This is a genomic window from Mycobacteriales bacterium, assembly GCA_035690485.1.
GTDB lineage: Bacteria > Actinomycetota > Actinomycetes > JAFAQI01 > DASSKL01 > DASSKL01.
The window spans coordinates 1-53,767 of record DASSKL010000059.1; the positions used below are offsets into that span (position 1 = coordinate 1).

Genomic DNA, 53,767 nt, shown 5'->3' on the forward strand with positions numbered 1-53,767 from the left:
GAAGAACGCGGCGACGACGCTCGCGATGCTCGGCGGCATCGCGGTCAGCATGTTCCTGTCCATCACGGCGTTCGCGATCGTGAGCCACGTGCACGTCGCCTCCTCGCCCGAGCAGCTCGGGCTGCCGCACGGCGCGCACACCAAGACGGTGATCGCCCAGGTCGGCCAGGCCATCTTCGGCGGCGACCATGCCATCGGCTTCTACTACCTCCAATTCACCACCGCTTTGATTTTGGTGCTCGCCGCGAACACCGCGTTCAACGGCTTTCCGGTGTTGGCGTCGATCCTGGCTCGCGACGGCTACCTGCCCCGGCAGCTGCACACCCGCGGCGACCGGCTGGCCTTCAGCAACGGCATCCTGCTGCTGGCGGGCTTCGCGATGGTGCTGATCGTCGCCTTCAAGGCCAGCCCCACCGCGCTGATCCAGCTCTACATCATCGGCGTCTTCGTGTCGTTCGTGAACAGCCAGACCGGCATGCTGCGGCACTGGAACCGTCATCTGCGGATCGAGACCGACCCGGCCCGCCGCCGGCAGATGCGGCGCTCGCGCATCATCAACGGCGTCGGCGCGGTCACCACCGCCGTCGTGCTGGTGATCATCCTCGCGTCGAAGTTCGTGGAGGGCGCGTGGATCGCGATCGTCGCGATGATGGTGATCTTCGCGACCATGCGGGCGATCCGGGGCCACTACGACCGGGTGCGCGACGAGCTCGAGCCGCTCGACGAGCCGCCGACGCTGCCGTCGCGCAACCACGCGGTCGTGCTCGTGTCCAAGATCCACAAGCCGACGCTGCGCGCGCTCGCCTACGCCCGGGCGACCCGTCCCAGCACGCTGGAGGCGGTGACCGTCTCCGTCGACCCCGACGAAGTCAAGGCGCTGCAGGAGGAGTGGGATCGGCGCGGCATCCCGGTGCCGCTGATCTCCCTCGCCTCGCCCTACCGCGAGATCACCCGACCGGTCATCGAGTACGTGAAGAACATCCGCCGCGCCAGCCCGCGTGACGTGGTCACGGTCTTCATCCCGGAGTACGTCGTCGGCCGGTGGTGGGAGCAGCTGCTGCACAACCAGAGCGCGCTGCGCCTCAAGAGCCGACTGCTGTTCCAGCCTGGGGTGATGGTCACCAGCGTGCCGTGGCAGCTGGAGTCGTCCGACACGCTGCTGGCGCCGAAGCCGCGGCGACGGTTCCCGTGGCCGTTCCGCCGCAGCCGGTCGCGCTCCCTCGGCAACGAGTGACGGTCGACCTCGACGTCGGCGCCGTGGCGCACGGTGGTGTCTGCGTCGCCCGCCACGAGGGCCGGGTCGTCTTCGTCCGCCACGCGCTGCCCGGCGAACGGGTGCGGGCGCGGATCACCGAGGAGCGGTCGCGCTACGCCCGCGCCGACGCCGTCGAGGTGCTTGCGGCCTCCCCGGACCGGGTGGTCCCGCCCTGCCCGTTCGCCGGGCCGGGGCGCTGCGGCGGCTGCGACTGGCAGCACGCGTCACTGGACGCCCAGCGGCGGCTGAAGGCCGCGGTCGTCCGCGAGCAGCTCGCCCGGCTGGCCCGGCTCGACTGGAGCGGGGACGTCGCCGAGGTTCCCGGCGCCCCCGGGGGCCTGGGGTGGCGGACACGGGTGCGGTTCGCGGTCACGCCCGACGGGGCGGTGGGTTTCCGCAGGCACCGCTCGCACGACGTGCAGCCGATCGATCACTGCCAGATCGCGCACCCGCTGGTGGAGGCCGCGGGTGTCGAGGGCCGGCGCTGGCCGGGTGCCATCGCCATCGAGGTCGCGGCGGGCGCGACGAGCGGCGAGACGGCCGTGGTGGTCGAGGGGGCGGGCGCCACCGACGTGGCGGGGGACGTCGCCGCCGTCGTCCACGAACGCGCGGGCGGGCGTCGCTGGCGGGTGTCCGCCGGCGGCTTCTGGCAAGTGCACCCCGGTGCCGCCGACACGCTGCTCGCCGCGGTGCTCGACCTGGCCGACCCGCAGCCGGCCGAGCGGGCACTGGACCTGTACGCCGGCGTCGGGCTGTTCGCCGCCGGGCTTGCCGAGCGGGTCGGGGCCGCCGGGCGCGTGATCGCCGTCGAGGGTGACCGGGGCGCCGTCACGGATGCCCGCGACAACCTGGCCGACCTGCCGCAGGTCCGCGTGCGCCGCGCCTCGGTCACGGCTGACGTCGTACGCCGGTTGGCTCCGGCCGACGTCGTCGCCCTCGACCCGCCGCGCACGGGCGCGGGCGCCGATGTCGTGCGCGCGATCGGCGCTCTCGGCCCTCGCGCGGTCGTCTACGTCGCCTGCGACCCGGCCGCGCTCGCCCGCGACCTCGCGACGTTCGCGTCCGCCGGCTACGCGATGCGCGAGCTTCGCGCCTACGACCTGTTCCCGATGACCGCGCACGTCGAGTGCGTCGCGCTGCTGCAGCCCGTCGGGCCGAGCACGTGAGCGGCCGGCGGCTGTTCTGGCTGGGCACGGCGCTGGTGCCTGCCGACATCGGCGCCGCGCTCGCGGGCGTCGGCGACGCGGCGCTGTTCGTGATCAGCGCGATCGCGCTGGTGCCGCTGGCCTGGGTCATCGGCGAGTCGACCGAGCAGGTGGGTGAGCACACCGGCCCCGCGATCGCCGGCCTGCTCAACGCCAGCTTCGGCAACGCACCCGAGCTGATGGTCGCGCTGTTCTCGGTGCACCGCGGCCTGTTCGAGGTCGTGCGCGGGTCGCTCATCGGGTCCGTCATCGGCAACCTGCTGCTGGTGCTCGGGTTCTCGTTGCTGGTCGCCCCCCGCGGCACGACGACCCAGCCGCTCAGCCGGCGGACGACCCTGCTGGCTCTCGGGCAGGTCGCGCTCGCCGCGGTGGCGTTCCTGCTGCCGGCGGCGGTGCACTGGTCGGGAGGGGGCGACGGGCTGCTCCGCCCCTACGCGTTGCCGCCGATGGTCGTCCTGCTCGGCCTCTACCTGGTGACCACCGCGACCTCCGTGCGCAGGGAGACGCGGGCGCACCGGGCGGGTGGGGTGGTCGCCGACCCCCATTGGTCGCTGCCCACCGCCCTGACCGTGCTCGGCTTGGCGACCGTCGCCACGGTGGTCGTCACCGAGATCCTCACCGGCAGCATCCAGACCTTCGCCGACGAGACCGGGCTCGGCGACTTCTTCGTGGCCGGCGTCATCGTCGCCATCGTCGGCAACGCCGCCGAGCACGGCGGTGCGGTCGTCATCGCCTCGCGCGGCAACGTGCGGCTCGCGGCCGAGATCGCGCTCAGCTCGGCCACCCAGGTCGCGTTGTTCGTCATTCCCGTCGTGGTGTTCCTGTCGCTGACGATCCGCCCGTTGCCGCTGGCATTCCGCCCGGCGGAGCTCGCCGGTCTCGGCGCGGCCGTCGTCATCCCTGCGCTGTTGCTGGCCGACGCCCGGGCGGCGGTGTGGAAGGGCGCCGTGCTGTGCGGCTGCTACGGAGGCATCGCCGCGCTGTTCTGGGCGGTCGGTTGACCGGCCCACGGTCTGGCGCCCTGCCGCCCGGCTGGCCGGCCGAGGTGCCGCCACCGGGCACGCCCGAGTGGGAGCGACGCGCGGTCACCTGGCTCTACGACGCCTGCCCGCCGGACTACCGCGCCTACGACGTGCTGCGCCGGCACCCCGCCGTACTCGCCCGCTGCGCCGCCTGGCACGTCGCGGCCGCTCGCGAGGCGACCCGGCACGGGATCGCCAACGCCCGCGTCGAGCTGCGCGAGGTGGTCGGAGTCGAGACCGTCGACGCAGCCGTCGCGGCGCTGGAGCGGGAGCAGGCGCGGCTGGCCGCGCTGGCCCGGGCGGTCGACGTCGTCGAGCGCGCATTGCGTGGGGAGCGCTGGACACCGCGACTGTGACGACCGGTGTCGTAAAGATCAACGCGGACACGCCGCGGACTACACTCACGCGCGTTCGGGGGAGTGGCGATGAAAAGGAGCGCGAGTGAGCCTGCTCGAGTCGATCCACGGACCACAGGACCTCCGCCGGCTGCAGCCGTCGGCCCTGCCGCAGCTCTCCGCCGAGATCCGCGACTTCCTCGTGGAGAAGGTCTCGCGCACGGGAGGCCACCTCGGTCCCAACCTCGGCGCCGTCGAGCTGACGATCGCGCTGCACCGGGTCTTCGACTCCCCGCGCGACCGCATCCTGTGGGACACCGGTCACCAGGCCTACGTCCACAAGATCCTCACCGGCCGCCAGGACGGTTTCGACCGCTTGCGTCAACGCGACGGGTTGTCCGGCTACCCGAGCCGCACCGAGTCCGAGCACGACCTCATCGAGAACTCTCACGCATCGACCGCGCTGTCCTACGCCGACGGGCTCGCGAAGGCCTTCGCGCTGCGCGGCGAACGTGACCGGGTCGTCGTGGCCGTCGTCGGCGACGGGGCACTCACCGGCGGCATGTGCTGGGAGGCCCTCAACAACATCGCCGCGGCCAAGGACCGCCCGGTGATCGTCGTCGTCAACGACAACGGCCGGTCCTACGCGCCGACCGTGGGCGGTCTGGCCGACCACCTGTCCAAGCTGCGCCTCACGCCGGGCTACGAGCAGCTGCTCGAGACCGTCAAGTCGTCGCTACCCAAGGCGCCGGTCGTGGGCGGCCCCCTCTACGACGCGCTGCACGGCATGAAGAAGGGCATCAAGGACCTGCTGCAGCCGCAGGTGATGTTCGAGGACCTCGGCATCAAGTACGTCGGCCCGATCGACGGCCACGACATCGCCGCCACCGAGAGCGCGCTGCGGCGCGCCCGCGAGTTCGGCGGGCCGGTGATCGTGCACTGCATGACCCGCAAGGGGTTCGGCTACGCGCCCGCGGAGGACGACGAGGCCGACTGCCTGCACGGGGTCAGCGTCATCGACCCGGTGACCGGGCAGCCGGTGTCGGCATCGAAGCGCGGCTGGACGCAGGTCTTCGCCGAGGAGATGGTCGCGATCGGGGCCGAGCGGCCCGACGTGGTCGCCATCACCGCGGCCATGCTCCGCCCGGTCGGCCTGCACCCCTTCCAGTGCGCCTACCCGGACCGGGTCTTCGACGTGGGCATCGCGGAGCAGCACGCGGTCACCTCCGCCGCCGGCCTGGCCATGGGCGGCCTCAAGCCGGTCGTCTGCCTCTACGCCACCTTCCTCAACCGTGCGTTCGACCAGGTGCTCATGGATGTCGCGCTGCACCGCCTGCCGGTGACCTTCGTCCTCGACCGAGCCGGCGTGACCGGCGACGACGGGCCCAGCCACAACGGCATGTGGGACATGTCCGTGCTGCAGGCCGTGCCCGGCCTGTCGATCGCGGCGCCTCGCGACGCGACCCGGCTGCAGGAGGAGCTGCGCGAAGCCGTCGACCGCAGCGACGGGCCCAGCGTGCTGCGGTTCCCGAAGGCCGCGGTCGGCGCGGATCTGGCGCCGCTCGACCGCATCGGTGGCATGGATGTGCTGTGGCGCTCGCCCGAGTCGTCGACCGACGTGCTGCTCGTCGCCGTCGGCGTGATGGCCGAGGTCTGCCTCGACGCCGCCCGCTGCGCCAGCGCGTCCGGGACCGGGGTGACCGTGGTCGACCCGCGGTGGGTCAAGCCGGTCGACCCGGCGCTTCCCGCGCTGGCGTCGGTCTACGGCGCCGTCGTCACCGTCGAGGACAACCTACGCGTGGGGGGTGTCGGCACTGCGGTCGCCCAGGCGCTGCGCGACGCGGGGGTCGATACGCCGGTGCACAACCTCGGCCTCCCGCCGGAGTTCCTGACCCAAGGCAAGCGGGCCGACATCCTCGACGACGTCGGGCTCAGCGCCCCGGCGATCGCCGCGCACGTCATCGCCGTGGCGTCACCGGTGGTAGAGCACGTCCCGTAGCCACTGCCGCTGAGGTGGTGGGTCGCGCAGGACGATCTCTGCGGGACGGCCGCCCTCGAGCGACAGCGTCACCTCGTCGCGGGTCAGCAGCAGCGGCCGGTTGAACCCACGGTCGGCCGGTTCCGTCGCGGCGGCTGCCGCGACGACGAACGCCGGGTCGATGCGCGAGAGGTCGAGCCAGCCGCGGGTGCGCATGGGCACCGCGAGGGCGCGCATTCCCTGCGCGCCGGCGGCGAGTGCGCTGCGGAACGTCGCGGAGGCCAGCAGCGTCACGACGTCGCAGTCGCCCATCGGCCGTAGCGGCGCGGCCGGCTGCCGGTCGAGCCGGTCGGCCGCCATCGCGCCCATCCGCTCGAGGTAGGCGACAGCTCCGCGCCACAGCGGCTCGACGGCGACCGCGGGCTCCGCGAGCAGCTCGCGGGTCAGCGGCACCACGTCATCGGGGCGCCGCGGGTCGAGGCCGACGAAGCCGAGCCCGACGTCGAGCGCGCCGCCGAGGACCCGCATCTCGACCCAGTCGAGCCCGGGATGCAGCACGTGGTCGACCGGCAGGCCCAGCGGTCGCGCCCGTGCAGACAGGTCGTCGGGGTCGACGTCGGCCACCCATCGACGCCCGAGCAGCCAGCACGCCACCCGCTCGCGCGCGGTCGCGCCGTCGGGATCGTGACCGGCCATCGCGCGGCGCAGCTGCAGCCAGGCGACGTGCACGTCCGGCGGCCCCGGGAGGACGACGCCGTCGTCGTCGGGGACCAGGTCGACGTCGAACAGGACCGACGCCGCAAGGGCGACCCGGCGCAGCGTCACCGCGGTCGGCGGCGACGGCTCCGGGCAGGCTGTCACAGCCCAGACCGTACCCAAACCGCGTCGCGCCGCCGTGCGGCAAACGGGTGAACGAACCGCGCCCGAACGGGTCTACAGCCCGCTATCTGACGTGGATGTCGGTGCGGATGCCGTCGCCCTTCTCGCCCGGTTTGCAGGCCACCTGGTAGTCGCCCGCGGCGAGCTTCGCCTTCAGCGTGCGGGAGGTGCCGGGGCCGATGTGCTCGACCTCCTCGACCTTCTTGCCGTCGTGCGTGTAGACGTAGACCTCGGTGGTCTGGTGACCCTTGTTCGTGACCTTGAACGCGTAGGTGCCCGGGCCGGAGAGCTGGGTGTCGGCGACCTGGCAGGCGGTGTCGGTGGCGGTCACCGCGACGGTCTGCTTCGCGGGTGAGCCGCCGCAGGCCGCGAGAGATCCGGCCAGGGTGACGGTGAGCAGGGCAACGGGAACGGCGCGCATGGCGTCTTCTCCAGCGTGGGTCGAGGTGGGGGAGCGGTCAGCGGGCGGCGACCGGTAGCGACTGCCTCGACGGGGCCGGAGCCTTGCCGCCGCGGAAGAACAGCGCCATCACCGGTACGAGGTAGCAGCCGTAGGCCACGGTCTGCAGCCAGGTCGAGTCGGGGGTGAAGCCGAAGATCCCGTGCAGGAGCGCGCCGTACCACGACGACAGCGGCACGGCGTCGGAGACGTCGAACGCGAGGGAGTTGAGGCCGGGCAGCACCCCGCCCTCCTGCAGGTCGTGGATGCCGTAGCCGAGGACACCGGCGGCGACGACGACCAGCGCGGCGCCGGTGACCGTGAAGAACGTGCCGAGGTTGAGGGTCACCGACCGCTTGTAGACGAGCCAGCCCAGGACGATCGCGGTCGCGAGCCCGAGTGACGCCCCGAGCAGGGGAGCGGTGCCGTCGCCGGTCGCCTGGATCGCCGACCACAGGAAGACCGCGGTCTCCAGACCCTCGCGGCCGACGGCGAGGAACGCCGTCAGCACCAAGGCGGTCGCGCCCATCGCGAGTGCCGTGTCGAGGCGTCCCTGCAGGTCCGACTTGATCGAGCGGGCGGTACGCCGCATCCAGAAGATCATCCAGGTGACGAAGCCGACCGCGAAGATCGACATCCCGCCGGCGAAGGCTTCCTGCTTCTCTCCCGACAGCGTGGCGCTGGTGAACGTGAGCGCGGCGCCCACCCCGATGGACAGTGCGACGGCCACACCCACCCCGGCCCAGAGCAGTGGCAGCCGCCGCCGGTTGCCGGTGCGGACGAGGTAGGCCACGAGGATGCCCACGACGAGCGAGGCCTCGAGGCCTTCGCGCAGTCCGATGAGGAAGTTGCCGAGCACTGCATCTCCGGGGGCCGATCCGGTCGGGACTGCAGCGAGTCTACTTAGGGCGACCTAACCTTCGCAACAAGGGTCGCCGGACGGGATCGCGGCGGGCGTGGTGGAGGCTCTCGAGTCGTCCACGGCGAGGGCATCGACCAGGACGCGCGTGGTCAGCCGCACCTGCCAGGCGCGAGCACCGCCTTCCGTCAGGGCGATGGCGACGGCGCTCTCGGTCGCCGGCACGGGCGGGGTCCAGGCCAGCCGTCGGACGAGCTCCGGGGAGAGCAGGTTCTCGACCGGAAGGTTGTGGTCGTCGGCGATCGCGGCGAGGGCGGCGCGCGCCTTCGACAGCCGGGCCGCGGCGACCGGGTCGCGGTCGGCCCATCGGTTGGCCGGAGGCGGCCCGTCGCCCACCGGCACCGGTCTGGGCAGGGCTGACTCGGGCAGCCGCGCGGCCGCGTGCAGCGCCGCCGCGAACGTGCCGGCGTAGCGGCGCGCACCGCGGCCGGTGTAGCCGTCGATCTCCATCAGCTCGGTGGCCGACGACGGGCCGCCGATCGCGGCCGCGACGAGTGCGGAGTCGGGGACGATGCGGCCCGGCGCGACATCGCGCTCGCGGGCGACCTGGTCGCGGGCCTCCCAGAGCGAGCGGATCGCGGCCAGCTGGCGGCGGCTGCGGACGCGGTGGATCCCCGACGTACGCCGCCAGGGGTCGGGTCGAGCCGGAGCCGGCGGCGCGACGACGAGCGCCTCGAACTCCTCGAGCGCCCAGTCGAACTTTCCCTGGCGCAGCAGCTCCTCGGCCAGCGCGTCACGCAGGTCGACCAGCAGCTCGACGTCCAGCGCGGCGTAGCGCAGCCACGGCTCGGGCAGTGGGCGCTTGGACCAGTCGACGGCGGCATGGCCCTTCTCGAGCGTGAAGCCGAGCAGGCGCTCGACCAGCGCGCCGAGGCCGACCCGCTCGAAGCCGGCAAGCCGCCCGGCGAGCTCGGTGTCGAACAGCCGCCGGGGCATCATCCCGATCTCGCGCAGGCAGGGCAGGTCCTGGTTCGCGGCGTGCAGCACCCATTCGGCACCGGCCAGTGCCTCGCCGAGCGTGGTCAGATCGGGGCAGCCGACGGGGTCGACGAGCGCGGTGCCCGCGCCCGCGCGGCGCAGCTGCACCAGGTAGGCGCGCTGGCCGTAGCGATAGCCGGAGGCGCGCTCGGCGTCGAGGGCGACCGGTCCGGAGGCCGCGGCGAACCGTGCAGCCACGCGGGAGAGATCGCCGGCCGTGGCCGTCACCGGGGGGATGCCGTCCCGGGGTTCGAGCAACGGGACGGCCGAGGTGTGCTCGTCCGGCGCACCTTCTCCCACGCCGACCAAGTTACGCCGGGTGCCGTCCGGCGGGCCTGATTGACGCGGCGGGACTACCTGATCACGCCGGCGCGCATGGCCATGGCGACCATCTCGGCGCGGTCGCCGGTGCCGAGCTTTCGGGCGATGCGGGCCAGGTGACTCTTGACGGTGAGCGCCGACAGGCCGAGGTCCTCGCCGATCTCCTTGTTGGACCGGCCGTCCGCGACGAGCCGGAGCACCTCGACCTCGCGGCCGGACAGGTCGGCGACGCCGTCGTTGCTCGGTGCGCTGCGCAGCCCGGCGGCGAGTAGAGAGGCGACTGAGGGGTCGGCGTACACGCCGCCGTCGAGGACGCGGCGGACACCGTCGGCGACAACGAGCGGGGAGGCGGACTTCAGGAGGTAGCCCTGGGCGCCCGCGACGAACGCGGCGCGCACCGAGTAGGGGTCGTCGGCGGCGGACAGCACGACGAGCCGCTGCCAGCCTGCGGCGCGCAGGTCGGCGAGCAGGTCGAGGCCGGAGCCGTCGGGCAGGCCGACGTCGAGCACGCACAGCTCGCGGGGGCCGCTGGCGTGGGCGCGTGCCCGCGCTTCGGCGCAGCTTGCCGCCTCGGCGATGTCGGTGGCGCCCATCGCCATCAGGCGGGCGACCATCGACTCCCGGATGAGGGGGTGGTCGTCGACGACCATGGCCGTGAACCCAGGCGCCACTCCCGGCGGAGCGGGGATGGACTGCTCGACCAGCGCTGTCACGGGTACCTCCTCGGCCATGCCTGCCTTGAGCCCAGCAGGGCTCGTCGTTGTGCAGGTTCGGCCGTCCGGCGGCTTACCTGTAGCCCGAGCGCGGAGCAGATACCGCGCAGATCGGGATATTCGGACAATCGGGTGACGTGCCGCACGTTCGGTGGGGGGCGCGGCGGTTAGGCCGGACGGGCGATTCGCGCTGCAACGCTCAATGCCGGGGGGGCTTCGTGCCGAGGGAGAGCCGGAAGGCCAGGATCCGACCCCGAGGAGCGAGCGTGCCCGCTTCCACCGCATTGCCGTCGGCAGCCACCGCCCTGCGGCTCGGCTCGCGCCGGTCGGCTGCGGTTGCCGTGCTGCTCGCCGCGGTGGCCGTCCTCCTGATGGGCGGGTTGCCGCCGGCGGCCTCGGGCGCGTCGCAGACCGGTGCTCCGCTGTCGGCCGTGGTGGCCCTGTCCGGGGACCAGGCCGTGCGGGCCCCGGGTGTCGACCTCGTCCGGATGCTCCCGTCGGTCGGTGTCGAGATCGTGCGGGGCAGCCGGGCCGCCCTGGCGGGTCTCGCCCACGTCGCCGGCGTTCTGGGTGTCACCCCGAACCTGCCGGTGCACCTGCAGGCCAAGGCGTACGCCGGAGCGCCGATCTACGCCCCCCAGACCTTGTCGATCCCGCCCGTCGCCGACGCCGGCACGGGTGTCAACGTCGCCGTCATCGACACCGGCGTGTCTGACACCGCCACGCTCGAGCGAGGCACCGGCCGGCTCGTCGACGGCGTCGACACTTCGGGGTTGTCCAACCCCAACGGGACCATCCAAGAGACCGGGACGTTCGCCGACGGCTACGGGCACGGCACCTACGTCGCCTCGCTGATCGCCGGCGGGTCGGTGTCCGCCGGCGGCGGCCAGATCGTCGGGGTCGCACCCGGCGCGACCGTGACCGTCGTCAAGGTCGCCGACGACCACGGCCGCACCTCCCTCGCCTCGGTCGTCGCAGGTCTCGACTGGGTCGCCACTCACGCCCAACACGACGAGATCCGCGTCGCCAACCTCTCGCTCTCGGTGGCACGGCCGTCCGACGCCTACGGCGCCGACCCGTTGAACATCGCGGTGCAGCGCACCCGGGCGCAGGGAGTCACCGTCGTCGTCGCGGCCGGCAACACGGCAGGCGTCGTCAGCGACCCGGGGTTCGACCCCTCGGCGCTGACGGTCGGCGCCTACGACACGACGACCGACGGGGTTGCGTCGTTCTCGGGCAGCGACCCGAGCATCGGCAAGCCCGATCTGGTGGCCGCCGGCGTGCACGTCACCGGTGAGGTGCCCGCCGACTCGATCGTCGGGCGAAGCAACAAGCCCGTCTCGCGCTCCGACGGCGAGGGCAACCTCCTCATCCCGGGCACCGGCACGAGCGGCGCGACCGCCATCGTGAGCGGGCTGGCGGCCGACTTCCTGTCGACCCACCCGAGCGCCACACCCGACGACGTGGTGGCCTCGATGCGCGCGGCCGCCACGTCGGTCTCCGGCTCGCCCGGCGGCCTCGCCCAGCTGCCGACCACGGTCACCCAGGGCACGGCCCCGGACTACCCCGACGGCTGGGACGCGACGAAGGCCGGCTGGCCGGACGAGTTCTGGCAGGACGATCTCTGGACCCAGCCCTGGACAGCCGCTACCTGGAACACCCGGACCTGGTCCACCCGCACCTGGTCGACCCGCACCTGGTCGACCCGCACGTGGACCACCAGGACCTGGACCACCCGCACCTGGACCGAGGACATGTGGTCGGTCAGCGGGTGGGGATCGTGAGCCGCCTCGCCCGGGTGCGCGCCGTCTCCTACGGCGCGCTGCTCCTGGCCGCGGGGTTCGTCTGGCTGGCCGGCTGGGGCGACCGCACCTGGTGGGCGTCGCCGGCTCTGGCGGTCGCCGTGGCGGCGAGCGAGCTGGCGGTGGTCCACGTGGCCTTCGCCAGGCAGCGCTGGACGTTCACCGTCACCGAAGGTGTGATCGGCGGTGCGCTGCTCGTGCACGGTGGCGGCTGGGCGGTCGTCAGCGTCCTCGTCGGTGTCGCCATCGCGCAGGCCGTACGCCGCCTCGCCTGGGTCAAGCTGCAGTACAACACCGCGCAGATCACCGCTTCCGCGGCGCTCGCGGTCGTCGTCGCCCAGACGCTCGGCGGCGGTGCCGTCGGCGTGGTCGTCGGCATGTGCTGCTACTGGGCGCTGAACCAGCTCCTCTCGGCCGTCCCGCTGGCCATCATGAGCGGCTCACCGCTGGGCCGGCTCGCGTCCCAGGACGCCCCGTTGCACGCCGTACACGCTGCTGCCAGCGTCAGCATCGGCATGCTCGCCGCGTGGCTCGGGGCGCACGAGCCCTACGGCCTGCTCGGCCTGATCGCACCGCTCGGGCTGCTGTGGATGTCGTACGACGAGCAGACCGCTCGCACCGCGGAGGCCCGGCTCTTCGCCGAGCTGGCGAACGGCCACGAGCGGGCGACCGGCCGGTCCACGGACCTGTCCGCGCAGGTGGTCGTCACCGCGGCCGCCCGGCTGTTCGGGGGCGCCGACGTCGAGATGGTCCTGATCGGCCTCGACGGTCCGGTGCTCTACGCCGGTGACGAGCACGGCGCGTCCCGGCACCGCGCACACGCCGCGACCCTCGACGAGGCGTGGGTGCTTCGCGCCCTCGGTTCCACCGGCGTCCAGACCGGTGTCGAGCCCGACGGCCACCCGCACGCCGGCCGTCCCTACTGCTCCGCGGTCCTCGGTCCTGCCGACCTGCCGCTGGCGGTGCTCATCGCCCGCCGGGCCGCTGCGTCCGGAACGTTCGGCCGCCGCGAGGCGATGCTCGCCGACGTGCTCGTGCAGCAGGCGCAGTCGTGGCTCTCGGTCGCGGAGCTGACCCGCAGCCGCGACGACGCCCGGGCCCAGGCCGAGGCCGCCGAGGAGGCGGCCCGAGCGCTCGGGGATCTCGGCGCGGAGGCTGCGCCGTCGCTGCTGGTCCTGCGCGAGTCCGCCGCCCGACTCGCTCGCTTGGCGACCACGCCGGCGGGACCCGACATCGTCGTCGACATCGTCGACGAGCTGCACGCCGTGGAACGTGCGGTCGCATCGCTGCTCGGCGCGGTCGCGCTCGCCGCCGATCCGGACCTCGGCCGGCTCGACCCCCACGTGCCGGTCCCGCGCTCGCAGGAGTGGACGACGACGGGGGTGCTCGCCGAGGTGGAGCCGCGTTGATGCGCCCCTGGCACCGCCGCCGGGTCGACGAGGCGGAGCTGCGGCGCACGTTCGATGCGCTGAGCCTGCGCGCCCGCGTCGCGGACGAGCTGGCGGAGCAGCAGCGGCGCAGCGCCGAGACCGCCAGTGCCGGCATGTTCGAGCTCCTGTCGGGCCTCGTCGCCGCCGAGGAGAGCGCGCGCGGGCAGCTCGCCGCCGAGCTGCACGACACGGTTGCCCAGACCCTCATGCACGCACGTTCGGTGCTGTCGGCCGCGACGGATCCGGCGCAGGTGACCTATGCCGCCGACCTGCTGGCCGAGGCCGAGGAGCAGGTGCGCGCCGTCATGGCCCGCACCCGCCCGCCGGAGCTGCGCGACGGGGACCTGGCCAGGGCGATGACGATGCTGCGCGACGACCTGGCAGCCCGCTACGGGGTGACCGTGCGCCTGTCGTGGCCGGTCGAGCCGCACCCGCTGCCGCTGGCGACGGCGATCACCGTCTACCGGTTCTTCCAGGAGGCTCTGCTCAACGTCGTCAAGCACGCCGACGTCGACGACGCCGACGCGACGTTGACGATGGAGGACGGTCTCGTCATCGCCTGCGTGCGCGACGAGGGTCCGGGCTTCGACCCCGGCCAGGTGCGCTCGGAACGCGGCCGGCACGTAGGGCTCGGCCTGCTGCGGGAGCGTGCCCGGCTCGCGGGTGGGGTCATCGACGTCGCCTCGTGGCCGCAAAACGGTACGACGCTCACGCTGCGGATGCCGATCGGCGGCGGGGTCGCGATGCCGTCGTCCCCGCTCTCGTCGGCTCCGGCGCCGTCGCCCTCCGCGTCGCTCCCCGAGCAGCGCAGCGAGGCGACGCTGCCGACCTGACGGCGCCGCCCCGAGCGGGGTCAGACCTTGCGCCGCTTGCGGCCGGCCGAGCGGGCCAGCGGGAGCACGCCTGGGGCGAGCGGGGGCAGCCCGGCAGCCATGCAGAGCAGCTCGCCGAAGGCGCGCAGGTGTGGCCGCAGGTCGTCACCGACCGGTGTCCATGACGCCCGAAGCTCGACCTGGGCGGCGTCGGGCTCGCCGGCCAGCGCGCCGAACCGCTCGGAGGCGACCCGGGTCACCGTGCCACCGGCCATCGTGTGCTCGGCCTCCGCCCCGGCCAACGCGTCGAGCAGCCAGCTCCAGCCGACCGCGGTCAGCAACGGGTCGGCGACCATCTCGGCCTCGAGCGGCGCGTGCAGGTAGGCGACCAGCCGGGTGTCGCCGTCCCATGCCTCTGGACGGGACGGGTCGTGCAGCACGATCAGCCGGCCGCTCGCCAGCTCCTCGTCGCCGACGACCGCTTCGGCCTGCAGGGAGATCGCGTGCGGTGCCAGCCGCTGCGGCGCCGGGCCCTCCTGCAGCCGGACCTCCGGCCGCATCGGCGTCTCGCCGAGCAGTGCCACTGCCCGGGCGAATGCCTCGGGGAGCTGCGCGGGTGGCACGGCGACCGCCATGGCGACAGGGTAGGCGGGAGGGCCGACAGAAACCGGTCGGACGCGCCGCCCGCGGCCCGGATCCGGCCTCGGGTCTACCTAGGCTGCGATGATGGCCGCCGTCCTCGCGCTGCTCGCCAGCCTGATCTGGGGGACCTCGGACTTCCTCGGCGGCACGCTCAGCCGGCGCATCCCCGCGATCATCGTGGTCGGTTTCTCGCAGGCCGCCGCGATGGTGGTGCTCGTCCCGGTGGCCGCGGGCGCCGGCGGGTTCGGCGCGGACAGCGGCTACCTGCCGTGGGCCATCGGCGCCGGCGCCGTCGGCCTTCTCGCGCTGGTCGCCTTCTACCACGGTCTCGCCACCGGCTCGATGGGCGTCGTCGCCCCCATCGCCGCCATGGGAGTGGCCGTGCCGATCGCGGTCGGCTTCGCCGAAGGCGACGCCCCCGGCGGCCTGCAGATCGCCGGCCTCGCCATCGCGGCGGTCGGCGTCGTCCTGGCCAGCGGACCGCGGGCCGAAGGAGGGCGCAACCTGCGCCCGGTCGTGCTGGCCGGCCTGTCGGCGGTCGGCTTCGGTCTCGTGATCCTCTTCATCGCGAAGGGGAGCGCCCACAGCGTCGTCATGACCTTGCTGGTCATGCGCGCGACCTCGGTGTTGCCGCTGGTCGTGCTCGGATTGGCGGCCGGCAGGCTCGGTGTCTCGACCCGCGAAGCCGGACCGCACTGGCGCATGCTGGCGGTCGTCGGGCTTGCCGACCTGACGGCGAACGGTGCCTACGCGGTGGCCTCCCGGCACGGCCTGCTGGCGCTGGTCGCGGTGCTCTCCTCGCTCTACCCGGTGGTCACCGTGCTGCTCGCCCGCGTCGTGCACGACGAGCGGCTGCGGTCGGTGCAGACCGTCGGCGTCATCGCGGCGCTCGCCGGCGTCATCCTCATCGGCGCCGGTGGGGGCACCGGCTGACCCCCTCAGCAGGGGCAGGCGCTCAGGCAGCGAGATGGCGGGCGCGGCGGACCGGGCGGTCGGGGATGATCCCGGCAAACAGCGCGTAGCCGCACACGACGCAGGCGCGCTCGGGGCAGTCGTCATGGCCGTCGACGCACGGAGGCTGCTCGAACTCCCGCTCCTCGCGGCATGTGGGGCAGTAGTCGTTCGTCGTCATGACAGCACCGTCGCACGCCCCGCCGACAGTTTCCGGCAGCCGCGACGGCGTGTCGCTTCCCATCGGTCGTTCCGCCGCTCGCCGCCCTCGGGCTGCGTGGGACGATCGTCACGTGCCAGCCCCCGTCGACGCGCCGTTCCTGCGCGCCTGCCGGCGCGAGCCCACGGCATACACCCCGGTGTGGTTCATGCGCCAGGCCGGCCGCGCGCTGCCGGAGTACCGCCGGGTCCGCGGCGACCGGCCGATGCTGGAGTCCTGCGCCGACCCGGCACTCGTCACGGAGGTGACGCTGCAGCCGGTGCGGCGTTACGGCGTCGACGCGGCGATCCTGTTCAGCGACATCGTCGTGCCGCTGCACGCCGTCGGCATCGACGTCGAGATCAAGGCCGGCGTGGGGCCGGTCGTCGGCACGCCGATCCGCGACCAGGCCGGTGTCGAGCGGGTTCGCGGGCTCGAGCCCGGCGACGTGGACTACGTCGACGCGGCGGTGCGCCTGCTCGTCGACGAGCTCGGCGATACCCCGCTCATCGGTTTCGCGGGGGCGCCGTTCACGCTCGCCAGCTACCTCGTCGAGGGGGGCCCGAGCCGCAGCCACACGCTGACGAAGGCGCTGATGTACGGCGACGAGCAGACCTGGCACGCGCTGCTCGACCGGCTCGCCGACATCACGCTGGCGTTCCTGCGGGTGCAGATCGGCGCGGGGGTGAGTGCGGTGCAGCTGTTTGACTCGTGGGCGGGGGCGCTGTCGGCCGCCGACTACGCCCGCTACGTGCAGCCGCACTCCGCCAAGATCCTCGCCGGCATCCACGAGGTGCCGCGCATCCACTTCGGGGTCGGCACCGGCGAGCTGCTCGGGCTGATGGGCGCCGCGGGAGCCGACGTCGTCGGGGTCGACTGGCGGGTGCCGCTCGACGAGGCGACTCGGCGGATCGGACCCGGCCGTGCGGTGCAGGGAAACCTCGATCCGGCGACCCTGTTCGCCCCCTGGCCCGCGGTCGCCGAGCAGGCCCGCGCCTCGCTGCGCGCCGGCCGGGCGGCCGAGGGACACGTGTTCAACCTCGGGCATGGGGTGCTGCCGGAAACCGACCCCGGCGTCCTGACCCGCCTGGTCGAGCTCGTCCACGAGGACAGCGCGCGATGACGACCGGCGTGCTCGTCATGGCCTACGGCACGCCGCGCGACCGCGACGACGTCGCTGCCTACTACACCGACATCCGGCGTGGGCGCCCGCCGACGCCCGAGCTGCTCGCTGCGCTCGTCGCGCGCTATGACGCGATCGGCGGCACGTTCCCGCTGCGCGCGATCACGGAGGCGCAGGCCGCCGCACTGCAACGGGCGCTCGACGAGCGCGGCGAGTACACGGTCGGGCTCGGGCTCAAGCACGCCGCTCCACGCATTGAGGACGGGGTGACCGAGCTCGCCGGGCGCGGCGTCGACCGGGTCGTGGGGCTCGTCCTCGCTCCGCACTACTCCCGGGCGTCGATCGGCGACTACGCCGCCCGCGCCGCCGCCGCGGGTGCGAGCGCCGGCATCCCGGTCACCACCGTGGAGTCGTGGCACCTGCTACCGGCGTACCTCGACTTCCTCGCCGCCGCCGTGCGTACGACGCTCGCCGCACTGCCACGCGGCGCGGAGGTGGTCTTCACCGCCCACTCGTTGCCGGAGAAGGCCGTCGCGGCCGGCGACCCCTACCCGGAGCAGCTGCACCAGACCGCCGCGGCGGTTGCCGAGCGCGCAGGTGTCGACCGGTGGCGAGTTGCCTGGCAGTCCGCCGGCCGCACCGCGGACCGGTGGCTCGGGCCGGACGTGCTCGAGGTGCTGCGCGAGTCGGCCGGGGGTCCAGGGGTCGCGGTGTGCGCGTGCGGTTTCGTCGCGGACCACCTGGAGGTCGCCTACGACCTCGACATCGAGGCGCGGCGCCTGGCCGACGAGCTGGGCCTGCCCTTCGGCCGCACCCCATCGGTCAACGACGACCCGGCGGTGATGACGGCTCTCGCCGGCCTGGTCGCGGAGCGCGCCGGCGAGGTACGACCGGAGAGCCCGACCGCGGGCCGATCGGGGAGCGCGCCGGACGGCCGATCACGGAGCGCCGCGGCCGATGCCTGACCCGGGGGAGCAGCGCCCGCACGTCGCGGTCGTCGGGGGCGGCATCGCCGGGCTGGCGGCTGCTCGGGCGCTGGTCACCTCCGGCGCCCGGGTCACCGTGCTCGAGGGGTCACCCCGGCTCGGCGGCAAGCTGCACACCTCGGAAGTCGGTGGGCTGCCGGTCGACGAGGGCGCCGAGTCGTTCCTCTGGCGCGCCCCGGGTGCCACCGAGCTGGCCGGCGACGTCGGGCTGGCCGGCGACCTGGTCCACCCCGCCGCTGTCGGTGCCGCGGTGGTGAGCCGCGGCCGGCTGCGGCGGCTGCCGCCGCGCACGATGTTCGGCATCCCGGGCGACCCGCGGGCTCTCGCGGCCGCGAACGTCCTGTCCCTGCGAGGCATCGCACGCGTTGCCGTGGAGCCGTGGCTGCCGGGCGGTCCGCCGACGGCCGACACGACCGTCGGGGGTTACGTGCGTCGCCGGCTCGGCCGCGAGGTGGTCGACCGGCTCGTCGACCCGCTGCTCGGTGGGGTCTACGCCGGGCGGGCCGACGCGCTGTCGCTGCAGGCGACGATGCCACAGCTGCTGCCGCACCTCGCAAGCCACCGCTCCTTGCTCGAGGCGGCGAGGGCCGCGGTTCCCGAACCTTCGGGGCAGCCGGTCTTCGCGACGGTCCGCGGCGGTCTCGGCCGGCTGGTCGAGGCCCTGCAACTCGCCGTGGAGCCGGCCGGGGCAGAGATCCTCCTCGGACGGCCGGCCCGCGAGCTCCGGCGTACGGCATCGGGGTGGCGGGTCGTGCACGGGTCGACCCGCGACGCGCAGACCCTCGACGCCGACGGGGTGGTCCTCGCCCTGCCCGCCGCCCCCGCGTCGCGGCTGCTGACCGACGACGTGCCGGCGGCCGCCACGGACCTCGGTCAGGTCGACTACGCCAGCGTCGCGCTGGTCACGCTGGTCTTCCCGGCGAGCGCGGCCGGACGTCACGGTCCGGTGTCGCGGTTGAGCGGCTACCTGGTGCCGGAGGTCGAAGGCCGGCCGGTCAAGGCGGTGACGTTCTTCACGACGAAGTGGCCGCACCTCGACACCGACGCGATCGTGGTGCGCTGCTCGTTCGGCCGCTACGGCGACCCGGCCGTGCTCCAGCGCGACGATGCGGACCTCGTCGTCGACGCCCGGCGCGAGCTGCTCGACAGTGCCGGGATCAGCGCACCGCCGGTCGCCAGCCGGGTCAGCCGTTGGGGCGGCGCCCTGCCGCAGTACGCCGTGGGGCATCTCGACCGGGTGCGGCGCGTCCGCGCGGCCGTTGCCGGAGCCGGCGGATTGGCGGTCTGCGGTGCGGCGTACGACGGGGTCGGGATCCCCGCCTGCATCCGCTCCGGGCAGCAGGCCGCCACGGAAGTGCTGTCCGGGTGGACAATGACGCCATGACCACCAGCACGTCGAAGGCCGCCCGCACCCGTGAGCTCAACGAGCAGATCTGTTACACGCTCTACTCGGTGTTCCGCGCCCGCACCGGCGCTGCCCGACTGCCCGACGAGGGGCGGGAGGCGGCGGTCGCCGAGGTCGAGGAGCTGCTCGAGCAGGCGATGGCCAAGGGCGTGACGACCCGCGGCACCTACGACATCGGCGCCTACCGGGCCGACGCCGACCTGATGTTCTGGTGGACCGGCGCGGATCCCGACGTGCTGCAGGACACCTACAACCGCTTCCGCCAGACCAGGCTGGGACGCGGGTGCGAGCCGGTCTGGTCGGCCTACGCCGTGCACCGTCCGGCGGAGTTCAACAAGAGCCACCTGCCGGCGTTCCTGACCGAGGACCCGAGGCGCTACGTCTGCGTCTACCCGTTCGTACGCAGCTACGAGTGGTACCTGCTGCCCGACGCCGAGCGGCGGGAGATGCTCGCCGAGCACGGCCGGATGGCGCGCGAGTACCCCGACGTCCGGGCCAACACGGTGGCGAGCTTCGCGCTCAACGACTACGAGTGGGTGCTCGCGTTCGAGGCCGACGAGCTGCACCGGCTGGTCGACCTCATGCGGCACCTGCGCGGCGCGACGGCGCGGCTGCACACCCGGGTGGAGATCCCGTTCTTCACCGGCGTCCGCAAGCCGCTCGCCGACCTCGTCGCCTCGCTGCCGTAGCGGTCAGGCGCAGGCCGACCCCCGCGGCAGGGTGAGCGGCGCGTCGATCCGGTAGCTGCCGGTCACCGGCGCGTGCAGCAACGTCCAGTCGCCGTCCTGCTGCAGGCAGCCCTTGCTCGTGTGCAGCCAGGGTGACCAGCGCACCCGCACGAGCACGTTGCCCGGGCGCTCGACGCGCAGTGACAACCCGGCCGGGGAGGTGTTCGTCACCTGTGCGTGCGGGCCGGTCAGCGGGAGGGGGTCGACCACCCGCCACAGGGTCCAGTGGTCGCTGCTCCACACTTCGTGCAGGTAGGGCAACCCGCTGCGCACCAGGGCGGCTTCCCCCGTCGCGCCCCAGTCGACCGGCCGGTCGGACAGCGCGACGAAACCGACGCCGTTGTAGCGCAGCCAGCGGTGGTAGGTCGTCGCGTTGAGCGGGCCGTCGTAGAACAGCGGGTTGCGGACGGTGTCGAGCTGGCGCTCCCAGCCACGGGCCAGCAGGTAGTGGCGGGCGATGTGGTCGGCTTCCCAGTGCTCCGACAGCGACACCACCTCGATGCGGTAGCGCTGCGCGCCGTGGATCTGCAGAGCCGTCAGGAGTGGCACGGAGAACGACGCGTGTGCGGCGGGTTCCGGTCCGGGCGCGATGTCGCCGGCCGGCTGGTAGACCTGCCAGGTGAGCAGCAGGAGCAGCACCGGCAGCGCGTAGCGCAACCTGCTCGCGAGGCCGGCGATGACCGGTGCCGCGAGGATCAGCCCGAGGCGCTCCACGTTGTTGCCGACCGGGGTCGGGAGCAGCCACGCGGTAAGGCAGCCGACGGAGTAGATCAGGCAGCCGACGACCAGCGCGCGGTGGCGCCAGCCCACGAGCCACGCGACCAGCAGGGCGCCGATCATCGGGGAGATCGCGATGTCGATGGTGACCGGCTGCACGCCCCACTGCGGGAAGACGAGCTGCACGCCGAGCATCGGTAAGGCCGCGGCCACGCCGAGCACCAGCCCTTCGCGGCGGTGCGGCCCGACGGCCAGCAGGGCCACGGCGGTCAGGCCGAGGAAGAGCGTGGCGACCGGGCTGGCCAGCGTGCACAGCGCCGCAAGGACGGCCGCGGCGGCGAGCCGACGGTTGGACTGCCGTTGCGGAGTGATGACGAGGCGTACGGCGGCGGCCGCGAGCGCCAGGCCGAGCATGAACGTCACCCGGCCGGCGAAGAACGACGCCCCGGTGCCGAGCCCGGTCCAGACGGCGGCGGTGCGCACCCGGCGCGCATCCCAGATCCGGAACATGTCGGCCATCGCCGCCGACGCCCCGATCGTCGCCAACGCGCCGGTAGCGAGCACACCGATCGCGGCGAACAGGTAGGGCGACAGGACGCTGTAGGCGGCCGGATGCAGCCCGCCGTACCAGCTGAAGTCGTAGGCCGCGCCGGGGTGCGCCCGGGCGAACGCGCCGCGGGCGAACTGTGCGGCCAAGTCGGTGCCGAGCAGGGGGCCGACCACGGTGACGACGACCCAGGGCAGCGCGCCGAGCCCCCCGAGCATCGCGGGATGCGCCAGCACGCGCGCGGTTGCCCTCAGCCGGGGCAGGACGTTCGGCGCCGCCGGCACCGGGGCGGCGGTTGCTCCGGCGGGGAGCGTGGAGGCCATGTCACCTCACCCGCGCCGACGGACCTGGGCCCGCGTGGTGAGCCCGGATCACCGGTCCGTGGCCGGCTCGAAGGTCAGCGCGATGCTGTTCATGCAGTAGCGGTCACCGGTCGGCGTCTGCGGCGCGTCGGGGAAGACGTGACCCAGGTGCGAGCCGCAGCGCGCGCAGCGAACCTCCGTGCGGACCATGCCGTGGCTGCGGTCCTCGTTCAGCTCGACGGCGTCGTTGTCCGAGGGCTTGAAGAAGCTAGGCCAACCGCAGTGCGACTCGAACTTCGTCTCGGACCGGAACAGCTCACCGCCGCAGGCCCGGCAGCGGAAGACGCCCACCCGGTGCTCGTGCAGCAGCGGCCCGGTGCCCGGTGGTTCGGTGGCCGCCTGACGCAGGACGGCGTACTCGTCCGGGGAGAGCTCGGCCCGCCACTCGTCGTCGGTCTTGTCGATCCGCTGCACGGCCATGTCCAGATCGTCCCACGCGGGGGCCGGCTGTCTACGCCGCCACTGCCTCCACGTCCGCGATACGTTGCCGCGATGGCAGCCGCGCCCGCGACCGAGCTGGAGGTGGGTTCGCGGGTCGTGCGGTTGTCCAACCCCGATCGCGTCTACTTTCCGCAGCTCGGGACGACCAAGCTGGACATCGCGCGTTACTACCTGTCGGTCGCCGAGGGCATCGTGCGCGCGCTGCGGGAGCGGCCGTGCATGCTGCACCGCTTCCCGGAAGGCATCGAGGGGGAGCGGATCTACCAGAAACGGATCCCGAAGGGCGCCCCCGACTGGGTCCAGACCGCACATGTGAGCTTCCCGTCCGGGCGCACGGCCGACGAGCTGTGCGTCACCGAGGTCGCTGCCGTCGTGTGGGCGGTGCAGATGTCCACGGTCGAGTTCCACCCCTGGCACTCGCGCCGCGCCGACGTGGAGCGCCCGGACGAGCTGCGCATCGACCTCGACCCGCAGCCCGGCACCGGCTTCGCCGAGGCACAGCGGGCGGCGGCCCTGGTCCGCGAGCTGCTCGCAGAGATCGGCTATGTCGGCTGGCCGAAGACGTCGGGCAACCGGGGCGTGCACATCTACTGCCGTATCGAGCCCCGCTGGGAGTTCCCGGTCGTACGCCGTGCCGCGCTGGCCCTCGCCCGAGAGCTGGAGCGCAGAGCGCCGGCGCTCATGACGACCGCCTGGTGGAAGGAGGAGCGGGGGGAACGGGTGTTCGTCGACTTCAACCAGAACGCGAAGGACCGGACCATCGCCTCGGCGTACTCGATCCGGGCCCGGCCCGACGCGACGGTGTCGACGCCGGTGACGTGGGACGAGCTGCCCGACGTGCACACCGAGGACTTCACGATCACGACCGTGCCGGCGCGCTTCGCCGCCCTCGGCGACGTCCACGCCGGCATCGACGACGCGGTCTGCGACCTCCAGGTGCTGCTCGACTGGGTCGAGCGCGACGAGCGCGACCACGGCCTGGGTGAGGCGCCCTATCCGCCGAACTACCCGAAGATGCCGGGCGAGCCGCGCCGCGTGCAACCCAGCAAGCGCCGCCCGGACTGAGCGGCCGGCCGCTGTTTGCGGGCCGACCTGATCTCTCGCCCCGGTTGTCGCTTCGCGATAGGAATGGCTCATACGTCGTTGCGGCATCTTCGGCGCGCAGCGGCGGGGAGGGAGATTCGTCGTGACCGACAGCCGGCCCGCCATCACCGGAGTGCATCACTTCTCGCCGACCGTAAGGGACGTCGAGGCGAGTGCTGAGTGGTACCAGAAGGTCTTCGGCCTGGAACGGGTTCCCGTGACGTTCCCGCATCACGAGCGTGAAGACACCGGCTTCGCCGTCCTGCTCGTCGACCCGCAGAGCGGCCTCACCATCGGCCTGCACAAGAATGCCGGCAACCAGGGCGAGAGCTTCGACGAGTGCCGCACCGGTCTTGACCACATCGGCTTCAACGTCGCCGACCGCGCGGAGATGGACAGGTGGGCGGCGCACCTCACCGAGCTCGGCGTCGAGCACAGCGGCATCAGGGACATCACCGAGCCGGTCAGGTTCTCCACGCTTGTGTTCCGCGATCCGGACAACATCCAGCTCGAGCTGTTCACTGCAGGATCCCCGGGCTAGCCAGGTCAGAGTGCCGTAACGCGTCCGCGGCGGACGACTGGGAAGCGCTCTTCGGTGCAGTGCCTGTTGTGGCCGCCTGCGTTTGTCTTCGGGACGGCCCGAGACGAGGAAGATGCGTGGGGCTCAGTAGCAGCTCTCTCCGACACGTGCGCGGCTCAGAATCCGATCGCGGCACCCGACAGGGCGCGCGGGTCGCTCGCTGCCTCCAGCACGCCGCCCGTCGCCCGGATCACGTGCGCATGCCCGGCGGTGGGCATGCCGGCTCCGGCGCACACGTCGTGGCCGCGAGCCCGCAGGCCGGCTGCCCACGGCGCGCCGTCCTCGAGCCACACCTGCACCTGCCCGCGCGCGTCCCAGGTGTCGAAGCCGGCACCGCCGCCCGACAGGATCCAGCGCGGAGCCGCGACCGCCTCGCCGGCGCTCTCACCCGCGGCCAGCAGCCGGGCCAGCAGCTGCAGCAGCACCTGGGGTTGCGAGTCGCCGCCCATCGTCCCGAGGGCGGTGTCGAGCCGTAGCGCGGCGTCGGTCACGAGCGCAGGGGAGAGGGTGTGCGGCGGCCGGCGACCGGGGCCGTACTCCGCGGGATGGCCGGGCACCAGGCTGAAGCCGATCCCGCGGTTCTGCAGGAAGATACCGGTCGCCGGCTCGGCCAGCCCGCTGCCGAATCCGCGGGCGTTCGACTGGATCAGCGAGACGGCCATCCGGTCTTCGTCCACCGCGCAGAGGTAGATCGTGCCGCCCTCCCCGTAGCCGTCACCGAGCACCGCGGCCCGCTCGCACGAGATGGCGTCGCGACGCGGTGCCAGCCGCTCCGGTGCCAGCAGCGCCTGACCGGAGGACCGCTCATGGAGGACCTCGAGCCGGTCGTACGCCGCGAACCGTGCCGCCTCGATCAGCAGGTGCGCCCACAGCTCGTCGTCGGGATCGGCGGGCAGGGGCAGTCCGGACGCGATCCACGCCCCGGCCAGGGCCAGGTAGCCCTGTGAGTTGGGCGGCACCGTCCAGAGCACGCGACCCCACGCCTCGACGGACAGCGGCTCGACCCAGTCGGCCAGGGGTGCCGACAGGTCGGACTCGGTGTACTCCCCGGCTCCCAGGGCCAGCAGCCCCGCGCCGAACTCACCGCCGTAGAAGCCGTCCCGGCCGTGCTCTACGACGGCTCGCAGCGTCCGCGCGACCCCCGGGCGGCACATCAGGTCCCCGGGCCGCACGACGCCGCGGAAGGCTTCGCCGCCCGGGCGATCGGCGACCCGCGGTGCCGACAGCGCAAGGGTCGGCGAAGCCGGAAACCCTTCTGCGGCATAGGAAATCGCGGGAGCCAGCACCTCTGCGAGGTCCACCCGGCCGAAGCGCGAGTGCAGCGCGAGCCAACCGTCCACGCACCCTGGCACCGGCGTGGAGCGAATGTCGCCCGACATCGGCATGACCCGATGCCCTTCGGCCCGCAGCCGGTCGGGGTCCGCGCCGGAACCGGCCCGCCCGCTGGCGTTCAGAGCTGACGGTGTCGCCCCCTGCCCGCCGACGAGGGCGAACAGGTCACCACCCATCCCGCACATGTGCTGGGTCGTCACGGCCAGCACCGCGCTCGCGGCGACCGCGGCGTCGGCCGCGCTGCCTCCATGCCGCAACATCTCCGCTCCCGCGGCAGCCGCGAGGTGGTCGACGGCGCACACCATCCCGTGTGGCGCGAACAGCGAGGTGTAGGGCGCGAGCCGGGTCACGACCCCGACCCGCCCAGCACCTCGGCCAACGAGAAGCCCGCCGGGCGTTCGAGCTGGGCGTAGGTGCAGGTGCGCGGGTCGCGTTCCGGCCGCCAGCGCTGGAACTGCGTCGCGTGCCGGAACCGGTCGCCCTGCATGTGGTCGTAGGCCACCTCGACGACGAGCTCGGGCCGCAATGGTTCCCACGACAGGTCCTTGCCGGCGTTCCACCTGCTGGTGGCACCGGGCATCCGCTCGCCGTCCGCGGCGCCCGCCCAGGCCGCCCACGGGTGCCCGGCGAGGTCGGCGCGATACGGCGCCAGCTCGTCGACCAGCTCGCCCCGCCGCTTCATCGTGAACGACGCCGCGACCCCGACGTGCTGCAGCGCGCCGCCGTCGTCGTACAGGCCCAGCAGCAACGAACCGACCACCCGGCCGGACTTGTGCCAGCGGAAGCCGGCCACGACGCAGTCGGCGGTGCGCTTGTGCTTGATCTTGAACATCACCCGCTCGTCGGGCCGGTAGGGCAGCCGCAGCGGCTTGGCGACGATGCCGTCGAGCCCGGCCCCCTCGAACGCCGTGAACCACTCGCGTGCCGTCTCCAGGTCGTCGGTGGCCGGGGTCAGGTAGACCGGCGGCCGGACCTGCTCGAGCGCGGACTCCAGCCGGGACCGGCGTACGCCGAAGGGCTCCGCCACCAGCGACTCGTCGCCGATCGCCAGCAGGTCGAAGGCCACGAACGACGCCGGTATCTCGGCGGCCAGCTTGCGCACCCTCGACTCAGCCGGATGCAGCCGCAGCTGAAGCGCGTCGAAGTCGAGGCCGTCGGCGCCGGCGATGACGATCTCCCCATCGACGACGCAGCGCTCGGGCAGCGTTGCGCGCACGGCGTCGACGACCTCGGGGAAGTAGCGGGTCAGCGGGCGTTCGTTACGCGAGCCGAGCTCGATCTCGTCGCCGTCGCGGAAGACGATGCACCGGAAGCCGTCCCACTTCGGCTCGTAGAGCACCCCGCCGTCGACCTGCTCGGGCGCGGGGATGTCGGGCACCGCCCGGGCGAGCATCGGCGAGACCGGTGGGTTGACGGGCAGGTCCATGCGGGCATCCTGCCCGATCTGCTCAGCGTCGCAGGTAGCGCAGGAAGAGGTAGCTGTCGTCCTCGAGGACCTGGTGCAGCGTCAGGTGCTCCGGCGCGTCGAGCAGCGGCCCGTCGAGGATGCGCGTCGCGGGTCCGGCGAAGAGCAACGGCGACAGGGTGAGGCACAGCTCGTGGAGCTGGCCGGCGGCGACGATGTGGGAGAGCAGGTTGGGGCCGCCCTCGCAGAGCAGGTGGTGCAGGCCGCGGTCGGCCAGCTCGCCCAGCGCGGCCGGGAGGTCGACGTCGCCGTCACCGGCGACGATGATGTCGGCGCGGTCGCGCAGCGCGTCGACCCGATGGGCGGGTGCCGACTTCTGCGTGATGACGATCGGGCGGACGTCCTGATCGGTGAAGAACGGCGCCTCCGGGTCGAAGTCGCAGCTGCGGCTGAGCACCGCCATCGTCGGGAGCGGCGGCATCCCGCGCGCCGTGCGCCACTCCTGGCGGCGAGCAGAGGGGCGGTGGCCGCCGTACCTCTCGACCCGCACCGTGCTCGCACCGGCCAGGATCACGTCGGCGTGATCACGCAGTGCCGCGAAGATCTTCTTGTCCGTCGGTCCCGACAGGCCCCCGGAACGGCCCTCGGCCTGGGCCGCGCCGTCGACGCTCGACACCATGTTGCCGCGCACGTAGGAGCGGCCGGGCGACTCGACGAGGTAGGCCTCGTCGATGTCGACCTGGTCCTTCGCCGGGTCGGGCAGCAAGCGGCGCATGCCGTCAGTCAATCAACACCACCGCCACCGATCGGGCCGGCAGGTTCACCGCGGTGCCGGAGCAGGTGACCTCGCTTGCAGACGCGAGCAGGACCTCCCCGGGCCGCCCGCCGGCAGGTACCCGGCGGTGCTCTTCGGCGAGGTTGCAGACCACGGCGACGCCGCCCCGGTGCAGCACGAACCACCGGTCGCCGTCGTCCCAGGTGCAGCGGACCGCATCGAGCCGACCGTCGGTCAGCTCCGGGTGGCGGCGCCGCAACGCGATGAGGTCCCGGTGCCACGCGAGCAGGTCGGCGTGCGCCTCCTTCTCGACCTCCGCCCAGTCGAGCGTCGACCGGGCGAAGGTGGCGCCGTCCATCGGGTCGGGGACGCGGGCCGGGTCCCACCCGTGCCCGGCGAACTCCTCGCACCGTCCCGTGCGCACCGCTTCGGCCAGCCCGCGGTCCGGGAACGAGGCGAAGAACTGCCACGGCGTCGAGGCGCCCCACTCCTCGCCCATGAACAGCATCGGGGTGAACGGCCCGGTCAGCACCAGCGCGGCGCCGATCTTCAGCAGGTCCGGCGGCACCATCGCGGCCAGCCGCGCCCCGCCGGCCCGGTTGCCGATCTGGTCGTGGTTCTGCAGGTAGCCGACGAACGCGGCGCCCGACAGCAGGTGGGGGTCGACCGGCCGGCCGTGGTGCCGGCGCCGGAACGTCGAGTACGTGCCGTCGTGCACGAAGACCCGGGTGAACGCCTTCGCCAACGTCTGAAGCGACCCGAAGTCGCAGTAGTAGCCCTGCCGCTCACCGGTCAGCAGCGCGTGCAGGGCATGGTGGAAGTCGTCGCTCCACTGGGCGTCGAGCCCCCACCCGCCGGCGTGGCGAGGCGTCACGTTGCGCGGGTCGTTGCGGTCGGACTCGGCGACGAGGAAGAGCGGCTTGCGCAGGTAGGCCGCAGTGCGGCGCACCTCCTCCGACAGCTCCTCGAGCACATGGGTCGCGCGGTCGTCCTTGAGCTCGTGCACGGCGTCCAGACGCAGCCCGTCGACGTGGTAGTCGACGAACCACATCAGTGCGTTGTCGATGATGTGGCGGCGTACCTCGTCCGATTCTGGCGCGTCGAGGTTGACCGCCGGCCCCCACGGCGTCGAATGGGTGTCGGTGAAGTAGGGGCCGAACTCCGAGAGGTAGTTGCCGCTCGGCCCCAGGTGGTTGTAGACGACGTCGAGCAGCACGCCGATACCGCGCCCGTGGGCGGCGTCGACGAACCGCTTCAGCCCGTCGGGTCCGCCGTAGGGGTCGTGCACGGCGTACCACAGCACGCCGTCGTAACCCCAGCCGCGGTCCCCGTCGAATGCGTTGACCGGCATCAGCTCGACGACGTCGACACCCAGCTCGACGAGGTGGTCCAGTCGAGCGATCGCCGCGTCGAAGGTCCCCTCGTCGGTGAACGTGCCGATGTGCAGCTCGTAGACGACGCTGCCCGGCAGCGGTACGCCGTGCCAGGTCTGGTCGCTCCAGGCGAACGCCGCGTGGTCGACCAGCCGGGACGGGCCGTGGACGCCCTGTGGCTGCCACGCGGACCTCGGGTCTGGGCGAGGCGGCCCGCCGTCGAGGCGGTAGGCGTAGTCGCACCCGGCCGCCGCGCCGGCGACGTCGGCCGACCACCAGCCGGCGCGCCCGTCGGCGTGCATCGCGTGCTCGCGCCCGTCGACCACGACGTGGACCCGTTGCGCGTGCGGGGCCCACACCCGGAACGACGACATGGCGCATCTGTGCCCACCGGAATGACGCCTTACCGGCGCGGCATTGTGGAAGTGTGAGCGAAGAGTCACTTCCGCTGTCGGTACTCGACTTCGTCGGCATCGAGTACGCCGAGTCAGCCCATGACGCCATCGCCGGTGCGGTCCGCATCGCGCGGGCGGTGGAGGAGTCGGGCTACCGCCGCTACTGGGTGTCCGAGCACCACAACATGCGCAGCCTGGCCTGCAGCGCGCCCGAGCTGCTGATCGCCCACATCGGCGGCCGGACCGAACGCATCCGGGTCGGCGCGGCCGGGATCATGCTGCCCAACCACTCGCCGTTCAAGGTCGCCGAGCTCTTCCGCACGCTGCTCGCCCTCCACCCCGGCCGCATCGACCTGGCGCTCGGCCGGGCCCCCGGCACCGACCCGCTGACCGCGCACGTGCTCCGTCGCGGCCTGCGGATCGACCCGGGGGAGGAGTTCCCGCACCAGGTGGCCGAGCTGCTGGCGTTCCTCCAGGACGACTTTCCGGCAGGTCACCCGTTCGCCCAGCTCGTGGCCGCGCCGGTCGTGCCCGAGCAGCCGCAGGTGTTCATGCTCGGGTCGAGCCAGTACGGTCCCCGGTTCGCTGCCATCAACGGCATGAGCGCGGTCTTCGCGCACCACATGAGTCCGGACCTGGCCGTCGAGGCGCTCCGCGAGTACCGGCGCGACTTCGAGCCCCGCCACGAGGGCGACCGGCCCTACTCCGCCATCTCGGTGCTCGCGTTCGCCAGCGACGACGACGAGGCGGTCAGCGAGTTCGAGGCCGCGTGGACGCTGACGATGCAGAACCTGCGCCGCGGGGTCCGCGAGCCGCTGCGGCCGGAGCAGGTGCGGGAGTTCGCCCGGTCGGCCGAGTTCCGCGACGGCCGGCAGCGCGACGGCCGGATGGTGACCGGCGAGCCGAAGGCGGTGGTTGTCGGGCTGCGCGACCTGCAGGAGCAGGCGCAGGCCGACGAGGTCGTCGTCGTCACGCCGAGCCTCGACCGGGCGCGGCGCATCGGCAGCTTCCAGGCGATCGCCGAGGCCTGGCGCGGCGGCTAGCCGTCCGTGACGAGCAGTCCCACCGGGAGCCCGTCGAGCACCTTCGCGACGGGTATGTCGCCGCCCCGGAAGCTGCGGCCGGTCAACACGTCCGTCCATACCCCGGCCGGTAGCGGCACCGTCGTGTCCCGCCAGCCGCCGGTTCGCCGCAATCCCACCGGCAGGCGGGTGGCCAGCGAGGCCGCGCCTTCCCCGCGCACGAATCCGAGAAGGTGGTCGGCCGCGGGTCCCGCGGCGGTGAGCGCGCGGTAGCCGGCCGACGGGCCGAACAGCTCGGGTCGCGCCCGCCGCGACCGGAGCACCCGCGAGGTGACCAGCAGCTTGCTCCAGCCCTCCTCGTCGTCGTCGACAGCGGGCGGCAGGTGGCCCTCGTCGAGCGCGCGCAGCATCGTGCGCCGCCGGTCGTAGTCGACCGGGCGCCGGTTGTCCGGGTCGACCAGCGACAGGTCCCAGAGCTCGCCGCCCTGGTAGCAGTCGGGGACGCCCGGCATCGTGAGCTGCAGCAGCTTCTGCGCCAACGAGGTGATGCGACCCGGCACCAGGACGTGCTCGCGCACCCAGAGCTCGACATCGGCCACGGTCGCGTCGTCTGCGTAGACCTCGCGCACGAAAGACTGCAGCATCTCGTCGTACGCCGGATCGGGATCCGTCCACGACGTGCGGCGCTTCGCCTCGCGGGAGGCCTTCTCGACGTAACCGGCCATGCGCTCCGCCGAGATCGGCCAGGCGCCGACGAGGGACTGCCAGAACAGGTACTCGAGGTCCGGGTCCCCCAGGTGGTGGCGCGCTCGCCAGCGGGTGACCGCGGCCGACCATTCGCCCGGGATCTCCGCCAGCGTCAGGAGTCGAGCCCGCACGTCCTCCGACCGCTTGGTGTCGTGCGTCGACAACGTGGTCATCGTGGCCGGCCAGTCGCGGGCGAGGTCGGCGGCCCAGGCGTGAAAGTCGGCGGGCGCGATGCCGAAGCGGCCCGGGTCGCCACCCACCTCGTTGAGCGCCGTCAGCCGGACGTAGCGGTAGAAGGCCGTGTCCTCGATCCCCTTCGCCATCACCGGCCCGGTCGTCTGCGCGAACCGGACGGCGAAGTCCACGGCATCGTCATCGGATGGCCCGTCGAGCAGGGCGAGCCGGCCGATCCAGCCGATCTCCGCCGTGCGGTCGGGCCGGCGCTCGCGTGCCCGCTCGCACGCCGCCGCGACCTGGTGGCGCGGCTCCGCCGGCGCCGGGTCGTCGACGGGCACGTAGGCCCGGTAGACCTCGAAGGCGGTCAGCACCTCCACGAGCGCCTCGCGCAGCCAGCGCCGGGAGAAGTCCCACGTGTCCACCGACCCGGCGGCGAGGCGCACGAGCGTGTCGGTGAGCCGGTCGACCTCGGCGACCAGCAGGTGCTCGACGACGTGGCGCTTCGCCGCTGCCACCACCGTGGCGTAGTCAGCCGCGCCGGTCAGCGAGCTCGAGAGGTCGGTCAGCGGCCGCTCACCGGCGGGGTCGGTGAGCACGCCCATGACCTGGTTGAGCGCGTCGTAGCCGGTCGTGCCCGCACACCGCCAGTCGCCGGGCAGTTGCTCGCCGGGCTCGAGGATCTTCTCGGCCACGATCCACAGGTCGCCGGTGGCCTCCGCGAGACGGCGCAGGTAGCCGGCCGGATCGGCGAGACCGTCCGGGTGGTCGACGCGCCAGCCGTCGACACCGTCGAGCGACAGCAGCGTGGCGTGGGTCGCGGCGAACACGTCCGGCCGTTCGACGCGCACACCGATCAGCGCGGTCACGTCGAAGAACCTTCGGTAGTTGAGCTCCTCGCGACCGACCCGCCACCAGGCCAGCCGGTAGTGCTGTTCCGCCAGCAGTGTGACCAGGTCGTCTGTCTGCTCCGTCCCGGGTGCGAGCGGGAAGACGTTGTCGTAGTAGCGGAGCACGTCGCCGTCCCGGCGGATCTCCTGACGGCGCAGGCACTCGCCGATCGGCTCACCGAGCACCGGCAGCAGCAGCCGGCCGCCCTGCGCCGCCCAGTCGATGTCGAACCACTCGGCGTACGCCGAACCGCGACCGTGCTTCAGCACGTCCCAGAGCTGCCGGTTCAGCGAGAGCGGCTCCGGGACGGCCATGTGGTTGGGCACGATGTCGAGGACGGTCCCGAGGTCCGCTGACGCCGTCGCGGCCACCAGGGTCCGCCACCCGTCGGTCCCACCCAGCTCGTCGTCGATGCGGCCGTGGTCGACCACGTCGTAGCCGTGGACCGATCCGGGCGTGGAGGCGAGCACGGGTGAGCAGTAGACGTGGCTCACCCCGAGCGCGGCGAGGTAGTCGCAGACCCCGGCGGCGTCGGGCAGCCGGAACCCTGGATGCAGCTGGAGTCGATAGGTCGAGGCGGGCACGGGCCGACCGGCCGCCGGCAGGTGCGCCGCCACGGGTCAGTCGACTCGCTGCAGCAGCACCACGGTGCGGGCGGCGACGCCGAGCACGGCGCCCGCCTTCACCGTGCGGTCCTCGTCGGACCCTTCCTCGACCACCGGCACGGCGGTGTCCAGCAGCACCTGCCAGCGCAGCCCGTAGCTCGGATCCGGAAGCGTGAACTCGAGCTGCTCATGGTGGGCGTTGAAGCAGAACAGGAACGAGTCGTCGGCGATCCGCTCACCGCGGGCGTCAAGCTCCGGCAACCCGTGGCCGTTGAGAAAGACCATCAGCGACTTGGCGAAGCCGGCGTCCCAGTCGTCGTCGCTCATCGGCTCTCCGGCGGGGGTGAGCCAGGCGATGTCGTCGACGTTGGAACCGCGCACCGGCCGGCCCTGGAAGAACCGGCGGCGGCGGAAGACCGGGTGCGCGTGTCGCAGCTGGATGACCCGGCAGGTGAAGTCGAACTGCAGCCCGTGCTCGCGGATGTTCGACCAGTCGACCCACGCGATCTCGTTGTCCTGGCAGTAGGCGTTGTTGTTGCCGCCCTGGCTGCGGCCCATCTCGTCGCCGTGCAGCAGCATCGGCACGCCCTGCGAGAGGAACAGCGTGGCGATGAAGTTGCGCTTCTGCCGCTCGCGCAGCGCGAGGACCTCCGGGTCGTCGGTCGGGCCTTCGACGCCGCAGTTCCACGACCGGTTGTGGCTCTCCCCGTCGTTGTTGTCCTCGGCGTTCGCCTCGTTGTGCTTCTCGTTGTAGGACACCAGGTCGTGCAGGGTGAAGCCGTCGTGCGCGGTCACGAAGTTGATCGACGCGATCGGCCGGCGGGCGCTCGACTCGTAGAGGTCGCTCGAGCCGGTGAACCGTGAGGCGAACTCCGCCAGCGTCGCGCTCTCCCCGCGCCAGAAGTCGCGGACGGTGTCGCGGTACTTGCCGTTCCACTCGGTCCACTGGGGCGGGAAGTTGCCGACCTGGTAGCCGCCCTCGCCGACGTCCCACGGCTCGGCGATCAGCTTCACCTGGGACACGATCGGGTCCTGCTGCACCAGGTCGAAGAACACCGCGAGCCGGTCGACGTCGTAGAACTCCCGCGCCAGCGTCGAGGCGAGGTCGAAGCGGAACCCGTCGACGTGCATCTCCGTCACCCAGTAGCGCAGCGAGTCCATGATCAGCTGCAGTGCGTGCGGGTGCCTGACGTTGAGGCTGTTGCCGGTGCCGGTGTAGTCCATGTAGTACTGCGGGTCGTCCTCGACCAGCCGGTAGTAGGCCTGGTTGTCGATGCCGCGCATGGACAGCGTCGGACCCAGGTGGTTGCCCTCGGCCGTGTGGTTGTAGACGACGTCGAGGATCACCTCGATGCCCGCCTCGTGCAGCGAGCGCACCATCGCCTTGAACTCCTGCACCTGCTGGCCGAGGTCACCGCCCGAGGAGTAGACGTTGTACGGCGCGAAGAAGCCGAGCGTGTTGTAGCCCCAGTAGTTGCGCAGGCCTTTCTCGATCAGGTAATGGTCCTGCACGTAGTGGTGCACCGGCATGAGCTCGACCGCCGTCACGCCGAGCTTCTGGAAGTGGTCGAGCATCACGGGATGACCCAGCGCCGCGTAGCTGCCCCGGATCTCGTCGGGGATCTTCGGGTGCCGGATCGTCAGCCCGCGGACGTGCGCCTCGTAGATGACCGTCTCGTTGTAGGGCCGGCGGGGCGCCCGGTCGTTCTGCCAGTCGAAGAAGGGGCTGATGACGACCGACTTGACCATGTGCGGCGCGGAGTCGTCGTCGTTGCGCGCGTTGGGGTCGTCGAGGTGGTAGCCGAACAGGGAGGGATCCCAGTCGATGCTGCCCTCGATGGCCTTCGCGTAGGGGTCGAGCAGCAGCTTCGCCGGGTTGCAGCGCTGCCCCTGACCGGGGTCGTAGGGGCCGTGCACGCGGAAGCCGTACCGCTGCCCGGGTCCGATCCCCGGCAGGTAGCCGTGCCAGACGAACGCGTCGCGCTCGGGCAGCCGGTGGCGGGTCTCGTGGCCTGCCTCGTCGAAGAGGCAGAGGTCCACCCCGTCGGCGACCTCGCTGAACAACGCGAAGTTGGTGCCGGTGCCGTCGTAGGTCGCCCCCAACGGGTACGGCGTCCCGGGCCACACCCTGGGCTGGCCGGTCATGTCGCCGGTGGTCCTTCCTTCGGCCACACCGGCACGACCGGCCGGGCCTCCTTGTCCGGAAGGTCCGACAGTAGTCGAGTCGCTCGGCGACCCGCGCCGCCGGCTCAGCGTGACCCCCGCAACCGTCAGCCGGTCGAGGCGTCGCGGTAGCGCAGCCGCGCGCCGACTCGCTTGGCCGGCGCCTGCTCGGCCTCGGCGGTCAGCCGCACCTCCGCGCCGGTGCCGAAGGCCGCCCGGACCGTGACGAACGACCCGTCGACGGCGTACCGCTTGCTCAGGCTCGCGACGTCCATTCCTCCCCACTGCCCCGTCCGCGCGGTCGCTATGCGGCGCGCGCGCCGCGCCGCCCCGCCGTCGGGTGCCGGGACACCGCGTCACGACTCGCCTACCGTGTGGGCTCATGGCCTCGGTCACCGGGCAGCCAAGCGCGGTGACCGATCCGCGCCCTCCCCGACGGCGCGGGGTCTGGTTGCTGATCAAACGCACCGCCGCCAAGTCGTGGGCGGACCGGATCCTCGGGCTGTCCGCGGAGGCCGGGTTCTGGCAGCTGCTGTCGTTGCCACCCCTGCTGCTCGTGGTCCTCGGGGTGATCGGGTTCTTCGGTCACGACCTGCCGGCCGGCACGATCAACGACATCGAGAAGTTCGTTCTCGGCGGGGCCGAGCACGTGATCGCGCCGAAGGCCGTCAACACGCTGATCCGGCCGTCGCTGCACCAGGTGCTCACCAACGGACGGGCCGACGTGGTCTCGGCCGGCTTCGTCTTCGCGTTGTGGTCGGGCTCGACCGCGGTCAGCACCTACGTCAACACGATCACGATCGCCTACAACCTGCGCGACGTGCGGTCGGCGGTCCGCAGCCGGCTGCTCGCCCTGGTCATCTTCCTCGCCGGAGTGGCGATCGGCATCGTGATGCTGCCGTTGCTCGTGATCGGCCCGGACGCAATCGTGCAGTGGGTGCCGGACAGCTACGAGCACCTCGTCAACACCCTGATCTGGATCTTCTACTGGCCGATCGTCGGTATCGGCTGCGTCCTGCTGCTCGCGACGCTGTACCACGTCGCGGTGCCGGTGCGAACCCCGTGGCGCCGTGACCTGCCCGGGGCGGTGCTGGCGATGGCGCTGTGGGTGCTCGGTAGCTTCGGGCTACGCGTCTACCTGATCTTCGTCTTCGGCCACCAGTCGGTCTACGGCTCGCTCGCCTCGCCGATCGCGGTCCTGCTGTTCTTCTACATCACCGCGCTCGCCGTGCTGCTCGGCGCGGAGCTCAACGCGCAGATCGACCAGATGTGGCCGATCAGCAGCACCAGCCGGGCCCGCAGGGGCACACGGGACTGACGGCCCGGCTCAGGTGGTCGCCGGCGGGCGCCGGCCGGCACTCTTCGCGGAGTACATCTGCGCGTCGGCGGAGTCGAGCAGCCGGTTGCCGCCGTCGGCGACGTCGTGCTCCGTGGCCATCGCGACGCCGACCGACACCGTCACGTTGATGCTCGTCCCGGCCACCTGGATCGGCATGCGCACCGCGGTCGCGAGGCGCATCGCGATCTGCTGCGCGGCGCGAGCGTCGTCGACGTCGGGGCACACGATCGCGAACTCGTCGCCGGACAGCCGCGCGGCCGTGTCGGCCGGTCGCAGGGAGGTGGCGATCCGGTCGGCGACGGTGACGAGCACCGCATCGCCGGCCGCGTGGCCGAAGCGGTCGTTGACGCGCTTCAGGCCGTCGACGTCGGCGTAGATGACCGCGAGCTGGCTGCGGTTGCGATGCATCCGGCGCAGCTCGAGGGCGAGGCGGTCGCTGAACAGCAGGCGGTTGGGCAGGCCCGTGAGCGGGTCGTGCAACGCGAGCCGCTCCACCCGCTCGTGCCGCTGCACCGCCTCGGTCACGTCCCACGCGTGGACGACGATGCCCTCGATGCCGGGCTCGGCCGTGCGGTCTTCGACACGGACCTCGACGTGCCGGGGGCCGCCGTCGGGCGCACCGGCCAGGCGCACCACCCGGTGGGCCGGCACGCCGGGGCAACCGGTCACCGATGCGAGCACCATCCGGGCGAGCACCGCCCGGTCGTCGTGATCGAACAGATCGACGAGGCGACGCCCGGTCGCCTGCTCGGGGGTGCTGCCGAGCTGGCGGACCGAAGGGGACGCCCAACGGATCACGCCGTCGTCGCCGACGACGAGCAGCGCCTCTGCCACGCTGCCGAGCAACGTCGCGGCGTCGAGCCTTGACGCGGACGTCAGGGCGCCGGCGGCGATGCTGCTCATCGTCATCTCCTTCTCAGCGTAAAGGTCTTTACCCCATAACCCCCGTCGCGAAGGCACGACTCGCGGAGGCCTACGCTGCGGAGCCGTGGTCGCAGCCGAGTTCACCTTCCGGGGTGGGGACAACAGCAGCGTCCCGGCCGCCCGGCACTTCGTGCAGGAAGTGCTCGCGGGCTGGCGGCGCGCGGAGCAGGGCTGGACCGCCGCCATGGTCGTGACCGAGCTGGCGGCCAACGCGGCGCTGCATGCCGGTGACCAGCCGTTCACCGTGAGCGTCTCGCTCGAAGGCAGCGGCGTACTCCACATCGCCGTCGCCGACCGATCCACCCGGCGACCGCGGACCCGCGACTACAGCGCCGAGGCCACCACCGGTCGCGGGCTGAAGCTCGTCGAGGACCTGTCCAGCCGGTGGGGGGTGAGCCCCCACGAGGGCGGCAAGGTCGTGTGGGCGGACATCGCGCCGTCCGGCGGCCACGGGGTCCGCGACGAGAGCAGCCGCGACGAGGTCGATTTCGACGCACTGCTCGACAGGTTCGACGACTTCGCGGGTGCCTCGGATGCGCGGCGCATCTCGTACGAGGTCCTCGGCTGGGCGGCATGACGGCGCCCGACGCCGACCTGCGTGACGTGCACCTGCTTCAGCTGCCGGTGCCGCTGTGGGTGGCCACCCAGGAGACGGCCGACGCGCTGCTGCGCGAGTTCGCCCTCATCTCCGCCGAATTGCACGACGAGTCCCTCGAGTCCCATGTGACCGTGCCTAAGCGGCTGATACAGCTCATCGAGGCGCTGACCCGCGATTTCGACGGCGTCAGCTCGGAGCAGGAGGACAAGCTCTACGCGGCCGCGGCGGCAAGGGCCCGGGTCATCGACGACCTGCACTTCCGCGTGCCGGTCGAGGCGGCGGCGGCGTCGCGGCAGCTCGGCGAGATGTTCGACGAGGCGGACGAGTACTGCCGTGCTGGGCAGCACCTGCTGACGCTGGCGGCCACCGACGAACAGGTGAAGTTCCGCTGGTGGTACCTGGACCAGTTCATCGACCAGCTCGCCGGCAAACCGCCGGTCGCCTGGCCCGACTACGAGCGCTGAGCCTCTGCTCAGCGGTGGGTGGGCGATAGAGGACTTGAACCTCTGACCTCTTCCGTGTCAAGGAAGCGCGCTACCAGACTGCGCCAATCGCCCTTGCTGCTTCATCGTGCCGGATCTTCGGGCCGATGTCGCGAGGCGGGAGCGGGAATCGAACCCGCGTACAGGGCTTTGCAGGCCCTTGCCTAAGCCACTCGGCCATCCCGCCAACGGGCCCGGAGGCCCCGGAGCTTTCGGGACCGAGGGCCCCTGCGCCTCGCGGCGCCTCCGAGCGGACGACGGGATTCGAACCCGCGACCCTCACCTTGGCAAGGTGATGCTCTACCAACTGAGCCACGTCCGCGTGGCCCGGGAAATCCCCCGGCCTGCGTGCACGACTCTACAGGATCGGGGCGGGGGATCAGCGGGGTCGCCCGTCAGATCTCGGGCTCGCTCCAGAGCAGCAGTGCCAGCTCGGCGTCGACGTCGACGAAGTCGCTCTCGCTGCCGGTCGGGACTGCGGCGTAGGTCTTGGTCAGGAACTCGACGAGGTCGGCCAGCGGGATCTCGAAGAGGGCGCGGCCGGACGGGCTGGACAGCGAGAGGCAGACGACGGGACGGCCGCTGGTGTGCGACGGCCACACCTGGACGTCGCCCTCACCGACCGGGCGGGTGACGCCGTCGGTCAGCAGCTGGCGGGCGAAGGTCCACTCGACGACGTCGGTGTTGCCGGTGTGAAAGGCGACGTGCACCGCATAGGGATCGGAGCCGTCGTAGCGCATGTCGGCCATGACCGGAAGCGACGCGCTGCCCGGCACCACAAGTCGGAGCTCGAGCTCGGCACTCACCATGTCGGGTCGGGCGTTCATCGCGTGGAACCTCTCGTCTGGCATTCGATCCGCTGTTGCCTGCAGTAACGAGCCTTCCCGCGCCGAGGACACGGCTAACGCACGGGGGTGCCGGAAGCGCCCGATTCGTCGGGCAATTTCGGGCACGAACCGCGCACACCGGGACGTCTGTGCACGTAGCCCGCCCCGCTGTCGTGGCAGGTTACAGTGGTCGCCGTCCCGGGCGATTAGCTCAGCGGGAGAGCACTCGCTTCACACGCGAGGGGTCACTGGTTCGATCCCAGTATCGCCCACTTCGTCCCGCCTTTCCGCCGTACGCCGTAGCGCCGTGCCGCAAACGCGCAGGTCGTTACGCCGCGAGGTGGGCTGACGGCGAATCTCCGCACCGCTATCGTCGCCCGCCGTGGAGGCAGTTCTCGCCGGCGGCGGCGTCGAGGAAGAGCTCGAGGTCCGCGGGGTCGGTCCGGTGGGTGCCCGTTACGAGCGGTGCCCGGCCGGCTGGCAGGCGACGTTCACGATCCGCGCGCCGGAGCCGGCCGACCTCGCGCTGGTCCATCGGCTGGTCGCGCCCACTCTCGCCGAGGCTCGGCGGGCCGTCCCGGCGGCCGCGCAGTTCCTGCTCGGAAAGCCTCTCGACGAGCCGTTCCTGCCTCTGTGAGCGCGCTCTAACTCGGTTTTGCCGCTGGGTAGCATCGGCTCGCCCCTGTCCGACGGCGAGTGGGAGTACTCCGTGGCCGACCTCCGCATCACCCTCGACGGCGCTCCTCGCGTCGTGTCGACGGGGGAGACGGTCGGCACGATCCTCGCCGACGCGGGCATCGAGGCGGTCGGGGTGCGCGCCAACGAGATCGCCCTGCACGACCTGTCGTGGCTGCCGGAGGACGGCGACGCGCTGGAGTCGATCCCGCTCGCCTCGCCGGAGGGGCGGGCGATCCTGCGCCACTCGACCGCTCACGTGATGGCCCAGGCGGTGACCGACCTCTTCCCCGACGCGAAGTTCGCGATCGGGCCGCCGGTCGACAACGGCTTCTACTACGACTTCGACGTCGCCGAGCCGTTCACGCCCGACGACGTCGAGCGCATCGAGGCACGGATGCGCGAGATCATCAGCGCCGACCAGCGCTTCACCCGGCGGCGGCTGGAGCCCGACGAGGCGCGCGCGCTGTTCCACGACCAGCCCTACAAGCTCGACATCATCGACCGTGCAACCTCGGGCCAGGTCTCGGGCGAGGAGATGGTCGACGCGGCCGGCCCCGAGATCACCGTCTACGACAACAAGACCAACGGCGATGTCGCCTGGACCGACCTCTGCCGCGGGCCGCACGTCCCGTCGACGGGCGCGATCCCGGCGTTCAAGCTGATGCGCACCGCCGCGGCGTACTGGCGCGGCGACGAGCACAACCAGCAGTTGCAGCGGATCTACGGCACCGCGTGGGAGTCGCAGCAGGCTCTGGACGACTACCTCGTCCGGCTGGAGGAGGCGGAGAAACGCGACCACCGCCGCCTCGGCGCCGACCTCGATCTGTTCAGCTTCCCGGAGGAGATCGGCTCCGGGCTGGCCGTCTTCCACCCCAAGGGCGCGGCCGTACGCCGGGTGATGGAGGACTACTCGCGGCGCCGGCACGAGCAGGCCGACTACTCGTTCGTCTACTCGCCGCACATCACGAAGGAGAACCTCTTCCAGACCTCCGGCCACCTGCAGTGGTACGCGGACGGCATGTACCCGCCCATGCAGATGGAGGGGCACGACTACTACCTCAAGCCGATGAACTGCCCGTTCCACTGTCTGATCTTCCAGGCGCGGGGCCGGTCCTACCGCGATCTCCCGTTGCGTTTCTTCGAGTTCGGCACGGTCTACCGCTACGAGAAGTCCGGCGTGGTCCACGGGCTGACCCGCGCACGCGGCTTCGCGCAGGACGACGCCCACATCTTCTGCACCCGCGAGCAGATGGGCGAGGAGCTCAAGAGCCTGCTCGGGTTCGTGCTGTCCCTGCTGAGCGACTACGGACTGTCGGACTTCTACCTCGAGCTGTCGACCCGCGACGACAGCGAGAAGTTCGTGGGGGAGCAGGCCGACTGGGACGAGGCGACCGAGGCGCTGCGCGAGGCGGCGGTCGACTCGGGCCTGGAGCTCGTGCCCGACCCCGGTGGCGCGGCGTTCTACGGGCCGAAGATCTCCGTCCAGGCGCGCGACGCGATCGGACGCAGCTGGCAGATCTCGACCATCCAGCTCGACTTCCAGACCCCGGCGCGCTTCGGTCTCGAGTACCAGACAGCCGACAACACCAGGGCGCAGCCGGTGATGATCCACCGTGCGCTGTTCGGGTCGGTCGAGCGCTTCTTCGCGGTGCTGCTCGAGCACTACGCCGGCGCCTTCCCCGCCTGGCTCGCGCCGGTGCAGGTCACCTGCATCCCGATCGCCGAGCGGCACGTGCCCTACCTGGAGGAGATCGCCGCCCGGCTGCGCGGTGCGGGCCTGCGGGTCGAGGTCGACACGTCCGACGAGCGCATGCAGAAGAAGATCGCGAAGGCGCAGACGGAGAAGGTGCCGTTCATGCTGATCGCGGGAGACCGCGACGTGGAAGCGGGCGCCGTGTCGTTCCGCTACCGCACGGGAGTCGAGCGGCGCGGCGTGCCGGTCGCCGACGCGGTGCAGGAGATCGAGCGGGTGGTGGCCAACCGCGTCGACCCGCCCGACGCGCTCAACCCCGACACTGCCATCTCCGCCTGAGATGACCGCGCCCGAGCCCGACCCGGCGACCACGGAGCAGCAGCACGGCTGTGGGCCGGCCGACACCTTCCAGCGCCTGTGGATGCCGCACCGCATGGCTTACATCAAGGGCGAGGGCAAGGCGGGATGCCCCTTCTGCGAGATCCCGACGATGAGCGACGAGGACGGCCTGATCGTGGCGCGGGGGTCGTGCGTCTACGCCGTGCTCAACCTGTACCCCTACAACGGCGGTCACCTGATGATGGTGCCGTTCCGGCACGTCGCCGACTACACCGACCTCGAGGACGGCGAGACCGCCGAGCTCGCCGAATTCACCAAGAAGGCGATGCAGGCGCTGCGCGCGTCGAGCAACGCGCAGGGCTTCAACATCGGTATGAACCAGGGCGGGGTGGCCGGCGCCGGCATCGCCGCGCACCTGCACCAGCACGTCGTGCCGCGGTGGGGCGGCGACACCAACTTCATGCCGGTCGTCGGCCACACCAAGGTGCTGCCGCAGCTGCTGAGCGAGACCCGGGAGCTCGTGGCGGCCCACTGGCCGCCGGACTGAGCATCGCGCCCACTTGTCCGGCCGTCGGGGGGTGAAAAGGGGCCTTCCGGGCCCCTTACCGGCGGACAAGTCGGGCTAGAACCACGCGGGCAGGTCGCGCCCCGGACTAGGGCGCCGGTTCTTCCTGCTGCTCGGCGGCGATCTTGCCCGCCAGGTGCGACGGCATCGGCTCGTGCCGCAGGTAGTGGCGGGTGAACGTGCCCGTGCCGTGCGACAGCGACCGCAGGTCGATCGCGTAGCGGGTGATCTCGATCTCGGGCACCTCGGCCCGGACCAGCGTGCGGCCGTTGTCACCGACGGGTTCGGTGCCGGTCACCCGGCCACGGCGTGACGACAGGTCGCTCATCACGGCGCCGACGTAGTCGTCGGGCACCAGCGTCGCCAGCTCGACGACGGGCTCGAGCAGCGTCACGGTGCCGTTCTGGGCGGCGTCGCGCAGCGCCAGACCGCCGGCCATCTGGAAGGCCATGTCGGAGGAGTCGACGGAGTGCGCCTTGCCGTCGACGAGCGTGACGCGGATGTCGACCAGCGGGTAGCCGGCGCTGACCCCGCGCTCCATCTGTGCGCGCACGCCCTTCTCGACCGAGGGGATGAACTGGTTGGGCACCGAGCCGCCGTAGATCTTGTCGACGAACTCGAAGCCCTCGCCCGACCCGAGCGGCTCGACCTGGATGTCGCAGACGCCGTACTGCCCGTGGCCGCCGGACTGCTTCACGTGCCGGCCGTGCCCCTTCGCCGCCCCGGAGAAGGTCTCGCGCAGCGGCACGCGCAGCGGCACCTCGGTGACCTCGACGCCGTACTTCGTCTTCAGCCGCTCGAGCAGCACGTCGGCGTGGGCCTCGCCCATGCACCACAGCACGAGCTGGTGGGTCTCGGCGTTGCGGTCGAGCCGCACCGTCGGCTCCTCGGCGACCATGCGGGCAAGACCGGTCGACAGCTTGTCCTCGTCGGACTTGCTCTTCGCCTCGATCGCGACCGGCAGCAGCGGCTCGGGCATCTCCCAGGCCGACATCAGCAGTGGCTCCTCCTTCGACGACAACGTGTCGCCGGTCTCGGCGCGCGACAGCTTCGCGATCGCGCAGATGTCTCCGGCGATGACCCGGTCGACCGGCCGCAGCTGCTTGCCCAGCGGCGAGGCGAGGGCGCCGACCTTCTCGTCGACGTCGTGGTCTTCGTGCCCGCGCTCGGCCAGGCCGTGCCCGGACACGTGCACGACGGTGTCGGGGCGCAGCGTGCCGGAGAACACCCGCACCAGCGAGATCCGACCGACGTAGGGGTCGGTCGTCGTCTTGATCACTTCCGCGCACAGCGGGCCGGACGGGTCGCAGGTCAGTGGCGAGATCGCCGAGCCGTCGGGCCTGGTCACCGTCGGCAGCGGGTGCTCGAGCGGTGACGGGAACGCGCTGGTGAGCACCTCGAGCAGCTCGGTCATGCCGACGCCGGTGCCCGCGCACACCGGCAGCACCGGGTAGAACGAGCCGCGCGCCACCGCGGTCTCCAGGTCGCCGACGAGAACCTTGACGTCGATCTCCTCGCCGCCGAGGTAGCGGTCCATCAGGGTCTCGTCCTCGGACTCCGCGATGATCCCTTCGATCAGCGCGCTGCGGGCGGTGGCCACGTCGTCGTCGTCGCGGGTCGGGTTGAGCAGCGACGACAGGCCCGTGACCTCGGCCCCCGACCGCTCGGGCAGGTAGAGGGGGAGTACGCCGGCGCCGAACGCCTCCTGGCACGCGGCGAGCGCCCCGTCGACGTCGGCGCGCGGCGAGTCGAGCCGGGTGACGACGACGGCGCGTGGCATGCCGACGTTGGCGCACTCGTCCCAGATCATGCGGGTGGTGCCGTCGATGCCGTCGGCGGCCGACACGATGAACAGCGCGGCATCGGCGGCGCGCAGCCCCGCGCGCAGGTCTCCCACGAAGTCGGCGTAGCCGGGCGAGTCGAGCAGGTTGACCTTGACCCCGGCGTGCTCGAACGGCGCGACGACGAGCGAGACGGACCGCTGCTGGCGGACCTCCGCCTCGTCGTGGTCGCTCACGGTGCTGCCGTCCTCGACCCGACCGGCCCGGGGGATCGTCCCGGTCGCGACGAGGAGGGCCTCGACGAGCGTCGTCTTCCCCGATCCGGAATGGCCGACCAGCACCACGTTGCGGATGTTCGCGGGCTGCTCGACCGAAGGTGCCCTGCCGGGCGCAGCGCCGGCGCCGGATTTGTCGGCCATGACCACCACCCTTTCGATGCGGACTGCTCGGGGGCGGACCTCATGGGAGGACCGGCGGCACGAGGCGTGCCGTGTGCTGATGCAACTCCCGAAACCCGTGGTGTGACAAGGGCCGCGAGGCCGGATCCGATCACCGCTGCTGGCTATCCTCGGCGCTCATGCTCGGCATACACGCCCGCCCGGTGATCAACCGACTCTTCCGGCCACTGGGCACGCGCCTCGTCGCGTGGGGCGTGACGCCCAACATGATCACCGTCGTCGGCACGGTCGGCGTGGTCGGCGGTGCGCTCGGCTTCTACCCGCGCGGCTCGTTCCTGTGGGGCACGGTCGTCATCACCTGCTTCGTGTTCAGTGACTCCCTCGACGGGGTGGTCGCGCGCATCTCCGGCTCTACCGGCGTCTACGGCGCGTTCCTCGACTCGACGCTCGACCGGTTCGGCGACGCCGCGATCTTCGGTGGCATCGCGCTCTACTGGGCCGGCCCCGGCGACGACCAGCTCGTGGCGGGCGTCGCGCTGTTCACGCTGGCGCTCTCGCTCATCACGTCGTACGTCAAGGCGCGCGCCGAGGGGCTCGGCATGACCTGCAACGTCGGGCTCGTCGAGCGCCCGGAGCGGCTCGTCGCGATCCTGGTGGCCACCGGGTTCTCCGGGATCTTCGACGTCAACGAGCTGCAGGTCGCGGTGCTCTGGGTGCTGGCGGTGACGGCCGCGATCACCGTCGGGCAGCGGCTCGCAGAGGTACGCCGCCAGGCGCTGGCTCTCTCCCGACCCGCATGACCCGCGAGGGGCGATGAGCGCGTGAGGCTGCCGGACTGGGGCTACGCGGCCGGCTGGCGGGCGATCCGCACGGTGCCGTCGCCGTTCGCGCGGGCGGTCTTCGACGTCGGCGCCCGGGTCGGCTTCCACCGGCAGGGCACCGCCGCGCGACGACTGCGCGGCAACCTCGCCCGGGTGGTCGACGAGTCGGTCCTCGACGCGACGGTGGCTGCCGGGATGCGGTCCTACGCGCGCTACTGGTGCGAGGTCTTCCGGCTGCCCGAGCTGGACCGTGACACGGTCGTCGGCCGGATGAACGTCGCTCACGAGCACCGGCTGCGCGAGGCCTGGGCCGAGGGCCGCGGGATGATCCTCGCCCTGCCGCACACCGGCAACTGGGACCACGCGGGTGCGTGGCTGGTGATGACCGGGGTGCCGTTCACGACGGTCGCGGAACGGCTGCGCCCGGAGGCTCTCTACGGTCGGTTCGTGCGGTTCCGGGAGTCGCTGGGCATGGAGGTGATCCCGCTCACCGGCGGGGAGCGGCCGCCCTACGCCGTGCTCGCCGAGCGGCTGCGCGCCGGCGGCTGCCTGTGCCTGCTCGCCGACCGCGACCTGACGTCGACCGGGGTCGGGGTCGACTTCTTCGGCGGCCGCGCCAAGATGCCGGCCGGGCCCGCAGCCCTCGCCATCGACACCGGGGCGGCGCTGCTGCCGGTCACCCTGCACTACCCCGACGACCGGTCGTGGGCGGGCCACATCCACCCGCGCGTGGTGCCGCCAGCCGGGAGGTCGCGCCAGGAGCAGATCGGGGCGATGACGCAGCAGATGGCCGACGCGTTCGCCGAGGGCATCGCCGCGCACCCTGAGGACTGGCACATGTTCCAGAAGGTCTGGGTGTAGGGCCGTGCGCGTCGGGATGGTGAGCCCCTACCCCTGGGACGTCCCCGGCGGCGTCGTCGCGCACATCCGCGACCTGGCCGAGACGCTGCAGGACCTGGGTCACGAGGTCTCGGTGATGACGCCGGTCGACGACGACGAGGCGCCGCTGCCGGCGTACGTCGTGCGGGCCGGGCGAAGCATCCCGGTGCCCTACAACGGCTCGGTTGCCCGGTTGACGTTCGGACCCGTGTCGGCGACGCGGATGCTGCGGTGGCTGCGGGCGGGGCAGTTCGACGTGCTGCACGTGCACCAGCCCGAGACGCTGAGCCTGTCGCTGCTCGCCGTGATGTGCGCCGACGGGCCGATCGTGTCGACGTCGCACGCGCACAACACGCGGTCGCGGATCCTGTCGCTGTTCCAGACGCCGCTGCAGACGCAGCTGGAGAAGGTGCAGGCACGCATCGCCGTGTCGCCTGCCGCTCGGCGCACGATCGTCGAGCACCTGGGCCACGACGCGGTGCTCGTGCCCAACGGCGTACACGTCCACCGGTTCGCCCTGGCGCAACCGTTGCCGGGATGGCCCGGCGAGGGTGGTGCGGCCGGGTTCATCGGCCGCATCGACGAGCCGCGCAAGGGGCTGGCCACGCTGCTCGACGCCTTCGCGCAGCTCGCCGTTGCGCGTCCGGACCTGCGCCTGCTCGTCGCCGGCCCGGGTGACCCGCCGGCGCTGCCCCGGTCGCTGCGCGACCGCGTGGTCTTCCTCGGCCTGGTGAGCGACGAGGACAAGGCGCGCTTCTACCGGTCTGTCGACGTGTTCGTCGCTCCCAACACCGGAGGGGAGAGCTTCGGCATCGTGCTGCTGGAGGCGCTCGCCGCCGGCACACCGATCGTGGCCAGCGACCTCGACGCCTTCCGCCAGGTGCTCGACGACGGGCGGGCCGGTGTGCTCTTCCCGGCGGGCGATCCCGACGCCCTCGTCACCGCGCTCGGCTCGCTGCTCGACGCGCCGGGGGAGCGGGAGCGGCTCGTCGACGCGGGCCGGCGGACGGTGCGCCGATACGACTGGTCGGTCGTGGCGCGTGAGGTCGTCCGGGTCTACGAGACGGTGATCGTGTCCGGGACGTCCGTGGGGGTCGACGAGGCTACAGTCGAGCTGTGGGCCTCGCAGTCGGCTTCGTCCTCGTAGTCGTACTCGCCGTCGCCTACCTGAGCTGGACCGCGAGCCGCCTCGACCGGCTGCACCAGCGGGTCGACACCGCCGGCGCCGCGTTGGAGGCACAGCTCGTGCAGCGGGCGAGCGCCTGCCGCACGCTCGCGTCGGTCCGTGCGCTGCCGGCACCGGTCGCCGACACCCTCGGACGCCGCGCCGGGGTGTCGCTGGCGACTGCCGGGCTGGGCTGCGAGCGGGAGGCCGCCGAGAACCTGCTCTCCCGCCAGCTGCATGCGTGCCTCCAGGCGGCTCCCACGGTGTTCGTGCCGGGCAGTGAACCGGTCGACGACCTGCTCGGCGCGGCGGCGGGGGTGGCGTTCGCGCGCCGCTTCTACAACGACGCGGTGCTCGGCGCACTCGACGTGCGGCAGCGCCGGCTGCCGCGGCTGTTCCGCCTCGCCGGGCACGCGGAGATGCCGGCCTGCTTCGAGATCGACGACACGTTGCCGTGGGAGTCCGTCTCGCGGTCCGCCCACGCCGACCGCGACGCCGCGCCCCTGGGGTAGCGCCCTGCCACGCTCGGGCTCGGCTAACGTCATCGCCGGCGGCCGGTCGCCGCTCAATCCGTCTATTGAGGAAGCGCTGCACCGTGCCTGCCCGCCGTCCGTCGCTCGTCGCTGCTCTGGTCCTGGCGTCACTGGCTCTGGCCGGCTGCAGTGGTTCGGCGCCGCACAAGGCCGCGCCGATGCGGACCCCGACGCACGGCCCGAGCCCGACAGCGAGCCCCACTCCGACCCTCGCCGCACCACCGCCCGGGGGCTGGCTCACCGGTCAGCCCGGCCCCACCGGGCCGGTTGTGGCGGTCAAGATCGACAACGCCCCCAGCGCCCGACCGCTGCAGCACGGCCTGCAGGCGGCGCAGGTCGTCTACGAGGAGCTCGTCGAAGGCGGCACGACGCGCTACATGGCGATGTACGTCGGTCCGTCGGACACCGACATCGGCCCGGTCCGCAGTGCCCGCGACACCGACGTCGAGCTGCTCGGCGAGTACGGCAAGGTGCTCTTCGGCTTCTCCGGCGCCAATCGCGGGGTGCTCGCGCACATCGACGCGGCCAATCTGGTGCCGGTGCCCGACGAGCGCTACGACGGGGCCTACACGATGCGTGGCCGCCGAGTCGAGGCCTACAACTTCTACACGACACCCAGGCGGCTGATCGCCGCCGCGCCGGCGAAGGCGACCGATCTGACCGACGTCGGGTTCCGCTTCGGCCCGGCACCGGCCGGTGGCACGCCGGTGACGGGGCGGCTGGTCGCGACGTTCTCGTCGTACACCAAGAACTACCTGTCCTGGGACGCCGCACGCGGTGGCTGGCACGTGCAGGTCGGCAGCTGGCTCGTGCAGGGCACCGACGGGACGTCGGTCGCGCCGGCGAACATCCTCGTGCAGTTCGTGCCGCTGCGGGCCGGCCGCTACGTCGACGTGCTCGGCAACAACTCGCCGGACTCGGCGACCATCGGGTCCGGTCGCGCGGTGCTGCTGCGCGACGGCAACCGCTACGACGGCACGTGGAGCCGTACCGGTCTCACCGCACCGACCAGCTGGACCGGCGCCGACGGCAAGCCGCTCACCCTCAAACCGGGACAGACCTGGATCCTGCTGGTGCCGCAGACGAACGACCTGGTGGCCGGCTGATTCACGGTCGTCGCGCCTGCGGGGCCCGCCGTACCATTTCCTCGTGAACACCGCGCAGAGCACACCCGCAGAAACCGCCGTCGGCACCGCCCGCGTCAAGCGCGGCATGGCCGAGATGCTCAAGGGCGGCGTCATCATGGACGTCGTCACCCCGGACCAGGCCAAGATCGCCGAGGACGCCGGCGCGGTGGCGGTCATGGCGCTCGAGCGGGTGCCCGCCGACATCCGCGCGCAGGGCGGCGTCGCCCGGATGAGCGACCCCGACATGATCGAAGGCATCATCGAGGCGGTCTCGATCCCGGTCATGGCCAAGGCCCGCATCGGCCACTTCGTCGAGGCGCAGGTGCTCGAGGCGCTCGGCGTCGACTACATCGACGAGTCCGAGGTGCTGACCCCGGCCGACGAGGCGCACCACATCGACAAGTGGAAGTTCACCGTGCCGTTCGTCTGCGGTGCGACCAACCTCGGCGAGGCGCTGCGCCGCATCTCCGAGGGCGCCGCGATGATCCGCTCCAAGGGCGAGGCCGGAACCGGCAACGTCGTCGAAGCCGTGCGGCACATGCGCTCGGTGCTCTCCGAGATCCGCCGGCTGCAGTCGGCCTCCGAGGAGGAGCTGTTCGCCGCGGCCAAGGAGCTGCGCGCGCCGGTCGAGCTGGTCCGCGAGGTGGCCGAGGCGGGCAAGCTGCCGGTCGTGCTGTTCACCGCGGGCGGCATCGCCACCCCTGCCGACGCGGCGATGATGATGCAGCTCGGCGCCGAGGGCGTGTTCGTCGGCTCCGGCATCTTCAAGTCCGGCGATCCGGCCAAGCGGGCGCGGGCGATCGTCGAGGCGACCACGATGCACGACGACCCGCAGATCATCGCCAAGGTGTCGCGCGGGCTCGGCGAGGCGATGGTCGGCATCAACGTCAGCGAGCTGCCCGCCGAGCAGCGCTACGCCTCCCGCGGTTGGTGACCACGTCGCCAAGTCGCTCGCTGCGCCCGCGGCTCCGCGGGCGCCCCGCATGACAACCCCGCGCATCGGCGTACTCGCCCTCCAGGGCGACGTGCGCGAGCATCTCGCGGCACTGACCCGCGCGGGCGCGTCCGCCACCCCGTTGCGGCGGCCCGAGGAGCTGGACCGCGTCGAAGGAGTCGTGCTGCCCGGCGGCGAGTCGACGACGATCGGCAAGCTGCTGGTGACCTTCGAGCTGCTGGAGCCGCTGCAGAAGGCGGTGGCGGCCGGGCTGCCGGTCTACGGCTCCTGCGCCGGCATGATCCTCCTCGCCGACGACGTGCTCGACGGCGTGCCCGGCCAGGACCGCATCGGCGGGATGGACATCGTCGTACGCCGCAACGCGTTCGGCCGGCAGGTCGACTCCTTCGAGGGGACGGTCGACCTCGACGGCGTCGGCAGCGTGCCGGCGGTGTTCATCCGCGCGCCGTGGGTCGAGCGTGCGGGCGGTGGCGTGCAGGTGGTCGGCCGGCTCGGGCACCACGTGCACAGCCGCTCGACGGGTGCGGACCCCGGTGATCTCGCCGGTACGATCGTCGCGGTGCGGCAGGACCACCTGCTCGCGACCTCATTCCACCCGGAGCTCACCGGTGACGCCCGGGTGCACCAGCTGTTCGTCTCGATGGTCAGGGAGCGCGGGGCATGAGCGGTCACTCCAAGTGGGCGACCACCAAGCACAAGAAGGCCGTCGTCGACGCGCGCCGCGGCAAGCTGTTCGCGAAACTGATCAAGAACGTCGAGGTGGCCGCGCGCACCGGCGGCGGCGACCCGGCGGGCAACCCGACACTGGCCGACGCCATCGCCAAGGCCAAGGGCAGCTCGGTGCCCAACGACAACATCGACCGGGCGGTCAAGCGGGGGTCCGGCGAACTGGCCGGCGGGGCCGACTGGGAGCCGATCACCTACGAGGGCTACGCGCCCGGCGGTGTTGCTCTGCTCATCGAGTGCCTGACCGACAACCGCAACCGGGCCGCCTCCGAGGTGCGCACCGCCGTGACGCGGGGTGGCGGCTCGATGGCCGATCCGGGGTCGGTGGCCTACCTGTTCAACCGCAAGGGCGTGGTGCTCGTGCCCGCCGAGGGGCTCGGCGAGGACGACGTACTCGTCGCCGTGCTCGACGCGGGTGCCGAGGAGGTCAACAACCTCGGTGAGGCCTACGAGGTGGTGTCCGAGGCCGGCGACCTGCAGGCGGTGCGGGTGGCGCTCGAGGCCGCGGGCATCGCGATCGAGTCCGCCGACGTGGCCTGGCTGCCCAGTGTCTCCGTGCCGGTCGACGACGACACCGGCCGCAAGATCCTGCGGCTCGTGGAGGCGCTCGACGACTGCGACGACGTGCAGAACGTCTGGGCCAACTTCGACATCTCCGACGAGGTCCTCGCCGAAGCCGGCTGACGAGGTCCCCGCCGAGGGGGGCGTGTCGTTGAGTGGTTGGCGGCGGCGTACGCCGTAGCCTTCCGAACAGGTGTTCGGGCGAGGCGGAGGTGCGGCGCGTGCGGGTGCTCGGTGTCGACCCCGGGCTGACACGGCTCGGCCTCGGCGTGGTCGACGGAAGCCCGGGCAGGCCGATGCGACTCGTGGCCGTCGACGTCGTGCGCACACCAGCGACCGACGACATCGGAGCTCGGTTGCTCGCCCTCGAGGGCGCGCTCGAGCAGTGGCTGGCCGCGCACCGGCCCGACGCGGTCGCCGTGGAGCGGGTGTTCAGCCAGCACAACGTGCGCACGGTCATGGGCACCGCCCAGGCCTCGGCCGCGGCGATCCTGGTCGCTGCCCGGGCAGGCGTGCCCGTCGCGCTGCACACGCCGAGCGAGGTCAAGGCCGCGATCACCGGCTCGGGTCGGGCCGACAAGGCCCAAGTCGCGGCCATGGTCGCTCGCGTGCTGGCGCTGCCCGACCGGCCCAAGCCCGCCGACGCCGCCGACGCGCTTGCTCTCGCGGTCTGCCACGTCTGGCGCGGCAGCGCGCAGCGGCGGCTGGCCGAGGCGCTCGCGGCGAGGTCGGCGTGATCGCCTCGGTGCGCGGGCGGGTGCTCGCGACCGGTGCCGACACCGCCGTCATCGAGGTCGGAGGCGTCGGCCTGTCGGTGCAGTGCGCACCGGCCGGGTTGGCCACCCTCCGAGTCGGCGACCTGGCGCGGCTGTCGACCTCACTGGTCGTCCGCGAGGACTCGTTGACGCTCTACGGCTTCGCCGACGACGACGCCCGCGACCTGTTCGAGCTGCTGCAGACCGCCAGTGGCGTCGGGCCCAAGCTCGCCCAGGCGATGCTCGCCGTGCTCGGTGCCGACGGCGTGCGTGCCGCGGTCGCGACCGACGACCTGACCACGCTCACCCGCGTCCCCGGCATCGGCCGCAAGGGAGCGCAGCGCATCGTGCTCGAGCTCAAGGACCGCATCGGCGCCGTCCCGAGCGGCCCGATCAGCCTGCCCGTCCCACGCGAGGCGGCCTGGCGCGAGCAGGTCGGCTCGGCCCTTGCCGGCCTCGGCTGGTCGGCCCGTGAGGTCGAGCAGGCCCTCGGCGCGGTCGCCCCCGACGCCGACGACGCGCTCGCGGCCGGCGAGGAGCCCGACGTCGCGGTGCTGCTCAAGTCGGCGCTTCGGCTGCTGAGCCGCGCATGACCGACCAGGCAGAGATCGTCTCGCCCTACGCAGACGGCGACGAGCGCATCGTCGAGGCCGCGCTGCGGCCGAAGCGCCTCGACGAGTTCATCGGACAGCACCGGGTGCGCGAGCAGCTCATGGTCATGCTCGACTCGGCCCGCGACCGGGGGCGGCCCCCCGACCACGTCCTGCTCTCCGGTCCGCCGGGTCTCGGCAAGACCACGATGGCGATGATCATCGCGGCCGAGCTGGGCGCGCCGCTGCGGGTCACCAGCGGTCCGGCGATCGAGCGGGCCGGTGACCTGGCCGCGCTGCTCTCCACCTTGTCCGAGGGAGAGGTGCTCTTCCTCGACGAGATCCACCGGATGGCCCGGCCGGCCGAGGAGATGCTCTACGTCGCGATGGAGGACTTCCGGGTCGACGTCGTCGTCGGCAAGGGGCCGGGCGCCACCGCCATCCCGCTCGACGTCTCGCCGTTCACCCTCGTGGGCGCGACGACGCGAGCCGGGCTGCTGCCCGGGCCCCTGCGCGACCGCTTCGGCTTCGTCGCCCATCTCGACTTCTACGAGCCGGCCGACCTGCAACGGGTCATCGAGCGTTCGGCGCGGCTCCTCGACGTGCCGATCGACCACGACGCGATCGCCGAGATCGCCGGGCGTTCGCGCGGCACACCGCGCATCGCCAACCGGTTGCTCCGCCGGGTCCGCGACTTCGCGCAGGTGCGGGCCGGCGGGCAGGTCACCCGCGATGTCGCCCGCGACGCGCTCGCGCTCTACGACGTCGACGAGCGGGGTCTCGACCGGCTCGACCGGGCCGTCCTCGACGCTCTGCTGCGCCGCTTCGACGGGGGACCGGTCGGCCTCTCGACCCTCGCCGTCGCGGTCGGCGAGGAGCCGGAGACCGTCGAGGAGGTCGCCGAGCCGTTCCTCGTCCGGGCCGGGCTGCTCGCCCGCACGCCCCGGGGGCGGGTGGCGACAGCGACCGCCTGGAGCCACCTCGGCCTGCGGCCGCCCGCGCCGCGGGGCCTGGAGCCCGCGCTGTTCCCCGTCGAGGAGGTCGCCGACGATCCGGTGCCCGACTGACCGGCGACACGGCGGGCCGCGCGGTTGACCGCATGGTGACCCCTCACCGCGCGGGCGCCCCCTAGACTCGGTGGTCGTGCCGCCTCGGCGTACGCCGGGGGCGGAGGTTCCCATGGCCCGTCGCGTTGCGGCCCGCGGCCACCCCGATGGAGGGCAACACCCGTGATCCACACTGGCGGTGCGGTGCTGACCGCGCTCGGCCCGCTTGCGGCGAACTCGAACAGCAGCGG

General features: G+C 72.5%; 52 protein-coding genes and 4 tRNA genes. 34 read left to right on the forward strand and 22 right to left on the reverse strand.

All coding sequences use genetic code 11. The features are described from left to right. The 5 genes from VFJ21_07500 to dxs all read left to right on the forward strand — a co-directional run. A partial coding sequence (locus VFJ21_07500) for an amino acid permease (GenBank protein ID HET7406964.1) occupies positions 1-1,234 on the forward strand: 1,234 nt, incomplete at its 5' end. Further along, positions 1,231-2,421: a class I SAM-dependent RNA methyltransferase gene (locus VFJ21_07505; GenBank protein ID HET7406965.1), complete on the forward strand. Its 1,191-nt coding sequence runs from the start codon at positions 1,231-1,233 to the stop codon at positions 2,419-2,421. The genes VFJ21_07500 and VFJ21_07505, both read left to right, overlap by 4 nt. Further along, positions 2,418-3,461 (forward strand): hypothetical protein, encoded by a 1,044-nt coding sequence (locus tag VFJ21_07510; GenBank protein HET7406966.1) that lies wholly within the window; start codon positions 2,418-2,420, stop codon positions 3,459-3,461. The genes VFJ21_07505 and VFJ21_07510 overlap by 4 nt, the downstream gene beginning before the upstream one ends. Continuing rightward, positions 3,458-3,838, forward strand: a complete 381-nt coding sequence (locus tag VFJ21_07515) for a hypothetical protein (GenBank protein ID HET7406967.1) — start codon at positions 3,458-3,460, stop codon at positions 3,836-3,838. The genes VFJ21_07510 and VFJ21_07515 overlap by 4 nt, the downstream gene beginning before the upstream one ends. Before the next feature lie 91 nt (positions 3,839-3,929). Continuing rightward, a complete protein-coding gene (gene dxs, locus VFJ21_07520) occupies positions 3,930-5,816 on the forward strand; it encodes a 1-deoxy-D-xylulose-5-phosphate synthase (protein HET7406968.1) in 1,887 nt (628 codons plus the stop codon). On the opposite strand, the gene VFJ21_07525 is transcribed toward dxs, so the two are convergent. The 5 genes from VFJ21_07525 to VFJ21_07545 form a co-directional block, all read right to left on the reverse strand. Beyond that, positions 5,790-6,656, reverse strand: coding sequence for a hypothetical protein (locus VFJ21_07525; GenBank protein HET7406969.1), 867 nt, complete (start codon positions 6,654-6,656; stop codon positions 5,790-5,792). The two genes, dxs and VFJ21_07525, sit on opposite strands and share 27 nt — an antisense overlap. An 82-nt stretch (positions 6,657-6,738) precedes the next feature. Then, positions 6,739-7,095 carry a cupredoxin domain-containing protein gene (locus VFJ21_07530; GenBank protein ID HET7406970.1) on the reverse strand — a complete coding sequence of 119 codons (357 nt, stop codon included), beginning with the start codon at positions 7,093-7,095 and terminating at the stop codon, positions 6,739-6,741. A gap of 37 nt (positions 7,096-7,132) precedes the next feature. Further along, positions 7,133-7,972, reverse strand: coding sequence for an iron uptake transporter permease EfeU (efeU, locus tag VFJ21_07535; GenBank protein HET7406971.1), 840 nt, complete (start codon positions 7,970-7,972; stop codon positions 7,133-7,135). A 54-nt stretch (positions 7,973-8,026) separates the two neighbouring features. Then, positions 8,027-9,310: an HRDC domain-containing protein gene (locus VFJ21_07540; GenBank protein HET7406972.1), complete on the reverse strand. Its 1,284-nt coding sequence runs from the start codon at positions 9,308-9,310 to the stop codon at positions 8,027-8,029. A 53-nt stretch (positions 9,311-9,363) separates the two neighbouring features. Next, positions 9,364-10,044, reverse strand: a complete 681-nt coding sequence (locus tag VFJ21_07545; protein ID HET7406973.1) for a response regulator transcription factor — start codon at positions 10,042-10,044, stop codon at positions 9,364-9,366. Between the two features lie 266 nt (positions 10,045-10,310). Here VFJ21_07545 and VFJ21_07550 point away from each other — a divergent pair, with 266 nt between their 5' ends. Genes VFJ21_07550 through VFJ21_07560 form a run of 3 tightly spaced genes read left to right on the forward strand, consistent with a single transcriptional unit; the run spans position 10,311 to position 14,109 of the window. Continuing rightward, positions 10,311-11,828: a S8 family serine peptidase gene (locus VFJ21_07550; GenBank protein HET7406974.1), complete on the forward strand. Its 1,518-nt coding sequence runs from the start codon at positions 10,311-10,313 to the stop codon at positions 11,826-11,828. Then, entirely contained in the window at positions 11,825-13,255 is a 1,431-nt protein-coding gene (locus tag VFJ21_07555; GenBank protein HET7406975.1) for a hypothetical protein, read from the forward strand. The genes VFJ21_07550 and VFJ21_07555 overlap by 4 nt, the downstream gene beginning before the upstream one ends. Further along, on the forward strand, positions 13,255-14,109 hold the full coding sequence (locus VFJ21_07560; protein ID HET7406976.1) for an ATP-binding protein: 855 nt from the start codon (positions 13,255-13,257) through the stop codon (positions 14,107-14,109). The genes VFJ21_07555 and VFJ21_07560 overlap by 1 nt, the downstream gene beginning before the upstream one ends. 20 nt (positions 14,110-14,129) lie before the next feature. On the opposite strand, the gene VFJ21_07565 is transcribed toward VFJ21_07560, so the two are convergent. After that, positions 14,130-14,723, reverse strand: a complete 594-nt coding sequence (locus tag VFJ21_07565; GenBank protein ID HET7406977.1) for a DUF3000 domain-containing protein — start codon at positions 14,721-14,723, stop codon at positions 14,130-14,132. A 91-nt stretch (positions 14,724-14,814) separates the two neighbouring features. On the opposite strand from VFJ21_07565, the gene VFJ21_07570 reads away from it, so the two are divergent. After that, positions 14,815-15,663 (forward strand): DMT family transporter, encoded by an 849-nt coding sequence (locus VFJ21_07570; GenBank protein HET7406978.1) that lies wholly within the window; start codon positions 14,815-14,817, stop codon positions 15,661-15,663. A 22-nt stretch (positions 15,664-15,685) separates the two neighbouring features. On the opposite strand, the gene VFJ21_07575 is transcribed toward VFJ21_07570, so the two are convergent. After that, positions 15,686-15,862, reverse strand: a complete 177-nt coding sequence (locus VFJ21_07575) for a hypothetical protein (GenBank protein HET7406979.1) — start codon at positions 15,860-15,862, stop codon at positions 15,686-15,688. A gap of 139 nt (positions 15,863-16,001) precedes the next feature. On the opposite strand from VFJ21_07575, the gene hemE reads away from it, so the two are divergent. From hemE to hemQ, 4 genes are read left to right on the forward strand one after another with little or no spacing between them, the layout of a single operon-like run. Further along, entirely contained in the window at positions 16,002-17,003 is a 1,002-nt protein-coding gene (gene hemE / locus VFJ21_07580) for a uroporphyrinogen decarboxylase (protein ID HET7406980.1), read from the forward strand. Beyond that, positions 17,000-17,968 carry a ferrochelatase gene (hemH, locus tag VFJ21_07585; protein ID HET7406981.1) on the forward strand — a complete coding sequence of 323 codons (969 nt, stop codon included), beginning with the start codon at positions 17,000-17,002 and terminating at the stop codon, positions 17,966-17,968. Before hemE ends, hemH begins: the two co-directional genes overlap by 4 nt. Continuing rightward, entirely contained in the window at positions 17,961-19,373 is a 1,413-nt protein-coding gene (hemG, locus tag VFJ21_07590; protein HET7406982.1) for a protoporphyrinogen oxidase, read from the forward strand. The genes hemH and hemG overlap by 8 nt, the downstream gene beginning before the upstream one ends. Continuing rightward, on the forward strand, positions 19,370-20,083 hold the full coding sequence (hemQ, locus tag VFJ21_07595; GenBank protein HET7406983.1) for a hydrogen peroxide-dependent heme synthase: 714 nt from the start codon (positions 19,370-19,372) through the stop codon (positions 20,081-20,083). Before hemG ends, hemQ begins: the two co-directional genes overlap by 4 nt. A 3-nt stretch (positions 20,084-20,086) precedes the next feature. Here the strand turns inward: hemQ and VFJ21_07600 are convergent, their stop codons facing one another. Together VFJ21_07600 and msrB are read right to left on the reverse strand one after the other, a co-directional pair. After that, entirely contained in the window at positions 20,087-21,709 is a 1,623-nt protein-coding gene (locus VFJ21_07600; GenBank protein HET7406984.1) for a hypothetical protein, read from the reverse strand. A 48-nt stretch (positions 21,710-21,757) separates the two neighbouring features. Then, positions 21,758-22,168, reverse strand: coding sequence for a peptide-methionine (R)-S-oxide reductase MsrB (msrB, locus tag VFJ21_07605; protein HET7406985.1), 411 nt, complete (start codon positions 22,166-22,168; stop codon positions 21,758-21,760). 72 nt (positions 22,169-22,240) lie between these two features. Here msrB and ligD point away from each other — a divergent pair, with 72 nt between their 5' ends. Both ligD and VFJ21_07615 read left to right on the forward strand, forming a co-directional pair. Further along, positions 22,241-23,254: a non-homologous end-joining DNA ligase gene (gene ligD / locus VFJ21_07610; protein ID HET7406986.1), complete on the forward strand. Its 1,014-nt coding sequence runs from the start codon at positions 22,241-22,243 to the stop codon at positions 23,252-23,254. Between the two features lie 121 nt (positions 23,255-23,375). Then, positions 23,376-23,813 carry a VOC family protein gene (locus VFJ21_07615; GenBank protein HET7406987.1) on the forward strand — a complete coding sequence of 146 codons (438 nt, stop codon included), beginning with the start codon at positions 23,376-23,378 and terminating at the stop codon, positions 23,811-23,813. A 155-nt stretch (positions 23,814-23,968) separates the two neighbouring features. Here VFJ21_07615 and VFJ21_07620 read toward each other — a convergent pair whose 3' ends face one another. From VFJ21_07620 to treZ, 4 genes are read right to left on the reverse strand one after another with little or no spacing between them, the layout of a single operon-like run. Further along, positions 23,969-25,534, reverse strand: a complete 1,566-nt coding sequence (locus tag VFJ21_07620) for a gamma-glutamyltransferase (GenBank protein ID HET7406988.1) — start codon at positions 25,532-25,534, stop codon at positions 23,969-23,971. After that, positions 25,531-26,610 carry an ATP-dependent DNA ligase gene (locus tag VFJ21_07625; protein HET7406989.1) on the reverse strand — a complete coding sequence of 360 codons (1,080 nt, stop codon included), beginning with the start codon at positions 26,608-26,610 and terminating at the stop codon, positions 25,531-25,533. Before VFJ21_07625 ends, VFJ21_07620 begins: the two co-directional genes overlap by 4 nt. A 22-nt stretch (positions 26,611-26,632) precedes the next feature. Further along, positions 26,633-27,364 (reverse strand): pyrimidine reductase family protein, encoded by a 732-nt coding sequence (locus tag VFJ21_07630; protein HET7406990.1) that lies wholly within the window; start codon positions 27,362-27,364, stop codon positions 26,633-26,635. 4 nt (positions 27,365-27,368) lie between these two features. Next, positions 27,369-29,111, reverse strand: coding sequence for a malto-oligosyltrehalose trehalohydrolase (treZ, locus tag VFJ21_07635; protein HET7406991.1), 1,743 nt, complete (start codon positions 29,109-29,111; stop codon positions 27,369-27,371). Between the two features lie 53 nt (positions 29,112-29,164). Here treZ and VFJ21_07640 point away from each other — a divergent pair, with 53 nt between their 5' ends. Continuing rightward, positions 29,165-30,175 carry an LLM class flavin-dependent oxidoreductase gene (locus VFJ21_07640; protein ID HET7406992.1) on the forward strand — a complete coding sequence of 337 codons (1,011 nt, stop codon included), beginning with the start codon at positions 29,165-29,167 and terminating at the stop codon, positions 30,173-30,175. Here the strand turns inward: VFJ21_07640 and treY are convergent. From treY to VFJ21_07655, 3 genes are all read right to left on the reverse strand, one after another. Further along, positions 30,172-32,583 carry a malto-oligosyltrehalose synthase gene (treY, locus tag VFJ21_07645; GenBank protein HET7406993.1) on the reverse strand — a complete coding sequence of 804 codons (2,412 nt, stop codon included), beginning with the start codon at positions 32,581-32,583 and terminating at the stop codon, positions 30,172-30,174. The genes VFJ21_07640 and treY overlap by 4 nt on opposite strands. A gap of 3 nt (positions 32,584-32,586) precedes the next feature. Further along, positions 32,587-34,716, reverse strand: a complete 2,130-nt coding sequence (gene glgX / locus VFJ21_07650; GenBank protein HET7406994.1) for a glycogen debranching protein GlgX — start codon at positions 34,714-34,716, stop codon at positions 32,587-32,589. Positions 34,717-34,841: 125 nt separating this feature from the next. Next, positions 34,842-35,009, reverse strand: a complete 168-nt coding sequence (locus VFJ21_07655) for a hypothetical protein (protein ID HET7406995.1) — start codon at positions 35,007-35,009, stop codon at positions 34,842-34,844. A gap of 137 nt (positions 35,010-35,146) precedes the next feature. On the opposite strand from VFJ21_07655, the gene VFJ21_07660 reads away from it, so the two are divergent. Then, positions 35,147-36,052: a YihY/virulence factor BrkB family protein gene (locus VFJ21_07660; protein ID HET7406996.1), complete on the forward strand. Its 906-nt coding sequence runs from the start codon at positions 35,147-35,149 to the stop codon at positions 36,050-36,052. A gap of 9 nt (positions 36,053-36,061) precedes the next feature. Here the strand turns inward: VFJ21_07660 and VFJ21_07665 are convergent, their stop codons facing one another. Next, complete coding sequence (locus VFJ21_07665; GenBank protein ID HET7406997.1) at positions 36,062-36,976, reverse strand: sensor domain-containing diguanylate cyclase; 915 nt, start codon at positions 36,974-36,976, stop codon at positions 36,062-36,064. An 85-nt stretch (positions 36,977-37,061) separates the two neighbouring features. Between VFJ21_07665 and VFJ21_07670 the strand changes: the two genes are divergently transcribed. Beyond that, positions 37,062-37,574: an ATP-binding protein gene (locus VFJ21_07670; GenBank protein HET7406998.1), complete on the forward strand. Its 513-nt coding sequence runs from the start codon at positions 37,062-37,064 to the stop codon at positions 37,572-37,574. Next, a complete protein-coding gene (locus VFJ21_07675; protein HET7406999.1) occupies positions 37,571-38,059 on the forward strand; it encodes a hypothetical protein in 489 nt (162 codons plus the stop codon). The genes VFJ21_07670 and VFJ21_07675 overlap by 4 nt, the downstream gene beginning before the upstream one ends. A 19-nt stretch (positions 38,060-38,078) precedes the next feature. Here VFJ21_07675 and VFJ21_07680 read toward each other — a convergent pair. From VFJ21_07680 to VFJ21_07695, 4 genes are all read right to left on the reverse strand, one after another. Then, positions 38,079-38,152: transfer RNA gene (locus VFJ21_07680), tRNA-Val, on the reverse strand. A 40-nt stretch (positions 38,153-38,192) separates the two neighbouring features. Then, positions 38,193-38,264, reverse strand: a tRNA-Cys gene (locus tag VFJ21_07685). A gap of 62 nt (positions 38,265-38,326) precedes the next feature. Further along, a tRNA-Gly gene (locus VFJ21_07690) sits at positions 38,327-38,399 on the reverse strand. A 73-nt stretch (positions 38,400-38,472) separates the two neighbouring features. Beyond that, entirely contained in the window at positions 38,473-38,904 is a 432-nt protein-coding gene (locus VFJ21_07695) for an SsgA family sporulation/cell division regulator (GenBank protein ID HET7407000.1), read from the reverse strand. Positions 38,905-39,104: 200 nt separating this feature from the next. Here VFJ21_07695 and VFJ21_07700 point away from each other — a divergent pair. From VFJ21_07700 to VFJ21_07715, 4 genes are all read left to right on the forward strand, one after another. Continuing rightward, positions 39,105-39,176 (forward strand) — tRNA-Val (locus VFJ21_07700). Positions 39,177-39,286: 110 nt separating this feature from the next. After that, positions 39,287-39,541 carry a hypothetical protein gene (locus VFJ21_07705; protein HET7407001.1) on the forward strand — a complete coding sequence of 85 codons (255 nt, stop codon included), beginning with the start codon at positions 39,287-39,289 and terminating at the stop codon, positions 39,539-39,541. 72 nt (positions 39,542-39,613) lie between these two features. Beyond that, positions 39,614-41,614, forward strand: coding sequence for a threonine--tRNA ligase (gene thrS / locus VFJ21_07710; GenBank protein HET7407002.1), 2,001 nt, complete (start codon positions 39,614-39,616; stop codon positions 41,612-41,614). Position 41,615: 1 nt separating this feature from the next. Further along, the gene (locus VFJ21_07715) at positions 41,616-42,161 is read left to right on the forward strand and encodes an HIT domain-containing protein (GenBank protein HET7407003.1); all 546 of its coding nucleotides are present in this window, start codon (positions 41,616-41,618) and stop codon (positions 42,159-42,161) included. A 106-nt stretch (positions 42,162-42,267) separates the two neighbouring features. Here VFJ21_07715 and VFJ21_07720 read toward each other — a convergent pair whose 3' ends face one another. Next, positions 42,268-44,379 (reverse strand): elongation factor G-like protein EF-G2, encoded by a 2,112-nt coding sequence (locus VFJ21_07720; GenBank protein ID HET7407004.1) that lies wholly within the window; start codon positions 44,377-44,379, stop codon positions 42,268-42,270. A 158-nt stretch (positions 44,380-44,537) separates the two neighbouring features. Here VFJ21_07720 and VFJ21_07725 point away from each other — a divergent pair, with 158 nt between their 5' ends. From VFJ21_07725 to ruvB, 11 genes are all read left to right on the forward strand, one after another. Beyond that, on the forward strand, positions 44,538-45,158 hold the full coding sequence (locus tag VFJ21_07725) for a CDP-alcohol phosphatidyltransferase family protein (GenBank protein HET7407005.1): 621 nt from the start codon (positions 44,538-44,540) through the stop codon (positions 45,156-45,158). 21 nt (positions 45,159-45,179) lie between these two features. Continuing rightward, complete coding sequence (locus VFJ21_07730; protein HET7407006.1) at positions 45,180-46,040, forward strand: phosphatidylinositol mannoside acyltransferase; 861 nt, start codon at positions 45,180-45,182, stop codon at positions 46,038-46,040. Positions 46,041-46,044: 4 nt separating this feature from the next. Further along, positions 46,045-47,205, forward strand: a complete 1,161-nt coding sequence (locus VFJ21_07735) for a glycosyltransferase family 4 protein (GenBank protein HET7407007.1) — start codon at positions 46,045-46,047, stop codon at positions 47,203-47,205. Then, positions 47,175-47,735 (forward strand): NUDIX hydrolase, encoded by a 561-nt coding sequence (locus tag VFJ21_07740; GenBank protein ID HET7407008.1) that lies wholly within the window; start codon positions 47,175-47,177, stop codon positions 47,733-47,735. The genes VFJ21_07735 and VFJ21_07740 overlap by 31 nt, the downstream gene beginning before the upstream one ends. A 179-nt stretch (positions 47,736-47,914) precedes the next feature. Next, a complete protein-coding gene (locus VFJ21_07745) occupies positions 47,915-48,862 on the forward strand; it encodes a DUF3048 domain-containing protein (GenBank protein ID HET7407009.1) in 948 nt (315 codons plus the stop codon). 43 nt (positions 48,863-48,905) lie between these two features. Next, positions 48,906-49,817 (forward strand): pyridoxal 5'-phosphate synthase lyase subunit PdxS, encoded by a 912-nt coding sequence (pdxS, locus tag VFJ21_07750; GenBank protein ID HET7407010.1) that lies wholly within the window; start codon positions 48,906-48,908, stop codon positions 49,815-49,817. Positions 49,818-49,866: 49 nt separating this feature from the next. After that, positions 49,867-50,502 carry a pyridoxal 5'-phosphate synthase glutaminase subunit PdxT gene (pdxT, locus tag VFJ21_07755; protein HET7407011.1) on the forward strand — a complete coding sequence of 212 codons (636 nt, stop codon included), beginning with the start codon at positions 49,867-49,869 and terminating at the stop codon, positions 50,500-50,502. After that, entirely contained in the window at positions 50,499-51,248 is a 750-nt protein-coding gene (locus tag VFJ21_07760) for a YebC/PmpR family DNA-binding transcriptional regulator (protein ID HET7407012.1), read from the forward strand. Before pdxT ends, VFJ21_07760 begins: the two co-directional genes overlap by 4 nt. A gap of 98 nt (positions 51,249-51,346) precedes the next feature. Beyond that, a complete protein-coding gene (gene ruvC / locus VFJ21_07765) occupies positions 51,347-51,862 on the forward strand; it encodes a crossover junction endodeoxyribonuclease RuvC (protein ID HET7407013.1) in 516 nt (171 codons plus the stop codon). Next, a complete protein-coding gene (ruvA, locus tag VFJ21_07770) occupies positions 51,859-52,473 on the forward strand; it encodes a Holliday junction branch migration protein RuvA (protein HET7407014.1) in 615 nt (204 codons plus the stop codon). Before ruvC ends, ruvA begins: the two co-directional genes overlap by 4 nt. Further along, positions 52,470-53,537, forward strand: a complete 1,068-nt coding sequence (gene ruvB, locus VFJ21_07775) for a Holliday junction branch migration DNA helicase RuvB (GenBank protein HET7407015.1) — start codon at positions 52,470-52,472, stop codon at positions 53,535-53,537. Before ruvA ends, ruvB begins: the two co-directional genes overlap by 4 nt. The last annotated feature ends 230 nt before the right edge of the window (positions 53,538-53,767 follow it).

Bases quoted from the DNA above. Each gene is read 5' to 3' on its own strand.
- VFJ21_07760 (HET7407012.1), top strand. From the start codon at position 50,499: ATGAGCGGTCACTCCAAGTGGGCGACCACCAAGCACAAGAAGGCCGTC.
- VFJ21_07675 (HET7406999.1), top strand. From the start codon at position 37,571: ATGACGGCGCCCGACGCCGACCTGCGTGACGTGCACCTGCTTCAGCTG.
- VFJ21_07570 (HET7406978.1), top strand. From the start codon at position 14,815: ATGGCCGCCGTCCTCGCGCTGCTCGCCAGCCTGATCTGGGGGACCTCG.
- VFJ21_07665 (HET7406997.1), bottom strand. From the start codon at position 36,976: ATGAGCAGCATCGCCGCCGGCGCCCTGACGTCCGCGTCAAGGCTCGAC.
- VFJ21_07530 (HET7406970.1), bottom strand. From the start codon at position 7,095: ATGCGCGCCGTTCCCGTTGCCCTGCTCACCGTCACCCTGGCCGGATCT.
- VFJ21_07600 (HET7406984.1), bottom strand. From the start codon at position 21,709: ATGGCCTCCACGCTCCCCGCCGGAGCAACCGCCGCCCCGGTGCCGGCG.
- VFJ21_07575 (HET7406979.1), bottom strand. From the start codon at position 15,862: ATGACGACGAACGACTACTGCCCCACATGCCGCGAGGAGCGGGAGTTC.
- hemH (HET7406981.1), top strand. From the start codon at position 17,000: ATGACGACCGGCGTGCTCGTCATGGCCTACGGCACGCCGCGCGACCGC.
- VFJ21_07715 (HET7407003.1), top strand. From the start codon at position 41,616: ATGACCGCGCCCGAGCCCGACCCGGCGACCACGGAGCAGCAGCACGGC.
- VFJ21_07695 (HET7407000.1), bottom strand. From the start codon at position 38,904: ATGAACGCCCGACCCGACATGGTGAGTGCCGAGCTCGAGCTCCGACTT.
- ruvB (HET7407015.1), top strand. From the start codon at position 52,470: ATGACCGACCAGGCAGAGATCGTCTCGCCCTACGCAGACGGCGACGAG.
- VFJ21_07630 (HET7406990.1), bottom strand. From the start codon at position 27,364: ATGCGCCGCTTGCTGCCCGACCCGGCGAAGGACCAGGTCGACATCGAC.
- pdxT (HET7407011.1), top strand. From the start codon at position 49,867: ATGACAACCCCGCGCATCGGCGTACTCGCCCTCCAGGGCGACGTGCGC.
- msrB (HET7406985.1), bottom strand. From the start codon at position 22,168: ATGGCCGTGCAGCGGATCGACAAGACCGACGACGAGTGGCGGGCCGAG.
- VFJ21_07725 (HET7407005.1), top strand. From the start codon at position 44,538: ATGCTCGGCATACACGCCCGCCCGGTGATCAACCGACTCTTCCGGCCA.
- glgX (HET7406994.1), bottom strand. From the start codon at position 34,716: ATGACCGGCCAGCCCAGGGTGTGGCCCGGGACGCCGTACCCGTTGGGG.
- VFJ21_07655 (HET7406995.1), bottom strand. From the start codon at position 35,009: ATGGACGTCGCGAGCCTGAGCAAGCGGTACGCCGTCGACGGGTCGTTC.
- hemG (HET7406982.1), top strand. From the start codon at position 17,961: ATGCCTGACCCGGGGGAGCAGCGCCCGCACGTCGCGGTCGTCGGGGGC.
- ligD (HET7406986.1), top strand. From the start codon at position 22,241: ATGGCAGCCGCGCCCGCGACCGAGCTGGAGGTGGGTTCGCGGGTCGTG.
- VFJ21_07560 (HET7406976.1), top strand. From the start codon at position 13,255: ATGCGCCCCTGGCACCGCCGCCGGGTCGACGAGGCGGAGCTGCGGCGC.
- treZ (HET7406991.1), bottom strand. From the start codon at position 29,111: ATGTCGTCGTTCCGGGTGTGGGCCCCGCACGCGCAACGGGTCCACGTC.
- VFJ21_07565 (HET7406977.1), bottom strand. From the start codon at position 14,723: ATGGCGGTCGCCGTGCCACCCGCGCAGCTCCCCGAGGCATTCGCCCGG.
- hemQ (HET7406983.1), top strand. From the start codon at position 19,370: ATGACCACCAGCACGTCGAAGGCCGCCCGCACCCGTGAGCTCAACGAG.
- VFJ21_07745 (HET7407009.1), top strand. From the start codon at position 47,915: ATGCGGACCCCGACGCACGGCCCGAGCCCGACAGCGAGCCCCACTCCG.
- VFJ21_07625 (HET7406989.1), bottom strand. From the start codon at position 26,610: ATGGACCTGCCCGTCAACCCACCGGTCTCGCCGATGCTCGCCCGGGCG.
- VFJ21_07720 (HET7407004.1), bottom strand. From the start codon at position 44,379: ATGGCCGACAAATCCGGCGCCGGCGCTGCGCCCGGCAGGGCACCTTCG.